The following is a 57,671-nucleotide window of genomic DNA, read 5'->3' as shown; positions in this document are numbered from 1 at the left end:
TTTGTGGCTCAGCTTTGACCGCGAGCGCCTTTTGGAGGGCAAACACGCTCTGTGGTCGCTCCAACGGATCCATTTTCAGACACCACCGTACCACCTCAATCAACTCAGTCGAATACAAGCCTTCCAGCTTCCGATAATGCCCTTCCATCTTATCGCTACTTCTGCGCTGGTCTGATGGCTGCGGCGGCGCCCCCACCATGCAAGCAAAAATGGACGCGCCGATACTGTAAATATCTGTCCAAGGGCCCAGATTACCATTTTTTTGATACAACTCCGGCGCAGCAAAACCCGGAGTGTACATAGGATATAACTTAGGCAAATCAGTTTTTAATGTCTGCCTCGCAGCGCCGAAGTCCAGCAAAATAGGCGTTCCATCGAGGCGCAGATAGATATTTGCGGGCTTCAGATCAAGATGCAACAGCTTATTGGTATGTACTTCCCGCAAACCGTTCATCACCTGATTAAACATGCGCCGGATAAAGCGCTCAGACACTAAAGGTTTATCACCCTTATCACGGCGGCGCAAAATATGTTCTTGCAGTGAGCGACCAGATTCGTAGGCCATCACCATGTAAACGGTTTCATTCGCCCTAAAAAAATTCACCACGCTGACGACATTCGGATGAGAGATACGCGCAAGCGCCCTGCCTTCCTCAAAGAAGCATTTCAATCCTATGCGATAAATAGGCAGATTTTCATTAGAAATTGCTGGTACCAGTTCGCCCTGCTGTCGCAACGCCAGGGAACTAGGCAAATATTCCTTAATGGCAACAGCGTTGCCATCCTCATCGGAGGCAAGGTACACGATACTAAAGCCACCGGAAGCAATTTTCTTTACAATACGGTATCCGGCTATTTCCAGGCCATCTGGCAAAGGGGCATTATTTTGTGCGGCCATCTATTATCCAATCGCGTTATACAGAAGCGATTGTGTTGATAAATAAGGTATTTGTAAAGAATATCATGATGGAAAGGAATTAATTTTCTATCTCGCCAGCCCAGCCAGACTCCAACAGACATCTTCGCAGCAAAACATTTGAAGGAAGTATTTTGAGCATTTACAGCATGACTGGCTACGCCAGCAGCACTCAGGAAACTGATGCAGGCACGATGACAATAGAAATAAAAAGTGTCAATTCACGCTTTCTGGATCTTCAGTTCAGAATTAATGATGATTTCCGGTCAATAGAATCCTTATTCAGAGACGCCATTTCCCGCCGACTCGCCCGAGGCAAAGTCGAATGCCGATTCAGCTTCGGTAAAAAAAATGCCGATAGTGATACCAAAGCCCTCAATCTGCCACTGTTGAATCAGTTGGCGCAATTTCAGGCAAGCTTGCGCAGCACCTTTCCCGATGCGGCTCCACTGACTACCAATGAACTCCTGCGTTGGCCCGGTGTCATCGAAGAGGCAGAAGTCAATGCCGAACATTTACAGGGCATTATTTCCAGCACCATCAATGCCACGCTAGAGGCGTTCATCGTCAGTCGAGAACGTGAAGGCGCGGCACTTTGCGAGGTATTGCTGAACCGGATTTCTGCGATGGAGGAGATTGTTGCCAGAATCACGCCGATGATGCCGCAAGCGGTGCAGCAATTCCAGCAAAAGGCAATTACCAAACTGGAGGAAGCACTGGGGCTAGTCAATGCGACACCCGGCACGCACACGCAGACTATTTCGCGCGAAGAAGCAATAGACAGAATTCGGCAAGAAGTAACTGTCTACGGCATTCGGGTTGATGTCGCGGAGGAGCTTGCACGGCTCGCCGCACATCTAACTGAAACCAGGCACATACTGAAAAAAGGTGGGCAAGTGGGTAAAAGACTGGATTTTATGATGCAGGAATTAAACCGCGAGGCCAATACCCTAGGTTCCAAAGCAGCCATTAAAGAATTGGCTGATGCCTCGATGGAATTGAAATTATTAATTGAGCAAATCCGTGAACAGGTACAAAACCTGGAATAAGCAAAGGCATCAAGTACACGTTTTACAACTGATATATATTGGAACACAAGTACTTCCCTCTGCTTTTTACCGATGACTGATGATTGAATTGACCCAAGGATCAATGATGCTTCCAAATACTTCTACGGCTGGCAGCCTGTTTATTGTCGCCGCGCCCTCCGGTGCTGGCAAATCAACACTGGTCAACGCCCTGCTTGCACAAGAGCCAGCGATTAAACTCTCCATCTCCTACACGACTCGCGCCCCAAGGCCGGGCGAACAGGATGGACGTGAATATCACTTCACCAGCGCCGAAGATTTCCTTGAACGCAAAGCTCAAGGCGAATTCCTGGAATCGGCTGAAGTACACGGCAATTACTATGGCACCTCTCGCATTCTGATCGAAAAACAAATGCATGCCGGTACCGACGTCCTACTGGAAATCGACTGGCAGGGTGCTCAACAGGTCAGAAAGCAATTCCCTGGTGCTGTTGGCATTTTTATCTTGCCACCATCGATTCCTGCGCTGGAAGAAAGACTCAAAAAACGCGGCCAGGACGAACCTCATGTGATTACTCGTCGAATTTTGGCGGCTGGCGGTGAAATGGCGCACTCTCCGGAGTTCGAATATGTTATTATTAATCAAGACTTTGCAACTGCGCTGTCCGAATTGAACTCTATTATCAAAGCGACACGCTGCAGATTTGCACAACAGGCAACGCGAAATATCGATCTGTTTGCCCAGCTTGGCATTCACGCCAATCCAGACTAAACCAATTACATCACGACATCATTTGTATTTTTAGGAAAAACTATGGCACGTATTACTATTGAAGACGCATTGAAGCAAATTCCTAACCGCTTCCAATTGACATTGTGCGCCACCTACCGCGCACGCCAATTGCTGCAAGGTCATACACCAAAAGTCGAAGCAAAAGATAAGCCAACAGTTGTTGCATTGCGCGAAATCGCACAGGGTAAAATCGGCATCGAAATGTTGAAAAAAGTTCCGGTTTAATTCTGTCTGGCGACCGAAGCAAGTAGCAGCAATATTTATCGGCCGGGAGTAGCAGGATGAACATCATCAATGGCAATTCATCTGTAACAACAAAACCGGCCGACACAGGATCCGTCACTCCTATGCAAACTCAGGGTTCAGTTCCCGCTCCAAAAAATCAAGCTCCATCCTCCGCTAGCGCCATGCGCAATACACCCGCCAGCACTGGCGTGGCTTCCACCACTGCACTGAGTGCAAAATTATCCGAATACATGTCACCAGCCGATCTGAAGCTGGTCAAAGAAGCTTATCGCTTTTCGGATGAAATGCATCTCGGCCAGGTGAGAAAGTCTGGCGAACCCTACATCTCTCATCCAATTGCTGTCGCCGAAATTTGCGCCGACTGGAAGCTCGATGTACAGGCCATCATGGCGGCGCTGCTGCATGATGTCATGGAAGATCAGGATGTCAAAAAAGAAGAACTGATTGAACGTTTTGGCGCGCCGGTAGCAACGCTTGTCGATGGCTTATCCAAGCTCGAAAAAATTGAATTTCAAAGCCAGATCGAAGCTCAGGCAGAAAATTTTCGCAAAATGTTGTTGGCGATGGCGCGGGATGTCCGCGTCATTCTGGTCAAGCTTGCTGATCGCCTCCATAACATGCGCACCCTGGGTGTCATGGTGCCAGAAAAGAAACGTCGCATCTCGCGTGAAACGATGGATGTGTACGTTCCCATCGCGCATCGGCTCGGCCTGAACAATATCTATCGTGAATTACAGGATTTAGCGTTTTCTCACCTGTATCCGATGCGTTACCGCACATTGTCAAAAGCAGTCAAGGCGGCACGCGGCAATCGTCGCGAAGTGGTCAACAAGATCATGGACGCCGTGAAAACTTCACTACGCGAGGCAGGATTACAGGCGGAAGTGTATGGGCGCGAGAAAACACTGTACGGCATTTATAGAAAAATGCACGACAAGCACCTGAGTTTCTCTCAAGTACTGGACGTCTATGGTTTCCGGATTGTTGTCAGTGATTTTCGTGAGAGTTACTACGCACTCGGCACCCTGCATGCACTGTACAAACCAATGCCCGGTAAGTTCAAAGACTATATCGCCATTCCTAAAACGAACGGCTATCAGTCGCTGCACACCACATTGATCGGCCCCTATGGCACACCGGTCGAGTTTCAAATCCGCACGCAGGATATGCATCATGTCGCAGAGTCCGGCGTTGCGGCACACTGGCTGTATAAAAATGAAGAAGGCAGTTTGTCGGATTTGCAGCATCGCACCCACGCATGGCTGCAATCCCTGCTCGATATTCAAAAGCAAACTGGTGATTCCGCTGAGTTTCTCGAACATGTCAAAGTTGATCTGTTCCCGGATTCTGTGTATGTATTTACACCAAAATCTAAAATTATCGCTTTGCCACGTGGCGCAACTGCTCTCGACTTTGCGTACAACATCCATACGGATATTGGCGATCAAGCCATTGCAACGCGCATCAATCACGAACCGGTTCCACTACGGTCTGAGCTGAAAAATGGTGATATTGTTGAAATCATCACCTCGCCAGATTCCCGTCCCACACCAAACTGGCTAACGTATGTACGCACTGGCAAAGCCAGATCAGCGATACGTCATTATTTACGAACAATCAATCTGAATGAGTCCACAGAATTAGGCAAACAGCTATTGGCGCAAGCATTATTGTCCGTCAATCTGAATCCAGAACTGCCAGATGCGCTCATCGATAAATTACTCAATGAATCTACTGCAAAAGAAATTGACGAAATTTATACGGATATCGGCATAGGAAAGCGCATGGCGGCCTTGGTCGCAAGGCATATTCTTGATCTGGTTGAAGATGATTCGTCCTCTATTCCGTTCCAGCATTATGGTGACAAACAGAGTGCAAAACGTGATCCAGTCATTATCTACGGTAGTGAAGGCCTATCCGTGCAACTGGCGCCTTGCTGCTTGCCGATACCGGGTGATGGCATCGTCGGGCAGCTAAAACGTGATCAGGGCCTGATTGTGCACACCGATGATTGTGAGCACGCAAAACGCTTGCATATCAAAGAGCCTGATCGCTGGATTGACGTTAACTGGGGTGAAGACCTCAATCGCCGTTTTGATAGTCGGATTGTCGTTACCGTCAGCAACGAACGTGGCGCACTGGCGCGTATTGCCGCTGAAATTGGTGAGTCCGATGCCAATATCAGTCACGTCAATATGGAAGATGGCGATGCGAACGACATGACGCATATCCATTTCACCATACAAATTGAAGATCGTGCGCACCTCGCTCGTATCATGCGCAACATTCGCCATCTGAATGGTGTCACGCGGATTCTCAGAGAACATTCCTGACAGGATTTTGCGTCCTCAGCACATACTCCCCCCATTCATACCTAAAAATACGCTACTCACAGCAAAAACAAAGGCGTGTTTAAATATACTGGAGGGAGTATATTTGAGCCAATCAATGGCATCAGCATATCGATGCCATTGATTGACTTCAGTCAGCTACCTTTCAGTCGAGCGCCATCATCAGCAATCTGAACAATCAACATAAAACAAACTCAGGATAAGCGCTGATGCATTTTGCGCAATCCCCACCAGACAACACCAGCGATCACGGGAATCAGCATCCCTGTCACCAGATCAGGATTCAGCGGAATACCAAGCGCCTTCAATCCTTTGCCGGCATATTGAAATAAGCCAGCAACATAGTAGGTGATTGCCGCAACAGACAAACCCTCAACAGCCTGCTGTAAATGGAGTTGTTGCGCCGCATTCTTATTCATGCTTTGCAAAATTTTGCGGTTTTGCTGCTCTTGAACGATGCCGACGCGCGTACGCAGCAAATCATTGGTGTGCGCAATCCGCTCTGCCAGAGTCTCCTGACGACGCACAATCGCTTCGCAGGTATTCATTGCCGGTGCAAGACGCCTATCCATAAACTCTTCTATTGTCGGCACACCTTCCAGTCGCTCTTCCCGCAATTCTTCTATGCGTGAATTCACCAGAGTAAAGTAAGCTTTTGAGGCCGAGAACCGGTAACTGTTTTCCAAAGACAATTTTTCGATACGCGCCGCAAGATCAATAATCTGGCGCAACATTCCTTGTTCAGAATCGGTATCGGCCAACTCGGCACTGTTGTTATTGGCCATCGTCATTGCCGCAGTCAGCGTCACCAACTCACTTTCAATCGTATTCAGTACTGGTGCGGCGCGTTGTGCATGCGGCAAACCCAGCAAAGCCATCATGCGATAAGTTTCGATTTCGAGCAGCCGTTGCGCTACCCGCCCGGCTTGCTGATCCAGAAAAGCCATATCTTTGACGACAAAGCGACTAAATCCGTCCGCCTGAATCAAAAAATCTGTCCAGACCTGCCCATTTCCCAACACCTCACTGCCAACCAGTACCCCGCCCTCAAAAATCTGCATCAGAGAAGCATCAGCCTCGACCTCGCTATCAGCAGGAACCAGCGCAACGTGGGCTGCCACCATAATTTTTTCATGTAATTCAGCCAGCCATTGCTGCGGCAAATGGCGCAATGGCACCCGTTCAAAAATCCGGCTTCCCACCCAGTCATCGGGCACAATCGCATTCAGTTCATCGTTATGCTCAACAAATGAATACGTCGCAAACTCGGTATGGCACTCCCATTTCAGTCTGAATCGCCCGAAATCATGAAAAAAGTACTTGGCTTCACCCGAAATACTGGCAACGCCAAAATGTGCGCAAAATGAAGCCAGAATTGCTTGCTGAGTCCGTAAATTATCCCCGCCAAGATGAGCATCGCCAGTGGCATACACAGCAAGATGCGTGATCAGTTCAGGCGTACGCAGCCTTAATGAAGGTCGTGAGTGCACCTCTGCTGCCAGTGGCACTCGCAAAGGATGATTGAGTTGAGTGTAAGTAAGGCTCATACCGTATTGAAGAGTAAATAATTTTATTCGGGATAGCTGACATCAATAATCGTCAACTCATCCATACCAGCGGGTGTCTTCAGCATAACGGAATCTCCCACCCGGGCTTTGATCAATGCTCGTGCAACAGGCGACACCCAACTGATTTTTCCTTGCAAAGGATCAAATTCATCGACGCCGACTATGCACACTGTGACTTCTTGTCCTTGCTGGTTTTCATACACGACCGTCGCACCAAAGAAAATCTGATCCGAACCATGATGTACACGAGGATCAACCACTTCTGCAATATCGAGCCGCTTAGTCAAAAACCGAATGCGCCGATCAATCTCACGCAGACGACGCTTACCGTAAATATAATCACCATTTTCAGAACGATCACCATTCGAGGCTGCCCAATGCACTACTTGCACTATTTCCGGGCGTTCTACATCCATCAGATGTAAAAATTCCTGCTTCATCTTTTGATGACCTTCCGGCGTCATGTAATTTTTGACGCCAACTGGTATCGCAGGAGCACCTGCATCCTGATCGTCGTCTTGCTCTTGTTCCATAGATGTATTCATCAGCCTATTGTAACGGAGTAAATCAAATTATTTACGCTCTGTCTACCATAGCGACACCTTCCCTTATAAAATACAGTACATGATGACGCCAAAGCTCTGACACAAAGGCGCCACAACCAAGTTATACAGAAATGGATTATGCATGGCTGAAACCGTAGCAATCAAATTACTCATCGTTGATGACCACGCTGTGGTAAGAGAAGGTATCAAACATATCATTGGCACTACCAATGACATCAGTTTTGCAGGTGAAGCGACAACCGGATTCGAAGCAATACGCTTATCGCGTCAACTCGATTTCAATGTCATGTTGCTAGATATCGGTCTGCCCGACAAAAATGGTATAGAGGTACTGAAACAGATTAAATCTGAAAAACCAGCCAGTCAGATTCTGATATTTTCTGAGCACCGTGAAGATCAGTATGCCATCCGCTCACTCAAAGCAGGGGCGTCAGGCTACATGAGCAAGCATTACCAGCCTGAACAGATCATCGACGCGATACGCCAGGCAGCATCAGGACTTAAGTATGTCAGCCCGCAAATGGCACAAGCATTAGCCAACAATCTGAATCAGGAACACGAAGACCAGCTACACAAAACGCTCTCAGACAGAGAGTTTCAGACCATGACCATGATTGCCTCTGGCAAATCTGTGAGCGATATAGCCAGAGATTTATCATTATCAGTAAAGACAATCAGTGAATATCGTGCAAGAATCCTGTTGAAAATGAAATTGCGACACAATGCAGAACTGACTCACTATGCAATCAAAAATCAACTCGTAGACTAATCCGGGCACCGTAGTTAATACTGAACGAGCACAATGTCAAACAAACCAGATCAATCGCCATTCAAAAGCCCAACGGACATAGCACGCGAAACATTTCGTCAATTAGCTATCCAAAGAATTGCGCCGACACCGGAAGCCTACCAAAAGCTCTACAACCACATCGCTGGGGTGCCGGAACAGCCAGTTACCAATCCAGCAACTACAGCTCCCGCAGAGTCAGCCATCTCTGAAGCTGAAAATTTACTGGCAAGTTTTGCTACCAGTCTGCAAAATTCGCAAAGCGACTTGTCTGCATTCGGCCATCGTTTCACTCGCGCCATCAAAACCGGTAATTGGACGGATTTCAGCAAGGGACTGGAACTGCTGACCGAACGGATCGTGGCAAAACCTGTAGCACCTGCGACTTCAGCAACATCAGCATCAACTTCGGCATTGTCAGGCATCAGCCTGGTCGATCCAGCACCGCTCACCCCACCCACAAAAAGTAGCTTGAGCAGCATCTCACTGGTAGACGCTGCCCCTCTTTCTGACCCCCGTGTTTCAATCCTCCGGGATCTGCTCTACAGAACGCTGGCTTTGGCGTTAAACTCCTTACTCAAGCCAACACCACAACTGGCAAATGAATCCGAATCATTGGGTCTGGCAGTCAAAGAAGCAGAAAGCGAACCCGCCCTGAATCAGGTTGCCAGCAGACTCAAACAACTGTGCTTTCAGATTGAATTGCAAAGTGGCGACAGTGCTGAACAACAAGAATTATTACTGCGCTTGTTTGATTTACTACTGACGAATATTCATGATTTACTTGAAAATGACAACTGGCTGCGTGGGCAGATAGAAGTCGTACAGAATCTGATTGCCGGCCCTATTGATCATCGCGCACTGCAGGAAGCCACACGCAGCCTCAAAGACGTCATCTATAAACAGGCAACGCTGAAAAACAGCATTGCCGAATCCAAGACTTCGGTCAAAAATATGATGGCGACCTTCATTGATCGCCTCAATATTATGGTCACCAGCACCGGCAATTATCAACATAAGATGGATGACTATTCCCACAAGATCGGCGCAGCCCAAAGTGCCAATGAGGTCACCACCATTATTGCCAACATCCTCAATGACACTCGTAACGTACAGTCAGAAACTGTGCGCTCACGCGACATGATTGTCGCTGCGCAAAAAGAAGTCAGTGAAGCCGAAGCGCGCATTAAAGATCTGGAAAACAAACTTGCTCACATGAGCGAACTAGTGCGTGAAGATCAACTGACAGGCAGCCTGAATCGTCGCGGCATGGATGACGTATTCGAACGCGAAGCCGACCGCGCAGACCGTCGCAACACCGAATTGTGCGTGGCATTACTGGATCTGGATAATTTCAAGAAATTAAATGACACGCATGGACATGCGGCAGGCGACGAGGCGCTCATTCATGTCGTTCGTATCGTCAAACAGACATTGCGCTCCATTGACGTCATCGCACGCTATGGCGGCGAAGAATTCGTCATCATCATGCCTGAAACCGGTTTAGAAGAAGCCGCACAAGCGATGACCAGAGTACAGCGCGAACTCACTAAACATTTTTTCACGGCCAACGATCAGCGATTATTTATCACATTCAGTGCCGGAGTCGCTTTACGCGCGCCAAGAGAGCCACAGGAAGCAGCAATCAAGCGCGCAGATAAAGCGATGTATGAAGCAAAGCAGAGTGGCAAAAACCGGGTCATCAAAGCCAGATAAACGGCATTCTACATATCTGACTTTGGCCTGTCTGCCTTACTTCATATTCCACGTTTTATGCAATTTTTTTGAGGAAGCCATCCGGTGCAACCGTAATCTGCAATTTATGTTGCATCGCCTTGTCAATCTCAAATTCAGGATGTGTTTGTAGATACTGATGCACTGCTGTTTTAGGACTATTCCCTGGCTGCCATGGGCGACTGTCAAATACATCAGCCGGAACATCTTCGACAAAGGTATCAAACACCACGCAGTAGCTGCCCTTACTGACCAGCGGCGCATACGCTTCCAGTTCAGCCAGGACGTGTTCATGAGTGTGATTCGAATCGAGAAAAACGATCACTTTTTGCTTATCTTTGGCGGCAGCATGTACTTGCGCGACAATCTCCGGTGCCACGCTTGAACCTTGCAGCATCGTGATGCGCTTCGACATCGGGTGCTCCAGTATCGCCTGTTTATTGTGTTCACGGATATCAATATCAATGCCGAGAACGCGTGCATCCGGATTACCACCACATGCCGCAATCAGCTCAAGCATCGATGCAGAAAAAATGATGGAGCCGCCATGCGCAATACCTGTCTCGATGACCAGATCAGGCTGCACCGTCCACATCAGTTCCTGCATCGCCAGTATGTCGATGGGATTCTGGATAATAGGACGTCCCAGCCACGAAAAATTATAGACATACTGTTTGCGCATACTCTGCTCCAGCCAGTCGCGGGACTGCGCCTGAAACGCATGGTCTTGCCCAAGTTGTTCTATGCGCGCTGCGCGTTCGGCTTCAAATTGCTGAATAGGGTTCATGGTGTCTCGCAATAGTGTGAGTAAAGGGTAGGCAAATCCGTTGCCAGTTCGTGGTGAGACGCGCCGCAAAGCGCATGTAATTTTGCAACGTTCATGGTGGGAAACAAGATATCTGGCGCATTGTTTTGAAACTCACAGCGTACTCCTTGCCTCTGCAAGATGCTGGCGACTTCGGCGTTCGACACATTGCAGCCGCTGGCCAGATTATAAATTCCTGCTTCGCCGTGTTGTGCAATGATGGGCAGACAGCGCACCACATCCTGTACCGCGATGTAATCTTTTTGCGATTGCGGCGAACTGCGAAAGACAACACATTTGTCTTTGGCTGCTGATGTCAGCACTTCGGACAAAAAATTCTGCGTTGGCATAGGTAATCCATAAACATTCGATAAGCGAACGATCCGGACATCGCGCTGACTATTCAGACACAGGCTTTCGCCCATCAGCTTGGAAATGTTGTACAGATCGCCGGAAACGTGGGAGCGTACCTGTAAAACCGCGTCTTCATCCGTCGTGCTTGCCCCGGCATATACCCGCGTACTGGACAAGTAAGTCAAGCTCAGAAAAGAAGCCTGTTGCAATACGTTCGACAACAATGCAACATGCGCCTCCACCGTGTCATACGGGCGCTGACGAAAATCTGCCGTCAGGCCAGCGCAATAAAAGACGTGTCCTAGATCGCGTTGAAACACGCTCACATCATCGCGCAACGGCACATCGCAGATCCAGCCAAGACTGCGCAATTGCGCCTGCAAATACCGCCCGACAAATCCATGACCGCCAATCAGAGTGGCATGCATCGCTGCGGTCGGCACGCTCATTCGCGCCACCCGACCCGGCGTAAAGGAACGCCGACATTAATCGAAAAAGCGGGTACCTCAGAGCGCACGATAGAACCCGCGCCAATGACACAACCCTGCCGCAACACAGCGCCATCGAGAATCACACAATTAGCACCGATCCAGACATCATCTTCAATCACAATACCGCCCTTGCTTGGCAAAAAGCCCTGCTGATTGATCCGTCGACTTTTATCCTGATATGCATGATTGACGGGGGCAAAAGTACAGTTTGCCGCGATCGCCACATCGTTGCCAATGCGAATACCGTTACCGGTGTAGAGCACGCAACCGGAATTAATCGTGGTGCGCTCTCCGATCTCGACATCACCGCTGCCGCCCGCGGGTTTGAATTTGACAAAGCTATCGATACTGGACAACGCACCGATCACGATGCGGGTGCCGCGCACTGAATCTTCAATATCTGCCAGCTTGGAAATACGCGCATCGGGATGAATCTCGATCACAATAAACTCCTTTACAGAAGACGCAATTGTGGAATAGCGACGACAAAACGGGCATTCCATTCTTTGACCGCAGCCAGATCATGCATGATTTCTTCCTGCAAATTCCACGGCAAAATCAGAATTCTGTCAGGTTTATCGGCCAGCAAATGCACCAGACTGACAATCGGAATCCGGCTACCGGGAAGAAACTTGCCCTGCTTGTGCGGATTAATATCCACCACATAAGGTAATAAGTCAGGCCGTATGCCGGAAAAATTCAGCAATGTATTTCCTTTGGCAGCAGCACCGTAGGCGGCGACGCGCAGATTCTGGCGCTGGCAATCGAGCAGGAATTCCAACAGATCGAATTTCGCCTGCTCCGCCCTACTTTGCACATCACGGTAAAACGGTAGTGCATTTATACCAGCATCGCGTTCTTTCGCCAGAATATCGCCAACGCCAGGCTGCACGGCTCTGGCTTTGACATCGGCACGTTGCGCCAACACGCGCAAACTGCCGCCATGTGTAGGCCACTCCTGCACATCGATGATCTGCAAACCATTGCGCTCGAATATCGTTTGCACCGCATGCAAAGACAAATACGAATAATGCTCGTGATACGCGGTATCAAACTGATTTTGCTGCACCATGTTGAGCAGATGCGGAAACTCAAAACTAGCAACACCTGCGGGTTTTAACAACAGTGCAAATCCTGCGACAAAGTCATTAATATCAGGCACATGTGCCAGCACATTGTTGGCCACGGTCAGATCCGCCGACTGCCCTTGCGCGACCAGTTCCGCAGCAAGCTCACGCCCGAAAAAGCGCTCAACGACAGGAATACCTTTGGCTCGCGCAGCATTGGCGGTGCTCTGCGTAGGCTCAATACCCAGGCAGGGAATGTCTGCTGCCTTTACATATTGCAGCAGATAACCATCATTCGCCGCCACTTCCACCACCAGACTCTGGGAATCAAGCGCCAGCTGCGCGCGTATGGTCGTCACAAACTGTTCGGCGTGACGTAACCAGCTCGACGAACATGAACTGAAATAAGCATAGTCGGCATCAAACAGATTTTCGCGTCCAGTAAAATCCAGTGTCTGCACCAACCAGCACGCATCGCACACCATCAGTGTCAATGGCAGCCAGACTTCAGCCTGATGCAATGCTTCTGCAGTCAAGTAAGCATTCGACGGTGGTGCGCTCCCCAGATCCAGAAAAGGCTGCGTCAGAGCTTGACCACAATGTCGGCATTTCATACGTTCACTCCCTCAAAATCATCATCCAGCAACAGCCACTGCCGGTCTTTGTCAGACATCGCCGTCACCGGCAAAGGCCAGCCTATCGCCAGCCGCTCGTCAAACACATTCAAGCCCATTTCCGCCGTCGGCTGATAGGCGTGACTATGGCAATACAACATTTCAACATGGTCCGTCAATGTCTGAAAACCATGCGCAAACCCTTGTGGTATCAGGAATGAGCGCTTATTCTCGGCAGACAGCACTTCGGCATGCCATTGCAAAAACGTAGGGGAATCTTTACGCAGATCGACGGCAACATCCCAGACCGCTCCTTGCAGACAGGTAATCAATTTCATTTCGGCATGCGGTGGCAATTGCAAATGCAGTCCCCGCACACTGCCTTTTTCCAGTGTCTGTGTGTGATTCACTTGTGCGACACCCTGCGTCCAACCGAATTCCACCAGTTCCTCTGCGCAAAACAGGCGCTGAAAATAGCCGCGCGTATCCGCCAGCGGCCGACGCTGCAAGAGCGACAAACCGATGATCGGTGTCGTCAACAGTTCAAATCGTTGTGCCATACATTTTTATCTTCATCAGACCCGATTCACTATCTTGATTTGGCGTTACTACTGCCTGTTTTCATATACTCCCCCCACTTTTGAGAAATTTCCATCTGATCTCCTTGAAAATAAAGGAGCTTGAAATATACCCGGGGGGGAGTATATAGAAGTCATTTTCCTCACTTTTTCCTGTTCACACTTACCTTTGCGCCGGATTTTCTGGCAGCGTCCTTATTCTGTACCGAGTAAAAATGCGTCCAGGTCGCGCTCGCACAAATCGCTGGCACTCACGCCTTGCTCAAAATCGCGATACCAGCACATCGTTCGGCGCACCGCGCTCTGCAAATCCCAGCGTGCGCGTATGCCCAGTTCACGCCGAGCCTTGCTGACATCCAGCGCCAGCAAACCTGCTTCATGCGGACCAATGATGTCGTGTGCAAAATCGACCTCACCGCCACCATAAGCGCCCTGCGCCAGTTCGACAACTTCACGCACCGTTGCAACTTCGTCCGGCCCAAAATTCCAGGCTTCGCCCAGCCCCGGCAAATGGTAAGCCCGTTGCGCCAGGGTCAGATAAGCCGAAACGGGTTCCAGTACATGTTGCCATGGCCGCACTGATTCCGGGCGACGTATCTGCAGACGCTCATGCCTTTGCCATGCACGCACTGCATCCGGCAGCAAGCGATCTTCCGACCAGTCGCCGCCACCGATCACATTACCCGCTCTGGCGACCGCAACCGTCACGCCCTGCTCTGCCAGAAATGCCGAGCGATAACCGGCGATTACTAATTCAGAAGCCGCTTTACTCGCGCTGTACGGATCATGCCCGCCCAACTCTGCTGTCTCTGGATACGGCGTCAACAACTCGCGGTTACGATAGACTTTATCAGTCGTCACCATCAGCGCCACGCGGACGCTGTTCACACCGCGCAAGGCATCGAGCACGTTGGCGGTTCCCATCACATTACTGGAGAAGGTATCGAGCGGATCTTTATAACTTGGCCGCACCAGCGCCTGCGCCGCCAGATGCAAAACGATTTCCGGCTGACTTTCGGCCACTATCTGACGCACCAGCGCAGCATCGCGGATATCACCGATATGACTCTGCATGCGCCCGGCCAACCCCAGCGCATCAAACAGATCCGGCGAGGTACGCGGCGCCAGCGCCAGACCGGTCACTGTCGCGCCCATACGCAGCAACCAGAATGCCAGCCATGCACCTTTAAAACCGGTGTGCCCGGTCAGCAAGACCCGTCGCCCCTGCCAGAAGCTGGGCTCAGGCGAGGGAAATGTATTGATACCCCCGGTATTTACCATGTTCGCCATGGCGCCTGCCCTGATTGCCACAAATCTTCCAACAGATTTTTCTCGCGCAGCGTATCCATAGGCTGCCAGAAACCAGCGTGTTCGTAGGCCATGAGTTGCTGCTGTTGCGCTAATCTGGCCAAGGGTTCCGCTTCCCAGCTGACGCTGTCGTCACCAATAAAATCGAGCACTTTGGGAGACAACACAAAATATCCCCCGTTGATCCAACCGCCATCACCGCGAGGTTTTTCCGTAAAACCTGCGACCTGATCGCCGTCACGCTCCAGCGCGCCATAACGCCCCGGTGGCAATACCGCCGTGACGGTTGCGAGCTTGCCGTGATTTTTGTGAAACGCGATCGAGGCAGCGATATCGAGATCAGAAACACCATCGCCATAAGTGAAGCAAAAGGCTTCCTCGTCCTGTACGTAACGCGCTACACGTTTGAGCCGCCCACCTGTCATCGTGTCTTCGCCCGTATCCACCAGCGTGACCTTCCATGGTTCGGCATGTCTTTCGTGCACTTCCATACGATTGTGCTGCATATCGAAGGTGACATCCGACATGTGCAAAAAGTAGTTCGCAAAATACTCTTTGATCAGATAGCCTTTATAACCACAGCAGATCACAAATTCATTCACCCCATGCGCTGAGTAGCTCTTCATGATGTGCCACAAAATCGGATGACCGCCGATTTCTATCATCGGTTTTGGCTTCAGATGGGTTTCTTCTGATATACGCGTTCCCAGACCACCGGCCAGAATCACTGCTTTCATTGCGCATTCTCCTTGCAGTAAATCTCCCACATGCCGCGATAGGCTTTTTCCACATCGCAGGCAAAACCTGGCTCATCCATCAATGGTGAGGCTTCCATCTCGGCACGCAGCGTCTGCCGTAAATGCACAAGGCCATCAACATCATGTGCGAGGATCAGCGCTTTCTGCGCATATTCCATTTCGGTTTGCGCCACCCATTCGTCGCGGCCCATCCCCCTTAACACGCTGGCACCAATTCGTCCGACGGATGGTCGATCAGCCAGTGTAATGAAAGGAATACCCATATAAATACTCTCCAGCAGCGTCGTACCGGAATTATGCGGAAAACAGTCGAGGCCGATATCAATTTGCTTCAAGACTTCCCATGATGGGCTGGTAAAACCGATCTCCAGCCGGGACCTATCGATGCCGTATTGCATGAAACGCGATGCCATTTCATCCTGCACTTTGACGTCTTTAAAGTCGCCACTATTAATAATCAGACGAGAATTCGGCATCGCGTCCAGTATCGCTGACCAGACCTTCACAACCTTATGATTGATACGGACTGAGCGCGACAGGCTGCCAAAAGTAATCACGCCCGTTTCTAGCACCGGGGGCGGCACCAGCTCAGCTTTACGTACATCCGGACGATAGGTATACGCAGGCCCATCCAGGCACCAGACTTTTTCAGAAAACAGGTGGGCGCAGTTGTCAGTGACCGTGGCTTTGTCCGTCAGGTAATAATCAATCGCAGTCAAACCCGTTGTGTAGCCGTATTCAAGCCAATGCAGGGAAACAGGCGCAGGTTTGCGAGCAAAGACGCCCAGGCGGTTACTGTTAGTGTGTCCGGCAACATCAATCAACACGTCAATGCCATCTGCGCGGATACGTTCTGCCAGTTCTGCATCGGTCATTTCGCGTGTATAGATCCAGTGATCAACCGATTTTTTGTAATATTCCGTTGTTTCATCTTCAAACGGCGGATTCGCATACGCATAGACTTCGACCTGACTCTTATCGTGCTTTTCCAGCAAAGGCAACAGGAAATATTTACAGACCTGGTTGTAAAACGCCTGCGCGACGTACCCGACCTTCAAACGTTTATTTGGATCGCGTACGTTATCAAAAGGACGCCAGAAGACTTTATTTGGCAAACCAAAACGCTGATCGAAATCCTGATACGCGCCGAAAATGGCTTCTGCGGGTAAATCGGGGTGGTAATTCAGGCAGAACAGCAAATTGCTGAATATTTTGCGATTAAACGAAGACTGCGAGTCTTTTTTAAATGACAGCGCCCGCATATAGGCCTCAATCGCAGGATCGAGATGATTAGCCTCGCGCAGGGCATCGCCGTAGCCACCCCAGAATTCCGGGATATTCGCGCAACGATCCATCGCTTCATTACCGCATTCAATCGCACGCTGCACCTCGCCGTTCTGCCTCAGCGCATCAATCAGGTTCGGATACACCTGAATCAGATCAGGCTGCAATTCCAGTGCGGTATAAAAACACTTAATGCCTTCACTGTATTGAGTATTCTCACGATATGCTAGGCCTAAATTATTGTGAACATAAGCAAGACCGGGATTAAGACGTACCGCAATCTGCAAAGTATCTACGGCAGCCTGCGTCTGCCCTATCATCCGTAAGGCATTGCCAAGATTATTCTGCGCCACCACCATCGCCGGATCAATTGAGACCGCTTTCCGCAAATAAGTAGCTGCCTCGGCACAACGTTCCAAAGATATCAGCGCGTTACCAATATTCGCCAGCACATGAGGATTATTCGGCAATAGCGCCACGGCGTGTTGAAGCGCTTCGTAGGCTTCGGGATATTTGCCCTGCTCCAGGCGGCTGATGCCAAGGTAATCCCAGGCAATGCCATCTTTAGGATTAAATCCTGTCAGCCACAGGCTGGCAATTTCCAGTTGTTCAAATGAATGACTCTGTATATACCGATTGAGCACTTGATAATAAGCATGCTTATCTGAATTGAATTGCTGCGCTCCTGTGAATGCTTTCTGCAAAAAAAGAAGCGACTCTTCATTCAAGCCAGCTTCAAAAGCTAATTTAGCAAGAAAATAATTGGCATCCTGATGCAAAGGGTATTGCTGAACAATTCGCAGACAAAGCGCTTTCGCCTTCTCTGTCTGATTTGCCTTATATAAAGCCTTCGCTTCTTTAAATGCATTTCCGGGATGCAAGCCAGCTTTACTCATTATGTTTTCTCAATAAGGTTGCAAAGGTCAAAAATCTTATTAAAACCATCATAGAGTTCTCTATTCAGGCGAATAAAACTCATTTTATAGGGAAAAAATAAATACTTAAGGCCAAACAAAGGGGTGAAAGATATTTAAATTAAGCCCTCAAGAAATTTAAAAAGCTGTCGAAGAGCGGAGCGCATCAAAAAACTTAAGGAAAAAAAATAATATTTATTTACAGAAACTAGCTAAAAGTTTTTGAAACGCGTCCGTAACCCTTTACAACGGCGGTGCAACAGTCAACAAGACAGACCAAAGTTTGAGGTTTTAACGCCGAATTTAATAACTTAGGTAAGGAGAATCAAAATGGCTTCATATATCAATACCAATATTGCGTCAATGAATGCTCAACGCAATTTGACAACATCTCAGTCTTCGCTTGCTACCTCCATGCAACGTTTGTCTTCTGGTCTGCGTATCAATAGCGCAAAAGATGACTCCGCTGGCTTGGCAATTTCTCAACGTATGACGTCTCAGCTGAATGGTCAAAACCAAGCTGCACGTAATGCGAATGACGGTATCTCTCTGGCTCAGACAGCTGAGGGCGATTTGCAACAAATCGGCTCCAACTTGCAACGTATCCGTGACCTCGCAGTTCAGGCAGCCAACGGCTCCAATAGCGCATCTGACCGCGCATCACTGAACAACGAAGCAAGCCAACTGATTTCTGAGATCAACCGTGTTGCCAGCTCTTCCAACTTTAACGGCGTGAATCTGCTGGATGGTAGCTTCTCGTCACAAAATTTCCAAGTTGGTGCAAATAACACATCAAACGATCAAATTACGATTTCTTCGATCTCCAGCGCTAAAGCAAGTTCGCTGGGTGTAGGCTCCTCTTCTAGCTACTCAACAACAGCAGCTGGTGCAGGTGCAGTTACAACAACCGCATTGGCTTCAGGTGACCTGTCAATTAATGGCTACCAAGTAGGCGCATCATCCTCTGACGGCGTATCGTTCTCGAATGCAACTGGTAGTGGTATTGCAAAAGCTGCTGCAATCAACGCCATCAGCGGTTCTACAGGTGTTACTGCGAGTGTAGGCTCAACTTCTGTTGCTGGTACAGCATCTACTAGCGCAACAGCGATCGCTTCTGGTGATATCACCATTAACGGTGTCAATCTGGGTGCTTTGTCTGCATCTACTTCTGGCGCACAACGTGGTGCTCAGGTAGCAGCTGCTGTTAATGCAATCAGCTCTCAAACAGGCGTAACAGCATCTTTCAATACATCGACAGGTGCAGTTGCCCTGGCCGCAGCAGATGGCCGCAACATTACAGTTACAGCAAGCACAAATGCTGCTGCTGCTGCTGCCAACACAGGTATTACTGTTTCTGCAACTGGTGCAACAGATGTGGCAACATCCACACTGAGCCTGTCTTCTACAAGCTCAGCAGGTATCACATTGGCAAACGGTACAGGTACTGGTCTGACAGCAACCAATCTGACTGGTGGATTTACTTCTGCATCCGTTACTGTTGGTGCCGGTGTTTCCTCACTGAACCTGACAACAGCGGCGGGGGCAAGCGCAGCGCTGGCAACCATTGACTCGGCGATTGCCACCGTCAATAGTTCACGTGCATCACTGGGTGCGTACCAAAATCGTTTCAGCTCCGCTGTGAACAGTTTGCAAACTTCACAAGAAAATCTGGCATCTGCACGTAGCCGTATTCAAGATGCTGACTTCGCGTCAGAAACAGCAAACATGACACGTTCACAAGTGTTGCAACAAGCTGGTACAGCAATTTTGGCACAAGCTAACTCTGCACCTAACGGCGTACTCGCACTGTTACGTTAATCAGTGGCAGTACTCCATTGATGTAGATAATTCCCCTGGTCAGCAATGATCAGGGGAATCTAACTTTGAAGGAAATGGTCATGGACATCCCATCGATTGGCAGCACGCCTCAATCGGGGCAATTGATCAGCGACAAAAGCGCAACTATCAGTACCAATGTTGGTCAGAGCAATATTGCCCCCACCGTTAGCACAGCCGTTGCTAATACAACATCTTCTGATAAAACAAATAATAAAAAAATTGACGCAAGCCAAATAGAAAAGGCCGTCGCCGATATCAACAAAGCGATGCAATCGCATTCACAAGATTTACGCTTTAGTGTCGATACTGACAGTAAGCGTGTTGTCGTTAAAATCATTGATCAGCAAACTAATCAGGTTTTGCGGCAAATTCCAACAGAAGAAGCGCTTGAAATATCTAAATCTTTAGATAAATTGAAAGGTGTTCTGATTAAACAAGAAGTGTAATCAGCAACAATATTTTAAAAATAGCAGGGAAAACCCCTTCTGTCGTCTCAATTGGATAAGAACCATATTTGATATAGTAGGGGCTATCAAAGGAGAATTATTGTGGCCATACAATCCACCGGTATTGGTTCTGGGCTTGATGTCAGCGGCATTGTCAGCAAGCTTATGTCTATCGAGAGCCAGCCGTTGTTATCTATTCAGAAAAAACAAACGAGCTATCAGGCAGATCTGACTGCACTCGGCGCTCTGAGTGGATCTGTAAGCTCATTTCAGTCTTCTTTAGTCGCACTCAGCAGCAGCTCAACATTCAAAACATTAGCAGCAACTGCCAGCGACAGCACCATTGCGTCTGTTACTGCGAGTAGCACCGCTAGCGCTGGCAGCTACAATGTCAATGTGACGCAACTGGCACAGTCGCAAACAATTTCCAGTGCTGGTCAACTGAATACAACCTCTGCAATCGGCAGCGGAACAAGTACAACACTGAGTTTTCAGTTCGGCACCATTTCTGGAGGAACACTGGCAAGTGGCGCTTATACCGGTGCAACATTCACGCAAGACGCAACTCAATCGACGGGAACTGTCACCATTGACAGCACCAATAACTCATTGCAAGGCATCAGAGATGCCATCAACAATGCAAAAATTGGCATCAATGCATCTATTGTTGGCGATGGCAGCGCAACACCTTATCATTTAGTCTTAAATTCAAGCGCCACAGGTGCAAACTCAAGTATCAAAATTGACGTTGCCGGAGATGCAGCACTACAAAGCCTCTTGTCAAATGATCCTGCTGGAACGCAGAATTTCAAAGAAGTAACGACTGGCCAGAATGCCAATATGACGATTAATGGCATCGCCATTACCAGCCCCAGCAATAAAGTCGGGACTGCGATTCAAGGCGTCACTGTAACCGCTCAAAAAATAGGCACGACTTCTGTCAGTGTCACAACGAATACCGCATCAGTACAAAACAGCATCAATTCCTTTGTCTCGGCATATAACAGTCTGAACAGCACTATTTCTCAGCTAACCTCTTATAACCCAACAACCAAAGTAGCTGGAGCATTACTGGGCGACCCGACTACACAAGCCATACAGAATCAGGTTCGCAACACCTTATCAACTGCAGTCAATGGTTTAGGTGGCGGACTTACCAGCCTGGCGCAAATTGGCGTCACGTTTCAGAAAGATGGCTCACTCGCTGTTGACTCCAGCAAACTTCAGACTGCGCTGTCTAATAATTTCAGTGATGTCGGAGGTCTATTTGCCGCGATAGGCAAAACAACCGATAGCTTAACGAGTTTGTCCGGCTCAACATCAGCAACTCAACCCGGCAACTATGCACTCAATGTCACCCAGATTGCGACCCAAGGAGTGTTGACTGGCGATGTTAATCTGAATACATCATCGACAACCATTGCCGCGGGCACAAAAATTGATGTCAAAATTGATGGGCTGACAGGCACAGTTAATCTGGCAGCGGGCAACTATACTGCCTCGCAGTTATCGGCGATGATACAGTCATCTATTAATGGCACATCCAGTTTCTCCAATCTTGGAGTATCAGTAACAGCATCCATAGATACCAACGGTTTTTTAAAAATCACCTCCGGAAGCTATGGCAGCGCATCAACCGTCAGCCTGACAAATAATACTGGCACAACCGTTTCTTCGTTAACTGGAAGCGTTACTTCTGGCACAACAGGTAAAAATGTTAGTGGTACTTTAAATGGCGTGGTGGCAACAGGGTTGGGACAAATCCTGACCGGAGCAACGGGCTCCCCTTCTGAAGGGTTGCAAGTGGTTGTGAATGGTGGGGCAACAGGCGCGCGGGGAACGGTCAATTTCTCTCAAGGCTACGCTTATAAACTAAACAATCTTGCGAGTAGCTTTTTAGGAACGACAGGCCTGATCAGCAGTGCCACCAAAGGAATTAATAGCACTTTAACTACTCTGCAAAAACAGACCACCGATCTGAACGCCCGATTGGCGCTGACGCAAGCCCGTCTGCAAGCACAATATTCATCGCTCGATACGATCATTTCCAATTTGAATGCAACACAAAGTTTCCTGACTTCACAAATCGGTGTTTTGAACGGTTCGACAAATAAGTAGTAACGACAAAGTAACAATAAAGGACAAGCTATGTTTGGCTCATCAAAACCATATGGAGCAAATGCGTACTCAAAGATCAGTGAAGAGACTGGCGTGATTGCGGCAAGCCCACACAAACTTATCGTGATGCTGTTTGATGGTGCAATCGTTGCAGTGGGCAATGCACTACAGCAGATGCAAAAACGCGAAATAGCAGCAAAAGGCCGCTCTATCTCACACGCTATATCCATCATTGATAATGGATTACGGGCAAGTCTGGATAAACGAGTCGGTGGCGAAATCGCATTGAATCTGGATGCTCTCTACGAGTATATGAGCAGACAACTCCTTCTTGGCAATTTGAACAATGAAGAAGCTAAATTGCTCGAAGTCCAAAACTTATTACGAGATCTGAAAAATACCTGGGAAGCCATTGCTCCAGAAACACCCATTTCCCAGCAACAAGCTGCATATCAGCCAGACCCCCTGCAACCACGCTCAACCCACGTTTTTGAGGCTTGACTCATGATGGATAGTTTAGAAATTATCGATTTATATGAAAATATCGCTGTCATTACTGATCAAATGCTGAATGCTGCACGCGGTCGGGATTGGGAGTTATTAACGAAATTGGAAACTGACTGCACTTCCAAAGTACAAAGAATTCGTGATAGTGAAACGAACAGCTTACTGACGCCGGAACTCAAAGAAAGAAAAATCCGCGTAATTAAAAAAATTCTGGCAGATGACAAAGAAATACGCGACATCACGGAACCCTGGATGCTTGAATTATCTAATTTAATGAAAAATTCCAGTACCACACGCAAGTTATCTAGCACTTACGGGGCCGGAAGCACGGCTTGATCATATGCCTTACCGGCTGGATATACTCACCAGGCCGCCTGTCACAATTGAGGCGCCAAACGCTGCCGCAACGATAGCTGAGACCAAGCAAGAAATTATTCCCAAGCTTGCTCAGCTTGCGGTGGGTCAGCGACTACAAGGTGAAATACTGTCACACCTGCAAGATGGCACATATACCGTCAGAGTGGCAGACATTGTTACCAGAATGCGCTTACCCGAAGGTAGCAAAGTCGGGGAATCGCTACCATTCAGACTCGTATCCAGCTCTCCCCGTCCAACTTTTCTGCTGGATCAGGCAAACATTCCACATGATCTGCCTCCCGGTGCAGCATCGGACACCGTAGATGTAACATCACCACAAAAGCGTGCAATTGCCGCTGACATACTGACACAACATGAAGATTTGCCTACGACCTACGATAACGTCGGCAAAGGACCACCAAAGCCAGCAATCTATGTTGAAGAACAGGCGATAGAAGAAAAAGTTTTGCCTGACAGTGTTCAACAGGGATTGACTCGACCTGGCTCAGAAAAAATTACTGGTACCAATACTGGTGCGACAAACCAGATTCAAACTAATGCAGCAAAAGATATAGCTGGGACAAAAACAGATGTCGGCTCACATATCAACGACGCCCCAGCACAAAACAGCAGTGCTCCAACAGTCTTGAGCAATGCTGCAAAACTGATCACACAAGTATTGCATCAAGAGCCACAAAATATTCGTACTGACTTGATAGGTCAATCAGCAGTACTTAACAGCGCAGCAGACTTGAAAGATACTGGGCAAACTGCAAAAGCACTGGAAAATAAAATCAGTAGTAGTGGCCTCTTCTATGAGTCGCATCTTGCTGAGTGGACTCAAGGCTTGAGAAGTACCAACGATATATTAAAAGAGCCGCAAGCACAGACTCAGACGATAGTTAAAACGAATGAAGATAATGCAGCGCTTCTGAACGTCAATAAAAATCTGACTCAACTCATTCATCAACAATTAAGCGTGCTGGAGCAACAAAGCATTCATTGGCAGGGAGAATTATTTCCCGGACAAAAAATGGAATGGAATATCAGTAAAGATAAATCCCACAACAAGATGATTCCTGAAGAGACCAACGATTCCTGGCAAAGCGTTGTCCATTTTGAATTACCACATTTAGGAAGCATTTCTGCAACACTGCAATTACAAGGCAATCAAATTGCCATGCGTTTAAGAGCAGATCAGACAGATACTGTGAGTGCCTTGAAGCTGCACGTACCAGAACTCGCTTCTGCGCTGGAATTGAGCGGCAGCACGCTGCAGATCCTGACCGTGAATCAACATGACGAAGGCTAATCCCCCAGCAAAAAGTGCGGTTGCACTCGCATATCAAACAGGTAACAGCGCACCACGTGTAGTTGCTAAAGGCAAAGGACTCATCGCAGAAGAGATTATCAAGCGTGCCAAGGAACACGGCATTCATGTGCACCAATCGACAGAGCTTGTATCTTTGCTCATGAAGGTAGATCTTGATCACGATATTCCGCCAGCACTCTATCGCGCTGTTGCAGAACTGCTCGCTTGGCTATACCATATCGACACCGAAAAGTCGGGGACACTTTCGGAGGTGTCTGGGCAATGAAAGGCGTGACAGCCCTTCCAAATTTTTGAATGTGATTATAATAAAATGCAATCTTCCCCTCCATTAGGGACCGAAAATCAAAGCCCCTACCAAGTTGACTCGCGCAGAGAAATCATTTCATTATTGAGAGGGTTGAGAGACAGCAACCAGTTAATCAGCATGTTGATTAACAACGGCTCAGAAGTCTTTATTACCTCCATACTTGAAGTCGACGACACCAATAATATCGTCATCATTGATAGTGCCTCCAGTCAGTTGGCAAATCAAAGGGTTGTTGAAGCACCAAGAGTGTCTTTTGAAGGCTTACTTGATAAGATAGGGATTCAATTCTCGTCCAGTGGCGTGCAACGCTGTGTGTTTGAAGCCAGACCCGCATTGCAATTTTCCATTCCAACTAGTCTGATCCGCCTGCAAAGACGTGAGTACTATCGAATCAACACACCACTATCTACACCCTTGTTGGCGTTAATACCAGTTCAAGTTGGAGAGCGTATAGAAACCGCAAAACTGACACTGGTGGATATCAGTTGTGGCGGCATCGCTGTGCTGGATGAAAAAAAATTACTGGATAACACAACAGGACTGACTTACGAACACTGTAAATTAGATCTGCCCACCATCGGCATGGTAGATGTTGTACTGCAAGTGCGTAATTCACAAGATTTAATTTTACTGAATGGCAAAACAAACCGTCGGGTTGGGTGTCAATTCATCAATATGTCCAACACTGTCCTGGCAAGTATTCAACGCTACATTATGAAGCTGGAACGTGAGCGAAATGCCAAACTGACTGGCATTCGCTGATATCAACACAGTATTCCACTAGACACTAAATCTGCATATTCATGATGTCATGGTATGCCGATACCAGCTTATTTCTGACCTGTACCGTCGTCTGGAACGAGATATTGGCTTTTTGCATAGAAATCATGACGTCTGACAAACTGACTTTGTCATCACCCATCGCAAATCGCTGTCCTAATTTATCAGAGGCCTGATGTACCTGATTGACCTGATCCAGCGAGGCTTTCAACGCATCAGCAAAATCAACTCTGGCTGGTGCTGAAGCGTCCTGACTCTTGCTGACGCCAGCTCCCGCCTCCATCCTCGCTGCGGTTGCTTTCAGCTGAGCCACCATTGCATCAATACTGGATCTGTCGATCCCTCCTATTGCCATTTTATTCTCCCGCAAAAACTTAACATAGTCCGGTATCAACATTACCACCCGCAATAAAAGTTCTAACGAAGATTAGATACAGTAAACAGTTGCTTTTCCTGAGATTGGATTTACCATTTAGAGACATAATCGGTATCAAGGAAAAAACCACTACGCACTATGAAAACGCTGCATACAATGACGACAACGATCCAACATAAGGTGACTTATGGCAACCGCTGAAAATGTCGCGATACCGCCACTGGAAGAAACACCAGTTCCCAAATTATTCGGACTCCCACAAACACCAGCAATGCGAAACGTATTGCTCTCTGTTGGTGCTGCAATCACATTGGCATTGATGGTTGGCGTATGGCTATGGAGCCAGCAACCAGAATACAAAGTTTTGTTTTCCAATTTCAATGATCGCGATGGCGGCGCCATCGTCGCCTCATTGCAACAGATGAATGTTCCTTACAAGTACTCTGAAGGCGGAAATGCCATTCTGGTTCCATCCAATCAAGTACACGACGCACGCTTAAAACTGGCATCCCAAGGTCTACCCAAAGGCGGCAATGTTGGGTTTGAATTAATGGAAAACCAGAAACTAGGTATCTCCCAATTTCTCGAACAAGTGAACTTTCAGCGTGCGCTAGAAGGCGAATTGGCAAAATCGATACAAGCAGTATCTGCAGTACAAACCGCACGCGTGCATCTTGCCATGCCAAAAGCATCGGTGTTTATTCGCGAACAGCAAAAACCAACTGCGTCAGTTTTATTGAATTTATATCCTAACCGCATTCTGGATCAGCAACAGGTCAGTGCCATCCTGCATCTGGTGGCTAGCAGCGTCCCTGAATTAACAACGAAAAATGTGACGGTAGTAGATCAAAATGGGAATCTGCTATCAGAGATGTCTAAACAGGGAATGAATAACAATCTCGATCCATCCCAACTGAAGTACGTACAGGAATTTCAACAAAATATCGTCAAACGCATAGAGTCGATCATCTCTCCTATCGTTGGCCCTAACAATGTGCGAGCCGAGGCTACTGCCGATATTGATTTTTCCCGTAGTGAACAAGCGGCCGAAAGTTATCGCCCCAATTCCCCACCAGAAGCATCAACGATTCGTAGTCAGCAATCCAGCGAAACATATAATAAAAACAACAATCCATCCGGCATTCCGGGAGCATTAAGCAACCAGCCACCGGTTCCAGCTACCGCGCCTATCGTCGCAAGCGGAGCTGCACAATCAACATCAGCGTCCAACGCTGGCTTGATGCAAAAAGACTCCACGGTTAATTATGAAGTGGATAAAACGATTCGTTATACGCAACAACCAATGGGTGGCGTCAAGCGTATCACGGTCGCCGTCGTGGTCAATTACAAAAATGAAACCGATAAATCCGGAAAAATTGTACCAAGGCCGTTGACCGATATTGAGAAAACGCAAATTACCGATCTAGCACGGGAAGCGATGGGCTTTAATAAAGATCGTGGAGATACGCTGAATGTCGTCAACAGTCCCTTTGCCGGCCCTGAAAAAGAACCTATAGTGGATATACCATTGTGGAAACAACCGGAAAATCTGCTGCTGGCAAAAGAGTTGGGCAAGTATCTGCTGGTTGGCATCGCCTTGGCGTACCTGTTCTTTGGTTATCTCAAACCCATGCTCTATAAAATCATGGGCAAGAAAACCAAGGCAGAGTTAAAAGCAGAAGCGGCTGCCGCAGCTGAAGCGGAAGCAGCAGCGAAATTGCAGGCGGAAGAAGAGGAAGAAGATGAAGATTCCGTCGTGGAACTATCAGGTGAAGCTGAAGCGCATGCAGAAAAGCAATTATCAAGCTATGAAATCAATCTGGAATTAGCGAGAGAGCTGGCTAAACAAGATCCTAAAATCGTGGCAAATGTAATCAAAACATGGGTGAGCAATGAGTGACGACGGCGTAATGAAGGCAGCCACATTTATGTTGGCTCTGGGTGAAGATGGCGCTGCCGAGGTCATGAAATATCTGGGCCCTCGGGAGGTGCAGAAAATTGGTGCTGCGATGGCAACAATCGGTGCTATTCCACACGAAAATATTGCCAAAGTACTGGAGGAATTCAAGGCTGCCGCTAACGTCAGTTCTTCAGTCGGCCTTGATTCAGACGAATATATTCGCAATGTACTGACAAAAGCACTCGGTGATGACAAAGCAGCATCCCTGCTCAACCGCATTTTAGGCGGTAAAGACGCGAGTGGTATCGAAAGTCTGAAATGGATGGACTCGCCATCGGTAGCAGAATTGATTAAAAATGAGCATCCGCAAATTATCGCGACAATTCTGGTTCACCTCGAAAGCGATCAGGCTTGTGAAATTTTAAATAATTTCTCTGAACGTCTGCGCAACGATGTCGTATTGCGAATTGCCACTCTGGATGGTATTCAACCTACAGCGTTGCGCGAACTGAATGACGTGCTGACCAAGTTATTGACCGGAAATGAAAGCCTGAAGAAAAAATCCATTGGCGGCGTAAGGGCTGCAGCGGAAATTCTCAACTTCATGAGCGGAGAAAACGAAGCCTCTGTCATGGATAATTTACGCAAGTACGATGGTGATATGGCCGAAAAAATCATGGACGAGATGTTCGTCTTTGACAATATCATGGAGATTGATGACAAAGGCATACAGTTACTGCTGCGCGAAGTGCAGTCTGATTCATTAATCATTGCTCTGAAAGGAGCGAATCAGGATATGCGTGAAAAAATCTTTAAAAACATGTCACAACGTGCGGCAGAAATGATGCGTGAGGATCTGGAATCCAAAGGCCCAGTGCGTCTGTCTGAGGTCGAGGCGCAACAAAAACAAATCTTGTTGATTGTCAGACGCTTGGCTGATGAAGGTCAGATTATGTTGGGAGCAAAAGGCGAGGATGCCTATGTCTAGCATTATCTCCAAGGGTGAGTTATCCGCTTTTCAACGTTGGGAAATGACCTCCTTCGGCGATACAAGACACACATCGCATGTAGAAGAAGCGCCCCCACCGCCACCAGCCCCCCTTCCCACCTTTAGTGAAGCTGAAATCGATGCAATTCGTGAACACGCGAGGCAAGAGGGGTATTCCGCAGGCTATCAGGAAGCCTATGAACGAGGGCTGAGAGAAGGTCAGGAAGCCGGTTATGCGTCTACAGAAGAACATGCTCAAAAAGAATTGAATGCGCTGGAACAACTGACATTAAATTTTGCTCACGAGATGCAGTCTGCAGGTAAAGAAATGGGCGAAAGTCTGCTGAGCCTGGCAATAGAATTAGCCGAAGCGATGTTGAAGGTAAAATTCGAACTTGACCATGATGCCATTATTCCCATTGTGCAGGATGCCATTGAGCAGCTGCCACTCGCTCAACAACAGGCTCAAATACTGATGCATCCAGATGATGCGTTGATTGTCAAAGATAAAATCGGCACCAGTTTAAGCAATGCTGGCTGGCGGATTGTGAATGACCCGCAACAGGAACGCGGTGGATGCAAGATTGAAACCTCACACAATCTGCTTGATTCCAGTTACGAAACGCGCTGGAGTCATTTAACTGAGTTATTGAAAAAGAATTTGTCAAAGTCGGATTAATGCTATGGAAGCCACACTGACAAACGAATGGAAATCTCTGCTGAACACCGGCAAAGAACGCATTACTCATGCCCATGCAGCAACACTTGCAGGTCGGGTGACCAAGGTAACAGGTCTGGTGATGGAAGCGGTTGGATTACGTTTACCGGTTGGCAGCGCCTGCTCCATCCATTTGCAAAGTGGCATGCATATTGATGCCGAAGTAGTTGGTTTTGACGGAGATCGCTTATTTCTGATGCCACATAGCGATCTTGATGGAGTGACGCCAGGATCGCCTGTTTTTCCAGCGGAAATTTCGCAAGTTGACAATGGAACACACCCTAAACGACGCCCAAGTGACCGTAGCCGCCACCTCCCGGTCGGCTACGAACTTCTGGGCAGAGTATTAGATGGCAATGGCAGACCGCTTGATACCCTGGGGCCATTGCATAACAGCGCCTCCGCCCCACTTGGCGCACGCATATACAACCCGCTGGAACGAGCGCCTATTTCAGAAACCCTGGATGTGGGAGTCAGGGCAATTAACAGCATGTTGAGCGTGGGGCGCGGTCAGCGTCTTGGGCTATTTGCTGGCTCAGGCGTCGGTAAGAGTATGTTACTTGGCATGATGGCCAGATATACCACCGCAGATGTCATCGTCGTTGGCCTGATCGGCGAACGGGGACGCGAGGTAAAGGAGTTTATCGAACAAATCCTGGGGCCTGAAGGTTTAGCGCGATCAGTCGTTGTTGCTGCCCCTGCTGATGCCCCGCCATTATTGCGCTTGCAAGGTGCCGCCTACGCAACCACGATCGCCGAATATTTTCGCGATCAGGGACAAAGCGTATTATTAATCATGGATTCGCTGACACGTTACGCCATGGCACAGCGTGAGATTGCGCTCGCCATTGGTGAGCCACCTGCCACCAAAGGATATCCTCCCTCAGTCTTTGCCAAACTACCCGTTTTAGTAGAACGCGCAGGGAATGGCAAAGAGGGCGGCGGTTCTATTACCGCTTTTTATACCGTGTTAACGGAAGGCGATGATCAACAAGATCCTATTGCAGATTCTGCCCGTGCGATTCTTGACGGGCATATTGTATTAAACAGAACACTGGCCGAAAGTGGCCATTATCCCGCCATTGATATTGAACAATCGATCAGTCGAGCCATGCACAGTATCACTACGCACGAACATCAGCAGCTATCTCGGCGTTTAAAACAATTGTATTCTCGCTATGAACGTAGCAGAGACCTGATCAGTGTTGGCGCATATGCGCCTGGCTCAGACCCATTATTGGATGAAGCAATACGATTACACCCCCGAATAGTTGCATTTTTGCAGCAAGATATATTGCAAAAATGTGGCATACCGGAGAGCTTAGAGGAACTTCGGGCTCTATTCCAAGGATAGGTGCGACTTTCTAAATACTATACTTAGAACAACATGGCACAAAAATCGCCTATCAGCACATTGATCGAGTTGGCAGAAAAAGCCACTGATGAAGCGGCCAAACATCTGGGCAGGATGATCCGTGCTCATGAGGAGACTGAGAATAAACTGAATTTATTGATCCAGTACCGTGACGATTATGCGCAACGATTTCAGGACGGCGCAGCCAAAGGTTTAAGTGCAGCACAGTATGGCAATTTCATGTCTTTCATCGGCAAACTTGATGGTGCCATTGAAGGGCAAAGACAAGTGGTTGCGGATGCGGAACATAAGATTCAACTTGCAAAAAATATGTGGCAAGGCAGTGAAAAAAAGCGCTTGTCTTACAACACATTACATCACCGGGCACAAAGTGTTCAGTTGGCAAAAGAAGCAAAACAAGATCAAAAGCAGACAGACGAATCAGCTGCACGATCCTATTTTTATAAACGTTAGTCCCTCGCTTTAACAAGGTATTCGCCATGCAAACGACGACAATTTCGACCAACATCGACAATCAGATCAATAGCGTCAAGACGAATAAGGCGTCGGTGAATGTACTGACACAAAGTACCAATCAGGCGTCGTTTAACCAACTGCTGAGCAAAGAAATATCATCACAAAAGAATACCTATACCAGCAGCAATCAAAACTACGGAGCCAATAATAATAATAATAATAAGATCAACAATAAAGCTCCCTCTCCTGCGCCAACGCCGTCCCAGCCAATGCAGGCAAGCAAATCATCGGCAGATACCAATGTCGAGAAGCAGTCCGACGGCACAAAAAGTACACAGCAATCAGAAGAAGATCAAACTGATCAACAGGCAAACAGTACAGAGCAAGCACAAAATGCCGGCGCACAATTACTTGCATTGATGGGCAATCTGACCCCAACAGCAGTCAAACCTGCAAACGCAAAAGGTAGTGAAGACCAATCTACTACCCCGGTAGAAACAACGTCTCTGACTGTCGCGGCAGCTGATTCATCAATCACAGGCACAGATTCCGTATTGCCATTCAATGATAAAGAATTGGCGACAGCGGCAGATATTACCGACACAAAAAAAACACCTGGTCTGAAGATATCTCCTGATGAGGATAAATTGCAAAAAATATCTACTGACGTGCCCGCAGATATCAAAGCAAAATTAGAATCCATGCAAAAAGCATCCGGTGACGCAGCAAAAAAGCCGGTTATTCAGAAAACGACAGCAGCCTCCGACAATACGTCTGATGGCACTACTGGCAGCACTATGTCTACGAGCGGGATCATGGCGCAAACATCCGTGCAACATCTGCCAACGATAGATGCCAGCGCTGATGCTAATAAAAAAACTGATCCCGTCAATAACACTGCTAACGATGCGAAAACAGATCTTGCAAGCGATGATGCTGATGCGGCAAAAAATAAAGTAAGTGTGGCCGCTCAACAAGATAACAAAGCCATTGATACCAAGGACATCGGTGTCAGCAAAGACGTCACATCAAAAGAAACATTTGCGCAACAATTATCGGCAGCCAAAGTTACTGAATCCATTCAGGATAAACAAACTATTACCCCAGCACCGAATGTGGCAGCTGCAACTACCAGTAACGTAACAACAACGACACCGGGAGTAACTTCCAGCGACCAGATAGCACCCCGGGTAGGCGTTGCCGGATGGGATAAAGCGGTTGGACAAAAAGTATTATGGATGGTCGGAGAAAGCATGCAGTCTGCTGAGTTAACACTGAACCCACCCGATCTCGGCCCTCTGCAGGTAGTGTTGAACGTGACCAATGACCAGGCGAGTGCCAACTTTTTCTCCGCTCAGCCAGAGGTAAGAGAAGCGCTGGAATCAGCATTACCTCGCTTGCGCCAAATGATGAGTGATGCTGGCGTACAACTCTCTGGTTTCTCCGTCAACACCCAGGCATCCAATCAAGGTCAAGGCTTTGCCGGGCAGCAGCAGGAACAATCCAATCGCCAGGCAATATTCAATACACGCACCGCCAACAACCTGACATCCGATCCGCTCCCAGCCCCAGTACAGCGTGCCAGCACAAAAATTGGCATGGTAGACACGTTCGTGTAAGCGTCTTTTTGAAAAATTGCCGCTCAAGCATGTAGAATGAGAGCCGTTGGCTGATCAGCGGCTGAGCTAGTCTCGTCATTCGTAGAGACAAGCTCAGGACTGAATTGAAAACAAAAGATGAAGGAGGTTTTACCTTCTTCTTTTGAGATATCACCAGCCTGATTTCACAGATAATATGCAAAAACATGGCAACCATTGCCAGTTGAGAGGAAAACCATGGCAAAAGCACCTGCTAAAGCTGCAGCAGCATCGGGAGATGCCGCACCTGCGGGCAAGTCAAAGAAGAAACTGATTATCATCATCGCCGCAGCTGTTCTTGTGCTCGGCGGTGTCGGCGGTGGGGCGGCGTTTTTCTTATCGAAAAAAAATTCAGCTTCAAAAGAAAAAGAACACAAAGCAGAACCCGCAAAAGCGCCTGTATTCTTACCACTAGAGCCATTTGTCGTTAATTTGCAATCACAAGAGGGCGACAAATATCTGCAAGTCACAATGACATTGCAAGTTCAGGATGATGAACAAGTTAACCTCATCAAAGCGAATATGCCACAGGTACGCAGCCGACTGCTATTACTACTGTCAAGTAAAGACGCGTCAGAAATACTGACTTCTGACGGCAAGGAACAATTAGTCAGTGAAATTGTGGATAGAGTCAGTCAGCCTTTTTCTGCCAAAGGTGACGCACAAAAAGTCAGTGGCGTTTTCTTTACTTCATTTGTTATCCAATAACTATGTCTGATAATTTTCTCTCCCAGGAAGAAGTTGATGCTCTTTTAAAAGGCGTTACGGGAGATCAGGACGATTCGCAATCTCAGGAAGATACTTCCGGGGTTCGCCCCTACAATCTTGCGACGCAAGAGCGGATCGTTCGTGGGCGTATGCCAACGCTGGAAATTATCAATGAACGCTTTGCACGCTTGCTGAGAATAGGTTTATTTAATTTTTTAAGACGTAGCGCAGAGGTTTCGGTCGGCACCGTAAGGGTATCTAAATACAGCGAATTTATTCGTAATCTGGTGGTTCCGACGAATTTGAATCTGGTTCATATGAAGCCCTTACGAGGTACTTCGTTGATTGTGCTTGATCCTGGATTGGTATTTTTGATTGTCGATAATCTGTTCGGTGGTGATGGCCGCTTTCACACGCGTGTTGAGGGTCGTGATTTCACTCAGACCGAGCAAAGAATTATCCATCGGATTCTTGAGATCATTTTCGAAACTTATTCAAAATCCTGGGAACCAGTTTACCCGATAGAGTTTGAATACATACGTTCCGAAATGAATACACAGTTTGCCAATATCGCCACGCCAAATGAAGTCGTTGTATCGACAACATTTACCGTAGAGCTTGGTCCTGTCAGCGGCGAAATGCATATTTGCATGCCTTATTCAATGATAGAACCTATCAGGGACATTCTGACCAGTAGCTTGCAAGGTGAAACTCTGGAAGTCGATAAACGTTGGGTACGTTTAATGACCCAGCAAATTCAGATCGCTGAAGTAGAGATAGTGGCGGATTTGGGAACGACTAAAGTCACTCTCGGAGATATATTAAATATGAAAGAAGGCGATGTCATTCCATTGTCGATACCTGATGTTATCTCTGCAAAAGTAGATGGAACCCCGGTCATGGAATGTAAATACGGGGTTTTTAATGGACAATATGCATTGCGCGTTGAGAAGCTGATCAGCTCCAGCGTTCAGGAAGTCGCACAAGGAGAAAATCATGGATGAAAACGAAGATATCCCTATCAGCGAAGACGATTGGGGTGCCGCAATTGCCGAGCAAGAGAAAGCAGAAGCTGCTGCGGCTGAAAAAGCTGCTGCAACACCAACGACTGCTGTTTTCAAAGAATTCAGCAGTAAATCACCTGCGACTGAAACACATAACGACATTGATTTCATCTTAGATATTCCTGTTCAGTTAACAGTAGAACTGGGACGCACTAAGATCGCTATTAAAAATTTGTTACAACTTGCTCAAGGCTCAGTGGTAGAACTTGATGGGCTCGCAGGTGAGCCAATGGATGTGCTCGTCAATGGCTGCCTGATCGCTCAGGGTGAAGTGGTTGTGGTGAATGATAAATTTGGTATCCGCCTGACAGATATTGTCACACCGGCAGAACGTATTCGTAAATTAAATAAATGAAAAAATTTAACTGGCGTCTGCTATTTCCTCTTTTTTGCGCACTGAGCAGCAGTGCCAGCTATGGCGCAGAAAGTAATGTGGTGTCCCCTGGAGTGGGTCTGCTACAAATCGGATTGGCATTATTTGTAGTAATTGGCCTTATGGTGCTTGCGGCATGGTTTATGAAGCGCCTAGGGCCCATCAGTACTAGCAATAAAATTGCGATGAAGGTAATCGGTGGCATCAGTGTAGGCAGCCGCGAAAAAATCATGGTGGTCGAGGTTGCAGATCAATGGCTGATTCTGGGCGTTACGGCTCACAATATCAGCAATCTGGCTCATTTACCAAAACAAGACAATTTGTTGCTGCATCAGCCACAAGGCAGTGCGCCCTTTGCAGATTGGTTAAAGCGAACGATAGAAAAACGTCACGCTGAGAATATAGAGAAGTAAGTTATCTGCATGAAAACACTCCGTTTCAACTGGCTATTCATCTGGCTGTCTGTCCTGACTATCATCGGGCTGATACCGGATATTTCTTACGCCCAAGCAAATAGTGCCCTTCCAGCGATCACATCAACACCTGCCTCTGGTGGCGGTCAGAATTATGCGTTAAGCATACAGACGTTACTCTTTCTGACCGCACTGTCATTCATCCCGGCTGTGCTGCTGATGATGACCAGCTTTACCAGGATCATTATCGTACTGTCATTGTTGAGACAAGCGCTTGGTACTCAATCCGCTCCTCCTAATCAGGTAATGGTCGGTCTATCGCTATTTCTGACGCTCTTTGTCATGGGGCCTGTGTTGGACAAAATTTATACCGATGCCTATCAACCATTTTCAGAAAATAAGATCAGTATGTCTGTGGCACTTGATAAAGGTGCCGAGCCATTAAAACAATTTATGATGAAGCAGACTAGGCAATCCGATCTGGCTTTGTACGTTAAGTTATCAAACTCGCCTCAGTTACAAGGTCCTGAAGATGTTTCCTTGCGTGTGCTAGTTCCAGCATTTATCACCAGTGAACTCAAAACAGCTTTCCAGATTAGTTTTGCCATTTTTATCCCTTTTCTTATTATTGATATGGTAGTGGCCAGCGTACTGATGTCGATGGGTATGATGATGGTGTCGCCATCGATTGTCTCACTACCATTCAAACTCATGCTGTTTGTACTGGTGGATGGCTGGCAATTACTGATTGGTTCTTTGGCGCAAAGTTTTTATTGAGGACAAACAAATATGTCTCCGGATAGCGTAATGACACTAGGAAGACAGGCGATGGAAGTAACATTGCTTGTTTCAGCTCCTCTGCTTCTCGTTGCACTGGTCATTGGTTTGGTGGTCAGTATCTTCCAGGCGGCAACACAAATTAATGAAACAACGCTGTCTTTTATCCCCAAGCTGGTTGGCATTTTTGTTACTTTAATTGTAGCGGGTCCTTGGATGCTTTCTATTCTGCTTGATTACATGCGACAAATGTTCACCAGTATCGCCACGATGGCTGGATAACTCCATTTCTGCATGACAGCCTTTTCCAGCAATGAACTCATCGCACTGATTACTTCTTTTATTTGGCCACTGGCAAGAATATTAGGAGTGATCGCGATTGCGCCTCCGTTTGGCAACAACGCTGTTCCAGTACAGATTAAAGTCGGTTTGGGCGTGATGCTGGCATTAATTGTTGCACCAACGCTTCCTCCGATGGCAAACGCCGATCCAGTCTCCCTGCCAGGAATCATGATATTAGCCCAACAAATGGTGATTGGCCTTGCGATGGGTTTCGTGATGCGGATGGTCTTTGCTGGGATAGAACTAGCAGGCGAAATTTCGGGTCTGACGATGGGATTAGGATTTGCCAGTTTCTTTGATCCGCAAACGCAAGGCCGCTCTTCTGCAATATCGCAATTAATGGTATTAACCGCAACATTATTGTTTTTAACGTTAAATGTTCATCTTGCACTATTAGAAACGCTGGTGGAAAGTTTCAAAACAATTCCTATTTCCACCTCTTTGCAAAGTGGTTTCAATTTTCAAAAACTGGTCATCTGGGGTGAGCAAATCTTTAGTACGGGCATCAGGCTATCACTACCAATCGTGGCAGCATTGCTGATTACTAACGTCGCACTTGGGATATTAACTCGGGCGGCTCCACAGTTAAACTTATTCGGTATAGGATTCCCTATCACAATCGGAGTCGGTTTTTTAATGGTAGGCATGGTGATGCCCTATCTCGCACTTCCCATTGAAACCTTGCTACGGCAAGGCATAGAGACAATACAATCACTAGGCTCCCCCACCCCATTACTATTCAAGAGATGAGCTATGACTGACTCTGCATACGAATTACCTTGGTCCGAGATATGCCTTTACAGTGTCAATCAAATAAGAGCAATAGAATCATCTGCGCTCAGCTCTCAATCCAATCCTGGTCTGATGCAAAAAGCAGGTTATGCTGCCGCTCTATGCGCCCAGGAATTAATCAGCAATGCAAATGAACCCGTCCTGGTCATTGCGGGGCCAGGAAATAATGGTGGGGATGCATTTGAAACAGCTTTTAAGCTAAGCCAATCCGGTGTTTTAACGACAGTCATACAATACGGCGTCACCGACTCCTACTCTGCCGATGCGAAAGCTTGTTTATTCAGAGCTAAGAAATCGGGCGTCACCTTTATGGATAAAGATCGTTTGCCTGAACTTCTTACTCAAGATTGGTCACTGATCATTGATGGTTTATTCGGCATTGGATTACAACAACGCGCATCAAATGCCGATATTCTGCAAATTATTCAGACGATCAATGCGTTTTCGTCCAAAACAAATATACCCGTTTTAGCACTAGATGTGCCAAGTGGATTAAATGCTGATACAGGTCAGCCAGTGTCTGGCGATCAAATAATTGTACGTGCAACGCATACCATCACTTTTATTGGTAACAAACCGGGGCTACATACCGGATGCGGCAAAGACGTTGCAGGAAAAGTATCTGTTAATAATTTAGATATCAAAAGTTCATACTATCCACGCCCTACCATTTTTTTAAATTCACAACAGACCATTCCGACGCCTGAACCCAGACAACACAACAGTCATAAGGGCAGCTATGGAGATGTGATCATTGCAGGTGGCGCACAAGGCATGAGCGGTGCAGTCGTACTGGCTGCAAGAGCTGCACTATATACTGGAGCTGGCCGCGTATTTGCTGGTTTTCTTCACTCTGCCACACAATACGACAGCCAGCATCCCGAACTCATGTGTCGCAATGCCCATGAACTGGATTTCTGTTCGGCTAGTGTCGTTGTAGGTCCTGGACTGGGGCAATCTGCGGAAGCCATCGAATTACTACGTAACATTCTGTCGACAGCAAAAAAAATGGTCATTGATGCCGACGCATTAAATTTAATTGCACTACATCTTGATTTGCAAATACTATTAAAAAATAGCAGCGCTTTCAAAATATTAACGCCTCATCCTTTGGAAGCAGCGAGATTGATGAATGTAAGTACAGAGACGATACAAAATGACCGCTTACGCTATGCCAAATTACTGGCTGAGAAACTCCATGCGACCGTCATACTGAAGGGCTCTGGCAGCATCATCGCTGACCCCGATGGGTCAATATTCATTAATACTACCGGTAATCCCGCTCTTGCAACCGGAGGTACCGGTGATGTGCTTGCGGGCGTCTGCGGGACATTACTTGAGCAAAGCGCTACATCGACAATAGCAGCACAAATATCCTGCTGGATTCACGGGCATGCAGCCGATGTCATTGTGCAAAAGGGCACAGGCCCCATCGGCATCACCGCCAGCGAACTTATCCCAGAGATCAGAAACGGTTTAAACAATTTAACTCGTCAAACACCAAATAAGATCATCTGAATGATTGGAACTCATCTGCAACACAAGTGGCGACATTACCCGCAATCAACCTCAATAAAAGTAGCTCGAAATTAATCCACCAGAATATTAATTTGCTTAGGGTCGATCTTATCTTTCATATCTGGATTATCACAACGTATTCCAGCATGAGATACAGCTTGAGTTAATTTTTCAATTTGCTCTTGCTGTGACACTGCATGATCAATCAGTTTATGCAACACTTTGGAAATGGGGTCGTCACTGTTCTGGGTAACGCCATAGGCTGAAAATAATTGTGCTGCACCAGCCTCACTTTGTGCACCTTCTTTTTTAACAACATGGGCAGGATTACCAACAGCCGTCGCACCAGCAGGTACAGGTTTTACAACGACAGAATTAGAACCTATTTTTGCACCAGCACCTATCGTAAATCCGCCTAATACCTTTGCCCCGGCACCAACGATCACACCAGGCTCCAGTGTAGGGTGACGCTTGGTACCGCGTGATAGCGAAGTCCCTCCCAAAGTCACCCCCTGGTAGATAGTACAATCATCACCCACCTCAGCAGTTTCACCAATAACGACACCGAATCCGTGATCAATAAACACCCTGCGACCCAAGGTTGCACCTGGATGTATTTCAATACCTGTCAAGACTCTTGCCACATGTGATGTAAAGCGTCCCAGCCATTTAAATCCCCTCAACCAGAACCAATGAGCACAACGATGCATGACAATCGCCTGAAATCCCGGATAACAAGTAATAACTTCCCATGCATTTCTGGCTGCTGGATCTTTTTGAATGATGCTAGTTATGTCTTCGCGTAAACGACTAAACATGGATTAAATGACTGAAATAAATGGGAGAGACATAGTAACGCTTTCAGGAAATTCGTGTGCATCAACAGATTTTCCTGAAAAGATAAACAGTAGTCTAAAAAGAATCGCCAAAGCGGTACCCGTTATTCACTGATATAGCAATTTGCTACAAATCAGCCGAGTGATACTCAGCAAACACAGAGATATTTGAGTAACGATCAATTGATTCTTGGAAGGCGCTGGCGACGCGCTTCATACAGGCAAATACCAGAAGCAACTGACACATTCAGACTTTCTACAGAACCAAACATGGGTACGCTGACAAGAACATCGCACGTTTCTCTGGTCAGGCGACGCATACCCTCCCCTTCAGAGCCCATTATCAATGCACAACCTGACTGAAAATCAACATCATAAATATTTTTATCTACTTCATCAGTTGTACCGACCAGCAAAATATCACGCTCTTTTAGTTCACGCAAAGTGCGCGCCAGATTCGTTACCGTAATATAAGGCACAGTTTCAGCAGCACCACTCGCCACCTTCGCCGCAGTTGCATTCAAGCCAACGGCACGATCCTTGGGTGCAATCACTGCATGAGCGCCAGCACCATCTGCAACACGCAGACATGCGCCCAGATTATGCGGGTCGGTAATACCATCAAGAACCAGCAACAATGGCGGCCCATCAATCGCATCGAGTAACTCATCGAGATTTCTCGCCAGAGATAATTCACCAGCCTTCGCGACTACGCCCTGGTGTCGGCGGGTTCCAACGATGTTGGACAAACGTTGGTCATCGGCCTGAATAATTTTGACCCCTGCTGCTTTTGCCGCATGCAGTAACTCTTGCATACGACGATCAACGCGATCTGAATCCACATAGATTTCATCCACGGAAGAAGCTTCGTGCCGAATACGTGAAGTCACAGCATGGAATCCAAAAATCATTTTACTTTTCATATAACACTTTTCAATTTAATCTTAACGACGTTTTTTGCCAGGTTTACTGGCCGCACTCGTAGCGCGCTTCTTACCTGTGGAAGACGTTTTTTTGACTGCCGACGTACGACGTGCACTTGTGTCAACCGCTACAGAAGCTGTATAGAGGCCATTCTCTGATTTCAGTTTGCCAGCTCCAGTTGAAGCAGTAGACGTTTTTTTGGCGGATTTTCCTGCAGATTTGGCAATGCCTTTTCCGGCAGGATTCACGCTCTTTTCCAAAGATCCTGGGCGAGGAGATTCGCCAACGCTCCTCACTCCAGAATTTTGAACAATACTCAGATCAATTTTACGCGCATCCAGATCCACTCTACTGACCTGAACTTTCACTTTATCAGTCAATTGATAGCGTTTACCGGTACGTTCACCACGTAGCTCGTGTCTTGCCTCATCAAACTGAAAATAATCGGCGCCCAGCTCAGTAATATGCACCAAACCTTCGATAAAGATATCGTCCAACTGAACAAAAATACCAAATTGCGTTACTCCAGAAATAGTGCCCGTAAACTCTTCGCCCAATTTGTTTTTAATGAAATAACACTTAAGCCAAGCCTCTACATCTCTGGATGCCTCATCTGCGCGGCGCTCGTTAGCTGAGCAATGCACGCCAAGAGAATCCCAGACAGTAAGGTCTTTTTCAGGCGCCTTTTTACCTGCTGCTTTATCTGCGATTTGCTGCTTTCTTGCAGCGTTCGAAATCGTAGTGTTCAATAAGCTGAGGTCAATACCTTTTGGTTCATAAGTCTTACCTTGTAAAATTGCCTTGATCGCCCTGTGTGTCAACAAATCAGGATAACGTCTGATTGGACTAGTAAAGTGAGCATAGGCATCATATGACAAACCAAAATGGCCTATATTATCAGGGCTATAAACAGCCTGCTGCATCGAACGCAGCAACATCGTCTGCAACAAAGGTGCATCCGGGCGGCCTTTGATTTTTGCCATCAATTCAGCATAATCAGATGCAGAGGGCTTATCACCACCATTCAAATACAAACCGATCTGTTTCAGAAAATTTCTTACCTGAGTCAGCTTTTCTTTCGTCGGACCAGCATGAATCCGGTATGTACCTGAATGCTTATATGTTTCGAGTAAATTGGCCGCGCACACGTTCGCTGCCAACATACACTCCTCGATCAGTTTATGAGCATCATTTCTCGTACGGGGCAAGATTTTTTCTATTTTTCCAGCAGCATTGCAAACAATGTATGTTTCTGTCGTTTCGAAATCAATCGCACCACGTTGATGACGCGCTCGTAAAAGTGCCTGAAACACTTCGTATAAATGTTGCAGATGAGGAACCAGAACAGCGCGCTTTACGGCTTCGGGGCCTTTTGTATTTCCAAGTATTGCGGCCACTTCGGTATAGGTGAACCTCGCTGCTGAATGAATCACCGCAGGATAAAACTGATAGGCAGTCACTTCTCCAGCATCAGTCACGACCATGTCGCAAACTAATGTCAGACGATCTACATCTGGATTAAGTGAGCAAAGTCCATTCGACAATTTCTCCGGCAACATCGGAATGACTCGTCGTGGGAAATATACAGATGTGCTGCGCAATAAAGCATCTTTATCCAACGCATCATTTGGGGCGACATAGTGACTGACATCGGCGATCGCAACCAATAAACGATATCCTCGGCTACGTCCGATTTTTACAGGCTCACAGTAAACTGCATCATCGAAATCGCGAGCATCCTCCCCATCAATAGTGACAAGAGGAACATCTCGTAAATCAACACGGTTTTCAAGATCAGCCACTTTGACTTCAGAAGGTAATTTAGCCGCTACTTTCAGTGCAGCATCCGAAAAAACATGAGGCACACCAAATTTACGTACGGCTATTTCAATTTCCATTCCAGGGTCATCAACATCCCCCAGTATCTCAACGATCTTACCTACCGGTTGCGCATATCGCGTCGGTTGTTCAGTCAGTTCCACACTAACTATCTGCCCAGATTTTGCCTTGCCCGGCGAACCCGCAAGCAAAATATCCTGACTAAATCGTTTATCTTCGGGTGCAACAACCCATACTCCATTTTCATTGAGTAAACGACCAATCACATGCGTATTGGCACGCTCTGTGATTTCCAGAATGCCGCCTTCTAAGCGACCTCGTCTATCGGTTCCTACAATACGAGCAATAACCTTATCACCATGCAAAACTTTTTGCATTTCCCGCTCAGACAGAAACAAATCATCGCTACCATCATCAGGAATAAGAAAACCGTACCCATCACGATGAGCGCTAACTTTCCCGGCAATAAAATTCTCCTGATTGGACAAAGTATAACTGCCTGATTTATCAGGCTTAATCTGTCCATCTCTTTCCATTGCATTTAATCGACGACTCATGCCATCAAGCTCCTCAGGTTTTACACCTAATTTTTCAGCGATTAAAGCGGCTGTCAGCTTTGCCTTGCTCGTACGAAGAACCCCGAGGATTTCTTCACGGCTAGGAATTGGGTATAGATGCTTATTCAAATGTCGTAATTCTTTTCTAAATGTTGAGTCGTCACTACTACGTAAAAGTAACCACCGAGTATCACAGTAGTTTACCGGAGCGCACACTAATTACCTAATTATTCTTACATAAAAATAGTCCGAAACCTTGACATATTCCGACAACAATCTATAATCCTGCACTTCCGTTGCCCACGTGGCGGAATTGGTAGACGCGCATGGTTCAGGTCCATGTGCCGCAAGGTGTGGGGGTTCGAGTCCCTCCGTGGGCACCACCAATTTAAAACCCCGTTGATTTATCAACGGGGTTTTTCTTTTAGCACGCCAATTATAGCCATCTATATCCACGTCAAATTCAGTGAACTTCACGAAGAAATTATTCAACTACAACATAAAGTCAACGAATTGCGCTATAATGTTTTCTCCGTTGCCCACGTGGCGGAATTGGTAGACGCGCATGGTTCAGGTCCATGTGCCGCAAGGTGTGGGGGTTCGAGTCCCTCCGTGGGCACCACCAATTTAAAACCCCGTTGATTTATCAACGGGGTTTTTCTTTTAATAAAAGAAATTCCTTACCCACAAGAATCACCTCAGATTAGGAATTAAAAAGGGAGCAAAGCTCCCTATTAAAAATTAAAAGACCTCGCCCTTTTTCATCCAGGCATTCAGCTGATGAGGTCGGATACCATCATACTCCTCAAATGGCTGATGTATCCAAGGATTAGTGGCAAGGTAATCCAGATAAAAATCCGGCTCAATCGTGGAGCAAGCCTTGTACCAAATAACAGCCGATTTAACTTCAGTTACAGAACTGAAATTTTCACGCAAATGGTACAACACCTTTTCCAAGGTCACACCAGAGTCAACCAAATCATCGACTACCAATACACGCCCTTGAAGAGCACCCTTGGTAATGGATATGTGCTGCCCGATATCCAAAGCTCCCTGAACTGTTCCAGCCTCTTCACGATATGAACTCGTTGATAGTATGGCAAGTGGAACATCAAAAATTCTTGAAAAAATATCTCCAGGCCTCAAGCCACCACGAGCCAAGCAAAGAACCTGATCAAAGCGCCATCCAGACTCATACACTTTTAAGGCAAGTTGCTCAATTGAGCGATGATAAACATCCCATGAGACCCACAAATCTTTATCCGTTGAAGCTGGTGTATTCATAAATCAATTAAATATCAGATAAATGGATGACGCAAAACAATCGTTTCTTCGCGGTCAGGGCCAGTTGAAACCATATCAACTGGCACTCCAACCAATTCTTGAATACGCAAAATATAATTACGTGCATTTTGTGGAAGAGTCTCTAAACTTTTAGCTCCAACAGTCGATTCAGACCACCCTGGCATTTCCTCGTAGACAGCCTCACAACGCGCCGCTTCTTCAGCACCGACAGGAAAAATATCTACTAACTTACCATCAACTTTATAACCGGTACAAAGCTTTAAAGACTCAAGTCCATCCAACACATCCAGTTTAGTAAGGCACATACCAGAGACGCCATTGATTTGCACCGAGCGCTTCAACAAAGCCGCATCAAACCACCCGCAACGACGCGCACGCCCAGTCACTGTGCCAAATTCATGCCCCACACTAGCAAGATGTTTCCCTACACCTTGATCGGTAGGTAATTCAGACGGGAATGGACCAGATCCGACACGCGTTGTATACGCCTTGGTTATACCCAACACATAATGCAACATATTGGGCCCGACGCCAGCACCGGCAGCAGCATTACCAGCGACACAATTGCTTGATGTTACAAATGGGTAAGTGCCATGATCGACATCAAGCAAACTACCCTGAGCGCCTTCAAACAAGAGACTCGCGCCGTTTTTATGCGCCGCATAGAGTGCACTGGATACATCAGCAACCATTGGCCGTATACGAGGAACGTCTGCAAATGCATCATCCAGTGTTTTTTGGAAATCGACCGGAGCCGCCTTCAAATAATTGGTTAATACAAAATTGTGATAATCGAGATTCTCTCGTAATTTTTCAGCAAATCGATCTGCATTTAACAAATCAGCAACACGAATTGCACGACGAGCCACTTTATCTTCATAAGCAGGTCCAATACCCTTACCTGTGGTACCAATTTTTGCAGCGCCACGCGCAACTTCACGAGCAGCATCCAAAGCCGTGTGATAAGGCAAAATAAGTGGGCAAGCCTCTGAGATTTTTAAGCGAGAAATGACTTCTACACCATTCGCCTGAAGCTTATCTATCTCGCGCAACAAATCAGGTACAGATAACACAACACCATTACCAATATAGCATGCAGTACCTGCCCGCATGATGCCCGAAGGAATCAACTGTAACGCCGTTTTCTGCCCCCCAATTACCAAAGTGTGCCCAGCATTGTGTCCACCTTGAAAACGCACAACACCTTGTGCATGATCAGTCAGCCAATCAACGATTTTCCCTTTGCCCTCATCGCCCCACTGGGTTCCGATTACGACAACATTTTTTACGATTTTATTATGTGCCATCACTTAACGCCTACATTTTGAAGAATCCAATTACCATCTTCGAATACAACTACCCTATTGCAGTCAAATTCGTCTTGCTCATTTTCATGCCCTGGCATACTTTGTATGACAATCTCACCAGCTTTACGCAACTCAACAATCTTTTCTCTAAGTGCATTATCACGATTCCAAGGAGATCTGATTGCATTTTTACGCTCGGCAAGTGGCAACAATCTCGCTAACTCACGTAAATCCAAAGAAAACCCTGTAGCAGGGCGAGCACGACCAAAAGCCTCACCAACATGATCATAGCGCCCACCTCTTGCAACAGCATTTGGCAAGCCCGGAACAAATACGCTGAACATAACACCGCTGTGATAGTTGTAGCCGTGCAAATCTGCTAAATCGATCGTTACACTAGCATTTCCAACAAGTTGAACCAAGTAATCCAATTCATTTAAAGCTTCAGAAATACCGTTCAACGAAGGCAATAAAGTACGCGCCTTCTGAATAACAGAAGCATCTCCATATAAACCAGGTAAAACCAATAAAGCTTTCCGAACCTCTGGGTCAAAATTCGCAGTGGCCTTATCAAGACCAGGAACATCCTTAGATGCTAATAAAGAAAACAAAGTATCCTGATGCGCTTTTGCCAAGGGGTCACGTGCCAGCAACGCACGAAAAACGCCAACGTGACACAAATCTAACCTTACCTCACCAAAATTTGCCAAGGTCAGACAACCAAGCACCAACTCCTGAATTTCCGCATCAGCTTCTAAACCAGCATGACCATATATTTCAGCACCAATCTGAATTGGCTCGCGCGTCGCATGCAAACCAGACGGTTTTGTATGCAATACACTACCTGCATAACACAATCGTGTTATGGAATGGCGATTCAGAAGATGCGCATCAATACGAGCAACTTGAGTTGTCATATCAGCACGCAACCCCATTGTCCTACCAGAAATTTGATCGACCAGCTTAAACGTCTGCAGATCCATATCCTGCCCTGCTCCAGTCAATAACGACTCGATATACTCAAGCAAAGGGGGCATGACCAATTCATAACCATACAATCTGAAATAATCCAGAAATAAACGTCGTAGCTCTTCTATCTTACGCGCCTCAGAAGGCAACACGTCTGCAATATTTTCAGGTAAAAGCCAATTCGGCATGGGAAACAATCAAAAACAATAAAAAGAGGGAAAATTGAAGCAGTCAACAAACAACGACCCAGACAAAAAAGCCTAGGTCGCCATGAGTAAATATACTAGAAACCGATTACTTTGATTTTACGTTAGCACCTACTCCAGAGGCAGCTCCAGAAGCTTTAAAATACTTGAAAAAATCAGAATTAGGATCCATGACTAAAACATCATTTTTATTTTTAAAACTTGCCCGATAAGCTTCTAAGCTTCTGTAAAAACGATAAAACTCCGCATTCTGCCCAAACGCCTGCGCATAGATCTGGGAAGCCTCCGCATCTCCTGCTCCACGCATTTTTTCTGATTCACGATACGCTTCAGCAAGAATAACTGTCCTTTGTTTATCGGCATCAGCACGGATTTTTTCCGAATCCGCGGCACCTGTTGATCGCAACTCATTTGCAACCCGAGTGCGCTCTGCTTTCATACGATCATAAACAGACGCATTAATCTGCTCAACATAATCAACACGCTTAAGACGAACGTCCACTATTTTGACGCCAATCTGATTGGCTTCATCTGTCACTTTTCTTTTAATGGCTTCCATTACATTGCCGCGCTCTCCAGAAATTACTTCTCGGACAGTGCGTTTTGTAATTTCATCATTGAGAGCCGCTTTCACAATTTGCGACATTCTATCTTGTGCTCTGCGCTCATCACCATTAAAGCTAACGTAATAAAGCTTAGGCTCCTTTATCTGCCATTTCAAATAAGAATCAACAAGAATATTTTTTTTCTCTGCCGTAATAAATCTATCAGCCTCAGGAGAATCAATTGTCAAAATACGTTTATCAAGAAACAATACATTTTGGAACGGTGGCGGAAGTTTAAAGTGAAGACCTGGTTCACTAATAACAGTCTTTACCTCACCCAAAGCAAATACAATTGCATAGGAACGCTGATCAACAACAAAAATGGTTGAATACACAACAAGCAAAGCAGCACAAATAACAGCAACTGCAGAAATAAGTTTATTCATTAGCGCACCTCCCGATCACGCGAATCCCTAGCATCACGCGCACGTCCATCCTTGCCATAACGCATTTCAACCGTAGGCATTTGCTCAGTCTGCGCTGTCGCGGCAGTATTGGACACAGTATTATTTACAGGTTTTCCCTGAGAGGACGCATCAGATGAAGACATTAGTTTATCCAAAGGCAAATAAATCATGTTGCCATTGGATTTCGTATCCAACATCAATTTGGTGGTACTAGAATAAATTTGTTGCATAGTTTCCAAATACATACGATCTCGCGTGATCGCTGGAGCCTTTTGATACTCACTCAAAACCTGCTTAAATCGAGATGCATTACCATCCGCATTTGCAACAACTCTGGATTTATATGCTTCAGCATCTAACAAGACTCTTGATGCCTCCCCCTTTGCCTTCGGGATAACATCATTGGCATAAGCCTGACCTTCATTCTTCTGACGTTCTTTATCTTGCCCTGCTTTCACAGCATCATCAAATGCTGTCTGAACTTGTTCCGGCGGTTGCACACCTTGCATGGTAATGTTTGTAATCTGTGCACCAGAGCCGTAGGTATCAAGGATTTTTTGCATGTTTGCAGCAACATCAATTGCTACTTTTTCACGTCCTTCATAAAGAACGAAATCCATCTTACTCTTGCCAACAATTTCGCGAACTGCAGTTTCTGCAACCTGACGTATCATTTCTTCTTGATCGCGATTGTTGTATAGCCAATCTGCAGCATTCTTTAATTTATATTGAACAGCAAACTGAATATCAACGATATTTTCATCATCAGTAAGCATCAGAGATTCTTTCGATTGCTTATTTTTCACATTGGACCGGTACCCGACCTCCACAGTCCTTACCTGTGAGACATTCACAAGCTCATGTCGCTGAACTGGATAAGGCCAACGCCAGTTAATACCAGCAGATGTCTGGTGACTATATTTGCCAAAAGTAGTAATAACCGCGGTCTGACCTTCTTGCACAATGAAGACACCGCTCACAAGCCATACGAATAAAAGAACAAGGCCAAACAAACCAAACCCGACCTTGATTCCCGTTGAATCAGGCGGCAAACCATTGTCGTCGTTATTATTTTTTTGATTCAATAAGCGCGCAAGTTTTTGATTAAGATCTTTCCATAACTGATCTAAATCAGGTGGTCCTTCAGACGGCTTTTTCGCACCACCTTGATCGTTATTTTGAGAACCACGGCCCCATTTAGGGTCGTTTAACGAAAAAATCAGACCAGTTCTTTTTAGAAATGAAGCAAGCATTCTCTCGCTGTCCAATGAATAGTAAATTACTGCAATTATCAAATAAAGCGCACATCATTCTTATCGGACACATGTGCTTCCTGAGTCAAAAGTTCTGCATTTGCGATTGCAAAACTCGCAATAGCATCACGCAACAAATCAACTCCACCACCTGTTCTTGCGCTCAAAAAAACTCTGTTGATTTTATCATACTCATCTGTCTCGACCCCGGGTTTAAGATCCGCAAGATCTATCTTATTCCAGACTAGCAACTGAGGAATATGATCTGCACCGATCTCTTTTAATACCAGATTCACCTGTTCAATTTGATCATTTCTTACCGCACTATTGGCATCCACAACATGAATCAGCAAGTCAGCGTAAATCGTTTCCTCAAGAGTTGCACGAAAGGCATCAACAAGTTGATGCGGCAAATCCTTAATGAAACCAACGGTATCTGATATCACAACATTACCTGCATTGCCCAAATACAACCTACGGGAAGTAGTATCAAGCGTAGCAAACAGCTGATCTGCAGCATAGGCACCAGCTTTCGTCAGCGCATTAAATAAAGTAGATTTACCAGCATTGGTATAACCAACCAAAGAAACTGAAAATACGCTATTTCTATCTCTTGAGCGTCTTTGTGTTTCACGCTGTTTATGCAATTTGTCTAACTTCGACTTTAACATTTTGACGCGCTCACCCAACAATCGCCGATCTGTTTCGAGCTGCGTCTCACCAGGACCACGCAAACCTATACCTCCTTTTTGACGTTCCAAGTGAGTCCACCCCCGAATTAGACGAGTCGCGAGATGCTGCAACTGAGCCAACTCTACCTGCACTTTCCCTACATGACTTTTCGCACGTTGCGCAAAGATGTCGAGAATCAAACTTGTACGATCAATGACTCTGACTTTTAAATGGCGTTCAAGATTTCTCTGTTGAGCAGGTGACAAGGCATGGTTAAATATGACAATATCCAGCTTCTCATCCAGCACAACATCAGCCACTTCACTCACCTTACCTGAGCCAATAAAAAGTGCAGCGTCTGGACTTGAGCGCTTACAAGTAATAGTAACGACAGACTCTGCACCTGCAGACCGAGAGAGCAAATCGAGCTCTTCAAGGCCACTATCGAAGTCTTCTTTACCAAAATCGACGCCTACAAGGGCTGCGCGTGAAATCAAAGCACATCCTTCAATAATAAGAAATACAACTATTACTCAGCTTCGGATTCGGTATTGATACTGACTGCTCTTGCTGGAACAACAGTAGAGATGGCATGTTTATATACCATTTGAGTGACAGTATTACGGAGCAAAACGACATATTGATCAAAAGACTCAATATGACCTTGAAGCTTGATGCCATTTACCAAGTAGATAGAAACAGGAATATGCTCCTTACGCAAGGCGTTTAAAAACGGGTCTTGTAAAAGTTGCCCTTTATTGCTCATAACAGCTCCATTGTGTTGTTGTGGTCAGGAGTTGGGGACTACTTGAATAATCTCAAGTAGTCCATAGGTAATTACAATACAACTGTAATCTATTTTATTATTTATTGCTTAAAACAGCACTTAAAACCGAGATAACAAAAGTCACTTGGACGACTTATCAAATGGATTTTTGCCAGAGCGCATCTCGATCCTGAGCGGCGTTCCCGTCAGAGAAAAAGTTTCCCTGAAGTGTTTTTCCAGATAACGCTTATATACATCACCAACAGCCTCAAGAGCATTCCCGTGAATCACGATAATCGGAGGATTTTGACCACCCTGATGAGCATAGCGTAATTTAGGCCGTATTGAACCTTTACGTTTTGGCTGCTGATGTTCAACGGCTTCGATGAGTGCACGCGTCAATTTTGGCGTGGACAGATTCGCCATAGCTGCTGCATAAGCAGCATCGATAGATTTCATCAACTGAACAATGCCAGTTGACTTCAATGCTGAAATAAAATGAAATTTTGCAAACGTCAGAAAATTTAATTTCCGCTCAATATCCATTTTAATTTCATCACGCCTAACACTTTGAAGGCCATCCCATTTATTCACGCCAACTACTAAAGCGCGACCGGATTCAAGAATAAAACCGGCAATATGCGCATCTTGCTCCGATATATCTTGCTGGGCATCCAAAAGCAATAAAACAACGTTTGCCTCTGACACAGACTGCAAAGTTTTTACAACGGAAAACTTCTCGATTGCTTCAAACACTTTCCCACGACGACGAATTCCCGCAGTATCAATCAAAGAATAATGTTGACCATCTCTTTCGAATGGAATTTCAATCGAATCTCTTGTTGTTCCCGGCATATCAAACGCAATGACGCGCTCTTCGCCCAACAATGTATTGACCAAAGTTGACTTACCAACATTTGGTCGGCCAACAATAGCAATTTTAATTCCTTTAACTTTTTCTTCGGGATCCTCAAGCTCTGGTGGACGTTGAGCAAAAGCGATATCCAATGCTTCCTCAACCAAATCAGAAACACCATCACCGTGTGCCGCCGATATGACATAAGGATCACCAAGACCTAACTCATAAAAATCTGCAGTAACAGAAGTATATTTCATTCCTTCTGCTTTATTGACCACCAACATTACTGAACGCCCTGATTTACGTAAAAAATCAGTGATAGTTTTATCATGAGGGGTCAGCCCCTGTCTGCCATCAACAATAAAGACAACGACATCTGCCTCTGCAACAGCCTGCTTCGTCTGTTTTGCCATCTCATGCAGAATACCTTCTTTAGCAACTGGTTCGAAACCGCCTGTATCTATGACGAGAAATGGACGTTCACCTACCCGCCCCTCTCCATAGTGACGATCACGGGTCAAGCCCGGTAAATCTGCAACCAAAGCATCGCGTGAGCGAGTAAGCCGATTGAACAGCGTGGATTTGCCGACATTAGGTCGACCTATAAGTGCAATAACCGGCTTCATTTGTATTACTCAGTTGCGAATGCAACCACAGATCCTGATTTTGTTTGAACAATCAAACTTGAGCCAACCACAATCGGCGCTGCAAGTATTTGACTACCATCGGTACTAACACGACCGATAAAAGAACCATCCTCTCTTGAGAGAAGATGAACATATCCCGCAAGATCGCCGACAGCGACAGCGCGATCAAAGGATGTTGGAGATGATAATTTTCTGTATGAGAGTTTGTCGTTGCGCCATGCACTCGCTCCACCATCACGCAAATATGCATTCAATATGCCACTGGCATCAACAGCAAAAACAAATCTCTCATCAGCGCTAACTCCTACCTCACTAGATAAGGCTTTAAACCAACGAGAAGAGCCAGTAACTACATCATAACACCCTACTCTTCCTTGGTAAGCGGCAGCACAGACATCACGCCCCACAATTGCAGGCGATCCCGAGACGTCGGCAACCCGCTCCAGTTCAGTCGAGCCTTTTGGCTCACCAACAACTGCTTCCCACTTAATTCCACCGTTACTCAAAGCAAGAGCAACCATACGACCACCAGGCAATGCAACGACAACCTGCTGTCCCACAATCGCCAAACCTGGCATCGTCCGCAAAGTCAAACTTGGCAAAGGTCTTTCTACAGACCATTTACGTGCGCCGCTTTCAGCATCATATGCAGTAATTTTATTATCAATACTACGAACAATCACTAAGCCTTGACCTACGACTGGCGCAGATAATATTTCAGTTGAATCCTGCACCTTCCAGCGCAATCGACCATCCTCAGCAAACGCCAAGAGCGCGCCCTTCTCGCCAGCAACAACAACGGTATTAGACGCAACACCAACTCCCGCTGTTAAGCGCATGCCAGCATTAATTTTCCATACAATTTGACCATTGGCATTAATTTTGGCGACAGTTCCATCATTTGAGGCTGCGTATATATCACTGCCATCTACACCAGGAGAAAACAAATAATTACCGGCATTGCCCACTGCAATAGACCATTTTTGCCTCATCAACTTGGTCTGTTTAAATTCAATCAAAGCAGCTGGCGCTGTTTTCGCATCAGGCTTAGAAGCAAATGGGTTTAGCGAAGAAAGACTTGAGCAACCTGCAAGCACACAAACAGCAACAATCGAAGTTAATTTCAAATATGCACGCATGAACTACCCCTTATTTACCATCTACTTTAGTGTCAGTCGATCCCAGTGCATCCAGCTTTATCTGGAGTAATTGGCGTGCCGGGCTTTTATCGTTCATTTTCTCAATAGCTGCCTGGTAAGCAGTTTTAGCATCGGCCATCTTATTTTGGGCGATATATACATCCCCTTTTCTATCCAATACTTCGGCCTGAAATTCTTTGGAAAAATCACCAGACAACAGCTTCATCGCCACATCAAAGTTTTTTTCATCAATAGCAATACCTGCAAGACGGATTTTTGCCATTGACTTATATTCCTCTGTCGCCGAGGAGTCAATCACCCATTGCAACTGACTTTTAGCCACACTCAAATTACCCGCATCAAACGCGCTTTTTGCTGCAGATAGAGCAGACATCGCAGCGTAAGCTGTCCGTGAAAATTTATCCCTCAGATCATTAGCAGCACGCTGAACCTTTGTATCGTCGTTCGACAGCAACGATTTTTGTAACTCTTCATATAACTGCGATGCCTGGGCTGATTGCTTGGACTGGTACGTATTCCAACCGGTCCACGCAGCATAAGCCGACAAGGCTGCAATCAATATCCATGTAACCAGATTACCGTACTGATTCCAGACTGCTTTTAGTGTAGCGAGCTGTTCCTGCTCTTCTAAATCGTATGCCATGTTGTATTCAATGTTTAATGATGGAGGTGAATATGTGCAGGATCGTCACAGCATTGATCATCATGATCAGCTGCACCGCCGATGATCTGATCAACCAGATAATCAACTGCGACATCAAAAGGAACGTTAGTTTGGTTACCGGATTGAGCGCTTTCTGCATTTTCTGCGCGCATCGCCTTGACGGTCACCGTAGCATTCGCCGCCTCATCTTCACCAATAATGACAGCATATGCAGCGCCGCTTGAATCCGCCTTCTTCATCTGAGATTTAAAATTACCAATCCCATTTGAACCAGCGCAATGCAATACAACATCAAGGCCAGCATCACGCAATCGCTCACCCAAGACCATTGCCTGCATCTGTGCCGCCTCACCCTGATGAACAAGATAAACGTCGCACTGCGATGTCTGCGCCGATTCACCGGATGCTTTCATCAGCTCCAGAAGACGCTCAATACCCATTGCAAAACCACACGCAGGTGTGGGTTTTCCACCGAATATACCAAACAGCGCATCATAACGACCACCGGCACAAACTGTGCCTTGCGACCCTAATTCGTCAGTTACCCATTCAAACACAGTACGATTGTAGTAATCCATACCTCGAACAAGGCGAGGATTTACTGTAAATGGAATGCTATTGTGACGCAGGATTTTCTGAACGCCATCAAAATGCGCGCGCGACTCCTCACCCAGATAATCAAGTAACTTAGGTGCTGCATTAACCAAGTCTTGCATAACGGGATTTTTAGTGTCCAATATGCGCAAAGGATTTGAGTACAGACGACGCAAGGCCTCTGCATCAAGTTGCTCTTTGTGCGCCTCTAAATATTCAATTAACGCAACACGATGTAAATTTCTTTCATTGGCATCGCCAATGGAATTGAGCTCAAGACGAATATTAGAGAGGCCGAGATCATCCCAAAGCCTCTGACACATCATAATCAACTCAGCATCAATGTCTGGTCCCGTAAAGCCCAGAGCTTCGGCCCCGACTTGATGAAACTGACGATATCGTCCACGCTGAGGACGCTCATGGCGAAACATTGGACCGCTATACCAAAGACGCTTAGGACCGTCATACACAAGATTATGCTCAATCGCCGCCCTGACAACGCCTGCAGTACCCTCGGGACGCAGCGTCAGTTTATCCCCATTCATGGAATCTTCGAACGAGTACATTTCTTTTTCAACAATATCTGTTACCTCTCCCAAACCACGCGCAAATAAAGAGGTAGACTCGACAATCGGTGTCCTGACTTGTTGAAAACCATAACTTTTTAATACAGACTGAACTGTATTTTCGAATAGCTCCCAGATTGGCGCATCAGATGGGAGAAGATCATTCATCCCTTTAACACCCACTATTTTTTCGATTTTTTTATTTTCCGTCATACCGATAATCTTATTTAATTATTTTTTGTTCCGCTGAAGAACCATAGTGAGTTTTAACATAATCAAGCACTATAGACTGGAAGTCTCCAGCGATATTGTCGCCACGCAGCGTCATTTTCTTTACGCCGTCGACAAACACAGGGGCTGCCGGCGACTCACCTGTACCAGGCAGACTAATGCCAATATTCGCGTGTTTAGACTCGCCAGGGCCATTCACTATGCAGCCCATGACAGCGACGTTCATATTTTCGACACCGGGATAATCTAACTTCCAGGCAGGCATCTGATCACGCAAAAAAGTCTGGATGTCATCGGCCAATTCTTGAAATACTGTGGAAGTCGTTCTTCCGCATCCAGGACAAGCAATGACCATTGGCGTAAATTTTCTTAAGCCCATGGTCTGGAGAATTTCCTGACCTACAATCACTTCTTTTGTACGATCACCACCCGGTTCTGGAGTCAGCGAAATACGTATCGTGTCCCCAATGCCTTCCTGCAACAATACTGATAGTGCTGCCGTGGAAGCAACAATACCTTTACTCCCCATACCCGCCTCTGTCAAACCCAGATGCAATGGATAATCACAACGTGTTGCCAATTCTCTATAGACAGCAATCAAATCCTGTACGCCTGAAACCTTGCAGGACAAAATAATCTTATCCTTACCAAGACCAAGCTCTTCTGCTTTCTGCGCATTTTCAATAGCTGAAACGATCAATGCCTCATACATGACGGACTGAGCATTCCAAGGAGTTGAACGAGCAGCATTCTCATCCATTATTCTTGCAAGTAATCCCTGATCAAGACTGCCCCAATTCACACCAATACGAACCGGCTTATCGTAGCGACAAGCGATTTCTATCATCTGCGCGAATTGCGTGTCACGCTTAGCACCCTGACCAACATTACCGGGGTTAATTCGGTACTTGGATAAAGCTTTCGCGCATTCAGGGAAATCATTCAACAGCGTATGCCCGTTGTAATGAAAATCACCTACAAGCGGAACATCAATACCCATTTTATCGAGTTGTTCACGAATCAAAGGAACAGCCGCTGCAGCTTCAGCATTATTGACAGTAATACGAACCAGCTCTGAACCTGCTCGCGCAAGATCTTTAATCTGAATAGCAGTACCAATTACATCGGTGGTATCTGTATTTGTCATTGACTGCACGACGACAGGAGCACCACCACCCAGGACAATTTTCCTGGAACCATAACTGATAGTGGTACTACGACTCAATCGCCGAGCCATTGCTCCGGATGAAATAGCCTCATTAGAAAATTGCATGTTACTTCACACTCAGATTAACAACATTACTATCCTTTGCCGGAGCAATCTCGACAGGAGAACCTCGCAACCATGCATCAACACCAGCAGCATTACCAATTCTCACTTGCAATGGCTCTTTAGCATCGAACACCTCCTCTGTTCCAGCCTTGGCCAGATGGGATGTCAACACAGTGCCGTTGGCACGCTTAACTTGTATCCATGAATCCTGACGGAATTTAAAACGCACCTGATCTACACTCTCCACATGAGAAGCACTCACCGGCAACGCAGGAAGAGACACTGGTGCTACCAAGGGAGTCGATGCTGGCACATCAGACATAGGGGATTTAGCGACAACAGTTGAAGCAGGCTCATGACTATCCGCCTTCACTTCAACAAGAGGCGTACTCAAAGACTGAACTACGGTGGACGCACTCATATCCGGTTGCGAAGCAGTCGCCGCCACGGACGACGCAGCCGCGACCTGCGCCACCCCAGCCGCCGCATCAGCAGCTTTCTGCACTGTAGCTCGGGCAAATAAATTTTTCAAATACTCAGACTGCTCCACTTTCTGTGCCAGTACAAAAACAAGCGCAAAAACAGCCAACATTGCAGCACCAATCAAGTACTTGCGACTGTACGCATCTTGCTTTCCCAGAAATGGCGTACGCGACTCCATGAAGGGCGTGTCCAGCGTTGGCCTCAAATCCGTACTTTTCAATGAAATAGACTCAACGGGCAGCAAACCTACCAATGGCGCCGC

The 57,671-nt window shown here is 46.7% G+C and carries 56 protein-coding genes and 2 tRNA genes (2 of these 58 cut by a window edge); 30 read left to right on the top strand and 28 right to left on the bottom strand.

The features are described 5' to 3' along the window. A protein-coding gene (locus ACO0LB_RS06085) for a serine/threonine protein kinase (RefSeq protein ID WP_423047509.1) crosses the window boundary here: on the bottom strand, positions 1-898 show its 5' portion. Its footprint begins 116 nt before the window's first position; 898 of the gene's 1,014 nt are visible here — the first part of the coding sequence; the start codon lies at positions 896-898; its stop codon lies off the left edge, out of view. A 152-nt stretch (positions 899-1,050) separates the two neighbouring features. Between ACO0LB_RS06085 and ACO0LB_RS06080 the strand changes: the two genes are divergently transcribed. From ACO0LB_RS06080 to ACO0LB_RS06065, 4 genes are all read left to right on the top strand, one after another. Beyond that, positions 1,051-1,965 carry a YicC/YloC family endoribonuclease gene (locus ACO0LB_RS06080; RefSeq protein WP_423047507.1) on the top strand — a complete coding sequence of 305 codons (915 nt, stop codon included), beginning with the start codon at positions 1,051-1,053 and terminating at the stop codon, positions 1,963-1,965. 106 nt (positions 1,966-2,071) lie between these two features. Continuing rightward, positions 2,072-2,716: a guanylate kinase gene (gmk, locus tag ACO0LB_RS06075; protein ID WP_423047680.1), complete on the top strand. Its 645-nt coding sequence runs from the start codon at positions 2,072-2,074 to the stop codon at positions 2,714-2,716. Between the two features lie 42 nt (positions 2,717-2,758). Further along, positions 2,759-2,962 (top strand): DNA-directed RNA polymerase subunit omega, encoded by a 204-nt coding sequence (gene rpoZ, locus ACO0LB_RS06070; protein ID WP_423047505.1) that lies wholly within the window; start codon positions 2,759-2,761, stop codon positions 2,960-2,962. A 56-nt stretch (positions 2,963-3,018) separates the two neighbouring features. Next, positions 3,019-5,316 carry a RelA/SpoT family protein gene (locus ACO0LB_RS06065; RefSeq protein ID WP_423047502.1) on the top strand — a complete coding sequence of 766 codons (2,298 nt, stop codon included), beginning with the start codon at positions 3,019-3,021 and terminating at the stop codon, positions 5,314-5,316. A 212-nt stretch (positions 5,317-5,528) separates the two neighbouring features. Here ACO0LB_RS06065 and ACO0LB_RS06060 read toward each other — a convergent pair whose 3' ends face one another. After that, positions 5,529-6,881, bottom strand: coding sequence for a DUF3422 family protein (locus tag ACO0LB_RS06060; protein ID WP_423047500.1), 1,353 nt, complete (start codon positions 6,879-6,881; stop codon positions 5,529-5,531). 23 nt (positions 6,882-6,904) lie between these two features. After that, positions 6,905-7,435, bottom strand: a complete 531-nt coding sequence (gene greB, locus ACO0LB_RS06055) for a transcription elongation factor GreB (RefSeq protein WP_423047498.1) — start codon at positions 7,433-7,435, stop codon at positions 6,905-6,907. 154 nt (positions 7,436-7,589) lie between these two features. Between greB and ACO0LB_RS06050 the strand changes: the two genes are divergently transcribed. Both ACO0LB_RS06050 and ACO0LB_RS06045 read left to right on the top strand, forming a co-directional pair. After that, complete coding sequence (locus ACO0LB_RS06050; RefSeq protein ID WP_423047496.1) at positions 7,590-8,237, top strand: response regulator; 648 nt, start codon at positions 7,590-7,592, stop codon at positions 8,235-8,237. Positions 8,238-8,270: 33 nt separating this feature from the next. Further along, positions 8,271-9,971, top strand: coding sequence for a GGDEF domain-containing protein (locus tag ACO0LB_RS06045; protein WP_423047494.1), 1,701 nt, complete (start codon positions 8,271-8,273; stop codon positions 9,969-9,971). Positions 9,972-10,026: 55 nt separating this feature from the next. On the opposite strand, the gene ACO0LB_RS06040 is transcribed toward ACO0LB_RS06045, so the two are convergent. The 8 genes from ACO0LB_RS06040 to ACO0LB_RS06005 all read right to left on the bottom strand — a co-directional run bounded on the left by ACO0LB_RS06040 (position 10,027) and on the right by ACO0LB_RS06005 (position 18,144). Further along, positions 10,027-10,776, bottom strand: coding sequence for a cephalosporin hydroxylase family protein (locus tag ACO0LB_RS06040; RefSeq protein ID WP_423047492.1), 750 nt, complete (start codon positions 10,774-10,776; stop codon positions 10,027-10,029). Then, positions 10,773-11,597: an NAD-dependent epimerase/dehydratase family protein gene (locus ACO0LB_RS06035; protein ID WP_423047491.1), complete on the bottom strand. Its 825-nt coding sequence runs from the start codon at positions 11,595-11,597 to the stop codon at positions 10,773-10,775. Before ACO0LB_RS06035 ends, ACO0LB_RS06040 begins: the two co-directional genes overlap by 4 nt. Beyond that, on the bottom strand, positions 11,594-12,082 hold the full coding sequence (locus ACO0LB_RS06030; RefSeq protein ID WP_423047489.1) for an acyltransferase: 489 nt from the start codon (positions 12,080-12,082) through the stop codon (positions 11,594-11,596). Before ACO0LB_RS06030 ends, ACO0LB_RS06035 begins: the two co-directional genes overlap by 4 nt. Before the next feature lie 11 nt (positions 12,083-12,093). Continuing rightward, positions 12,094-13,320: a methyltransferase domain-containing protein gene (locus ACO0LB_RS06025; protein WP_423047487.1), complete on the bottom strand. Its 1,227-nt coding sequence runs from the start codon at positions 13,318-13,320 to the stop codon at positions 12,094-12,096. Then, positions 13,317-13,880, bottom strand: coding sequence for a dTDP-4-dehydrorhamnose 3,5-epimerase family protein (locus ACO0LB_RS06020; protein WP_423047485.1), 564 nt, complete (start codon positions 13,878-13,880; stop codon positions 13,317-13,319). Before ACO0LB_RS06020 ends, ACO0LB_RS06025 begins: the two co-directional genes overlap by 4 nt. A 213-nt stretch (positions 13,881-14,093) precedes the next feature. After that, positions 14,094-15,188 carry a CDP-glucose 4,6-dehydratase gene (rfbG, locus tag ACO0LB_RS06015; RefSeq protein WP_423047483.1) on the bottom strand — a complete coding sequence of 365 codons (1,095 nt, stop codon included), beginning with the start codon at positions 15,186-15,188 and terminating at the stop codon, positions 14,094-14,096. Then, entirely contained in the window at positions 15,173-15,943 is a 771-nt protein-coding gene (gene rfbF, locus ACO0LB_RS06010; protein WP_190478325.1) for a glucose-1-phosphate cytidylyltransferase, read from the bottom strand. The genes rfbG and rfbF overlap by 16 nt, the downstream gene beginning before the upstream one ends. Further along, positions 15,940-18,144: a tetratricopeptide repeat protein gene (locus ACO0LB_RS06005; RefSeq protein ID WP_423047480.1), complete on the bottom strand. Its 2,205-nt coding sequence runs from the start codon at positions 18,142-18,144 to the stop codon at positions 15,940-15,942. Before ACO0LB_RS06005 ends, rfbF begins: the two co-directional genes overlap by 4 nt. 348 nt (positions 18,145-18,492) lie before the next feature. Here ACO0LB_RS06005 and ACO0LB_RS06000 point away from each other — a divergent pair, with 348 nt between their 5' ends. From ACO0LB_RS06000 to ACO0LB_RS05965, 8 genes are all read left to right on the top strand, one after another. Next, positions 18,493-19,980: a flagellin gene (locus tag ACO0LB_RS06000; protein WP_423047478.1), complete on the top strand. Its 1,488-nt coding sequence runs from the start codon at positions 18,493-18,495 to the stop codon at positions 19,978-19,980. Positions 19,981-20,054: 74 nt separating this feature from the next. Next, positions 20,055-20,447, top strand: coding sequence for a flagellar protein FlaG (locus ACO0LB_RS05995; RefSeq protein ID WP_423047678.1), 393 nt, complete (start codon positions 20,055-20,057; stop codon positions 20,445-20,447). Positions 20,448-20,549: 102 nt separating this feature from the next. After that, the gene (fliD, locus tag ACO0LB_RS05990; protein ID WP_423047477.1) at positions 20,550-22,565 is read left to right on the top strand and encodes a flagellar filament capping protein FliD; all 2,016 of its coding nucleotides are present in this window, start codon (positions 20,550-20,552) and stop codon (positions 22,563-22,565) included. A 30-nt stretch (positions 22,566-22,595) separates the two neighbouring features. Beyond that, entirely contained in the window at positions 22,596-23,066 is a 471-nt protein-coding gene (fliS, locus tag ACO0LB_RS05985; protein ID WP_423047475.1) for a flagellar export chaperone FliS, read from the top strand. Positions 23,067-23,069: 3 nt separating this feature from the next. Continuing rightward, positions 23,070-23,408, top strand: a complete 339-nt coding sequence (locus ACO0LB_RS05980; protein ID WP_423047473.1) for a flagellar protein FliT — start codon at positions 23,070-23,072, stop codon at positions 23,406-23,408. A 4-nt stretch (positions 23,409-23,412) separates the two neighbouring features. Beyond that, the gene (locus ACO0LB_RS05975; RefSeq protein ID WP_423047471.1) at positions 23,413-24,741 is read left to right on the top strand and encodes a flagellar hook-length control protein FliK; all 1,329 of its coding nucleotides are present in this window, start codon (positions 23,413-23,415) and stop codon (positions 24,739-24,741) included. After that, positions 24,728-25,027 (top strand): EscU/YscU/HrcU family type III secretion system export apparatus switch protein, encoded by a 300-nt coding sequence (locus ACO0LB_RS05970; protein WP_423047469.1) that lies wholly within the window; start codon positions 24,728-24,730, stop codon positions 25,025-25,027. Before ACO0LB_RS05975 ends, ACO0LB_RS05970 begins: the two co-directional genes overlap by 14 nt. Before the next feature lie 45 nt (positions 25,028-25,072). Beyond that, entirely contained in the window at positions 25,073-25,831 is a 759-nt protein-coding gene (locus tag ACO0LB_RS05965) for a flagellar brake protein (RefSeq protein ID WP_423047467.1), read from the top strand. Between the two features lie 25 nt (positions 25,832-25,856). On the opposite strand, the gene fliE is transcribed toward ACO0LB_RS05965, so the two are convergent. Further along, positions 25,857-26,204, bottom strand: a complete 348-nt coding sequence (gene fliE / locus ACO0LB_RS05960) for a flagellar hook-basal body complex protein FliE (protein WP_423047465.1) — start codon at positions 26,202-26,204, stop codon at positions 25,857-25,859. Between the two features lie 208 nt (positions 26,205-26,412). Between fliE and fliF the strand changes: the two genes are divergently transcribed. From fliF to ACO0LB_RS05890, 14 genes are all read left to right on the top strand, one after another. Then, positions 26,413-28,125, top strand: a complete 1,713-nt coding sequence (gene fliF, locus ACO0LB_RS05955) for a flagellar basal-body MS-ring/collar protein FliF (protein ID WP_423047463.1) — start codon at positions 26,413-26,415, stop codon at positions 28,123-28,125. Beyond that, positions 28,118-29,113 (top strand): flagellar motor switch protein FliG, encoded by a 996-nt coding sequence (gene fliG, locus ACO0LB_RS05950; protein WP_423047462.1) that lies wholly within the window; start codon positions 28,118-28,120, stop codon positions 29,111-29,113. The genes fliF and fliG overlap by 8 nt, the downstream gene beginning before the upstream one ends. Further along, positions 29,106-29,792: a flagellar assembly protein FliH gene (locus ACO0LB_RS05945; protein WP_423047460.1), complete on the top strand. Its 687-nt coding sequence runs from the start codon at positions 29,106-29,108 to the stop codon at positions 29,790-29,792. The genes fliG and ACO0LB_RS05945 overlap by 8 nt, the downstream gene beginning before the upstream one ends. Before the next feature lie 4 nt (positions 29,793-29,796). After that, on the top strand, positions 29,797-31,185 hold the full coding sequence (gene fliI / locus ACO0LB_RS05940; RefSeq protein ID WP_423047458.1) for a flagellar protein export ATPase FliI: 1,389 nt from the start codon (positions 29,797-29,799) through the stop codon (positions 31,183-31,185). Positions 31,186-31,218: 33 nt separating this feature from the next. Then, complete coding sequence (fliJ, locus tag ACO0LB_RS05935) at positions 31,219-31,659, top strand: flagellar export protein FliJ (protein ID WP_423047456.1); 441 nt, start codon at positions 31,219-31,221, stop codon at positions 31,657-31,659. 26 nt (positions 31,660-31,685) lie between these two features. Further along, positions 31,686-33,281: a flagellar hook-length control protein FliK gene (locus tag ACO0LB_RS05930; RefSeq protein ID WP_423047454.1), complete on the top strand. Its 1,596-nt coding sequence runs from the start codon at positions 31,686-31,688 to the stop codon at positions 33,279-33,281. A 216-nt stretch (positions 33,282-33,497) separates the two neighbouring features. Continuing rightward, on the top strand, positions 33,498-34,007 hold the full coding sequence (fliL, locus tag ACO0LB_RS05925) for a flagellar basal body-associated protein FliL (RefSeq protein WP_423047452.1): 510 nt from the start codon (positions 33,498-33,500) through the stop codon (positions 34,005-34,007). Positions 34,008-34,009: 2 nt separating this feature from the next. Next, a complete protein-coding gene (gene fliM / locus ACO0LB_RS05920) occupies positions 34,010-35,011 on the top strand; it encodes a flagellar motor switch protein FliM (RefSeq protein ID WP_423047450.1) in 1,002 nt (333 codons plus the stop codon). Further along, positions 35,004-35,426: a flagellar motor switch protein FliN gene (gene fliN / locus ACO0LB_RS05915; protein ID WP_423047448.1), complete on the top strand. Its 423-nt coding sequence runs from the start codon at positions 35,004-35,006 to the stop codon at positions 35,424-35,426. The genes fliM and fliN overlap by 8 nt, the downstream gene beginning before the upstream one ends. Next, positions 35,423-35,857, top strand: coding sequence for a flagellar biosynthetic protein FliO (fliO, locus tag ACO0LB_RS05910; RefSeq protein ID WP_423047446.1), 435 nt, complete (start codon positions 35,423-35,425; stop codon positions 35,855-35,857). Before fliN ends, fliO begins: the two co-directional genes overlap by 4 nt. Positions 35,858-35,866: 9 nt before the next feature. Further along, the gene (gene fliP / locus ACO0LB_RS05905; RefSeq protein WP_423047444.1) at positions 35,867-36,634 is read left to right on the top strand and encodes a flagellar type III secretion system pore protein FliP; all 768 of its coding nucleotides are present in this window, start codon (positions 35,867-35,869) and stop codon (positions 36,632-36,634) included. Positions 36,635-36,646: 12 nt separating this feature from the next. Beyond that, positions 36,647-36,916: a flagellar biosynthesis protein FliQ gene (gene fliQ, locus ACO0LB_RS05900; RefSeq protein ID WP_423047442.1), complete on the top strand. Its 270-nt coding sequence runs from the start codon at positions 36,647-36,649 to the stop codon at positions 36,914-36,916. A 12-nt stretch (positions 36,917-36,928) separates the two neighbouring features. Further along, on the top strand, positions 36,929-37,726 hold the full coding sequence (gene fliR / locus ACO0LB_RS05895) for a flagellar biosynthetic protein FliR (RefSeq protein WP_423047440.1): 798 nt from the start codon (positions 36,929-36,931) through the stop codon (positions 37,724-37,726). A 3-nt stretch (positions 37,727-37,729) separates the two neighbouring features. After that, positions 37,730-39,286 (top strand): NAD(P)H-hydrate dehydratase, encoded by a 1,557-nt coding sequence (locus ACO0LB_RS05890; protein WP_423047438.1) that lies wholly within the window; start codon positions 37,730-37,732, stop codon positions 39,284-39,286. Positions 39,287-39,357: 71 nt separating this feature from the next. On the opposite strand, the gene cysE is transcribed toward ACO0LB_RS05890, so the two are convergent. The 3 genes from cysE to rnr all read right to left on the bottom strand — a co-directional run bounded on the left by cysE (position 39,358) and on the right by rnr (position 43,571). Then, on the bottom strand, positions 39,358-40,104 hold the full coding sequence (cysE, locus tag ACO0LB_RS05885; protein WP_423047436.1) for a serine O-acetyltransferase: 747 nt from the start codon (positions 40,102-40,104) through the stop codon (positions 39,358-39,360). Positions 40,105-40,301: 197 nt separating this feature from the next. Continuing rightward, complete coding sequence (rlmB, locus tag ACO0LB_RS05880) at positions 40,302-41,045, bottom strand: 23S rRNA (guanosine(2251)-2'-O)-methyltransferase RlmB (protein WP_423047434.1); 744 nt, start codon at positions 41,043-41,045, stop codon at positions 40,302-40,304. 21 nt (positions 41,046-41,066) lie between these two features. Next, positions 41,067-43,571, bottom strand: coding sequence for a ribonuclease R (rnr, locus tag ACO0LB_RS05875; protein ID WP_423047432.1), 2,505 nt, complete (start codon positions 43,569-43,571; stop codon positions 41,067-41,069). Between the two features lie 169 nt (positions 43,572-43,740). On the opposite strand from rnr, the gene ACO0LB_RS05870 reads away from it, so the two are divergent. Together ACO0LB_RS05870 and ACO0LB_RS05865 are read left to right on the top strand one after the other, a co-directional pair. After that, a tRNA-Leu gene (locus ACO0LB_RS05870) sits at positions 43,741-43,825 on the top strand. A 154-nt stretch (positions 43,826-43,979) separates the two neighbouring features. Further along, positions 43,980-44,064, top strand: a tRNA-Leu gene (locus ACO0LB_RS05865). Positions 44,065-44,183: 119 nt separating this feature from the next. Here ACO0LB_RS05865 and ACO0LB_RS05860 read toward each other — a convergent pair. From ACO0LB_RS05860 to ACO0LB_RS05800, 13 genes are all read right to left on the bottom strand, one after another. Continuing rightward, complete coding sequence (locus tag ACO0LB_RS05860) at positions 44,184-44,726, bottom strand: phosphoribosyltransferase (protein ID WP_423047430.1); 543 nt, start codon at positions 44,724-44,726, stop codon at positions 44,184-44,186. A gap of 14 nt (positions 44,727-44,740) precedes the next feature. Next, positions 44,741-46,054, bottom strand: a complete 1,314-nt coding sequence (locus ACO0LB_RS05855) for an adenylosuccinate synthase (RefSeq protein ID WP_423047428.1) — start codon at positions 46,052-46,054, stop codon at positions 44,741-44,743. After that, entirely contained in the window at positions 46,054-47,211 is a 1,158-nt protein-coding gene (locus ACO0LB_RS05850) for an ATP phosphoribosyltransferase regulatory subunit (RefSeq protein ID WP_423047426.1), read from the bottom strand. The genes ACO0LB_RS05855 and ACO0LB_RS05850 overlap by 1 nt, the downstream gene beginning before the upstream one ends. Positions 47,212-47,317: 106 nt before the next feature. Further along, a complete protein-coding gene (hflC, locus tag ACO0LB_RS05845; protein ID WP_423047424.1) occupies positions 47,318-48,220 on the bottom strand; it encodes a protease modulator HflC in 903 nt (300 codons plus the stop codon). Next, positions 48,220-49,494, bottom strand: coding sequence for an FtsH protease activity modulator HflK (gene hflK / locus ACO0LB_RS05840; RefSeq protein ID WP_423047422.1), 1,275 nt, complete (start codon positions 49,492-49,494; stop codon positions 48,220-48,222). The genes hflC and hflK overlap by 1 nt, the downstream gene beginning before the upstream one ends. A 38-nt stretch (positions 49,495-49,532) precedes the next feature. Continuing rightward, positions 49,533-50,663 carry a GTPase HflX gene (gene hflX, locus ACO0LB_RS05835; protein WP_423047420.1) on the bottom strand — a complete coding sequence of 377 codons (1,131 nt, stop codon included), beginning with the start codon at positions 50,661-50,663 and terminating at the stop codon, positions 49,533-49,535. 32 nt (positions 50,664-50,695) lie between these two features. Next, the gene (hfq, locus tag ACO0LB_RS05830) at positions 50,696-50,932 is read right to left on the bottom strand and encodes an RNA chaperone Hfq (RefSeq protein ID WP_186946602.1); all 237 of its coding nucleotides are present in this window, start codon (positions 50,930-50,932) and stop codon (positions 50,696-50,698) included. 141 nt (positions 50,933-51,073) lie between these two features. After that, positions 51,074-52,417, bottom strand: a complete 1,344-nt coding sequence (der, locus tag ACO0LB_RS05825; protein WP_423047418.1) for a ribosome biogenesis GTPase Der — start codon at positions 52,415-52,417, stop codon at positions 51,074-51,076. Between the two features lie 5 nt (positions 52,418-52,422). Then, a complete protein-coding gene (gene bamB / locus ACO0LB_RS05820) occupies positions 52,423-53,577 on the bottom strand; it encodes an outer membrane protein assembly factor BamB (RefSeq protein WP_423047416.1) in 1,155 nt (384 codons plus the stop codon). A gap of 10 nt (positions 53,578-53,587) precedes the next feature. After that, positions 53,588-54,241: a YfgM family protein gene (locus tag ACO0LB_RS05815; RefSeq protein WP_423047414.1), complete on the bottom strand. Its 654-nt coding sequence runs from the start codon at positions 54,239-54,241 to the stop codon at positions 53,588-53,590. 14 nt (positions 54,242-54,255) lie between these two features. After that, positions 54,256-55,635, bottom strand: a complete 1,380-nt coding sequence (gene hisS, locus ACO0LB_RS05810; RefSeq protein ID WP_423047412.1) for a histidine--tRNA ligase — start codon at positions 55,633-55,635, stop codon at positions 54,256-54,258. Between the two features lie 10 nt (positions 55,636-55,645). Beyond that, positions 55,646-56,926, bottom strand: a complete 1,281-nt coding sequence (ispG, locus tag ACO0LB_RS05805; protein ID WP_423047410.1) for a flavodoxin-dependent (E)-4-hydroxy-3-methylbut-2-enyl-diphosphate synthase — start codon at positions 56,924-56,926, stop codon at positions 55,646-55,648. A 1-nt stretch (position 56,927) separates the two neighbouring features. After that, positions 56,928-57,671 carry the 3' portion of a helix-turn-helix domain-containing protein gene (locus tag ACO0LB_RS05800; protein WP_423047408.1) on the bottom strand. It continues 276 nt past the right edge of the window, so 744 of the gene's 1,020 nt are visible here — the last part of the coding sequence; the start codon falls outside the window, past its right edge; its stop codon occupies positions 56,928-56,930.

The organism is Undibacterium sp. SXout7W (genome assembly GCF_049339385.1).
In the GTDB taxonomy this organism is placed as follows: Bacteria; Pseudomonadota; Gammaproteobacteria; order Burkholderiales; family Burkholderiaceae_D; genus Undibacterium.
The sequence above is the reverse complement of the archived record's forward strand: the minus strand, read 5'-3'. Positions and strand labels throughout refer to the sequence as shown.

Coding starts and splice junctions, on each gene's coding strand:
- ispG (WP_423047410.1), bottom strand. CDS start 56,926: ATGCAATTTTCTAATGAGGCTATTTCATCCGGAGCAATGGCTCGGCGA.
- ACO0LB_RS06060 (WP_423047500.1), bottom strand. CDS start 6,881: ATGAGCCTTACTTACACTCAACTCAATCATCCTTTGCGAGTGCCACTG.
- rpoZ (WP_423047505.1), top strand. CDS start 2,759: ATGGCACGTATTACTATTGAAGACGCATTGAAGCAAATTCCTAACCGC.
- fliI (WP_423047458.1), top strand. CDS start 29,797: ATGGAAGCCACACTGACAAACGAATGGAAATCTCTGCTGAACACCGGC.
- fliP (WP_423047444.1), top strand. CDS start 35,867: ATGAAAACACTCCGTTTCAACTGGCTATTCATCTGGCTGTCTGTCCTG.
- fliG (WP_423047462.1), top strand. CDS start 28,118: ATGAGTGACGACGGCGTAATGAAGGCAGCCACATTTATGTTGGCTCTG.
- ACO0LB_RS06020 (WP_423047485.1), bottom strand. CDS start 13,880: ATGGCACAACGATTTGAACTGTTGACGACACCGATCATCGGTTTGTCG.
- gmk (WP_423047680.1), top strand. CDS start 2,072: ATGCTTCCAAATACTTCTACGGCTGGCAGCCTGTTTATTGTCGCCGCG.
- fliQ (WP_423047442.1), top strand. CDS start 36,647: ATGTCTCCGGATAGCGTAATGACACTAGGAAGACAGGCGATGGAAGTA.
- ACO0LB_RS06065 (WP_423047502.1), top strand. CDS start 3,019: ATGAACATCATCAATGGCAATTCATCTGTAACAACAAAACCGGCCGAC.
- ACO0LB_RS05860 (WP_423047430.1), bottom strand. CDS start 44,726: ATGAATACACCAGCTTCAACGGATAAAGATTTGTGGGTCTCATGGGAT.
- fliN (WP_423047448.1), top strand. CDS start 35,004: ATGGATGAAAACGAAGATATCCCTATCAGCGAAGACGATTGGGGTGCC.
- ACO0LB_RS06005 (WP_423047480.1), bottom strand. CDS start 18,144: ATGAGTAAAGCTGGCTTGCATCCCGGAAATGCATTTAAAGAAGCGAAG.
- fliO (WP_423047446.1), top strand. CDS start 35,423: ATGAAAAAATTTAACTGGCGTCTGCTATTTCCTCTTTTTTGCGCACTG.
- ACO0LB_RS05930 (WP_423047454.1), top strand. CDS start 31,686: ATGCAAACGACGACAATTTCGACCAACATCGACAATCAGATCAATAGC.
- ACO0LB_RS05965 (WP_423047467.1), top strand. CDS start 25,073: ATGCAATCTTCCCCTCCATTAGGGACCGAAAATCAAAGCCCCTACCAA.
- ACO0LB_RS06000 (WP_423047478.1), top strand. CDS start 18,493: ATGGCTTCATATATCAATACCAATATTGCGTCAATGAATGCTCAACGC.
- ACO0LB_RS05995 (WP_423047678.1), top strand. CDS start 20,055: ATGGTCATGGACATCCCATCGATTGGCAGCACGCCTCAATCGGGGCAA.
- fliM (WP_423047450.1), top strand. CDS start 34,010: ATGTCTGATAATTTTCTCTCCCAGGAAGAAGTTGATGCTCTTTTAAAA.
- fliS (WP_423047475.1), top strand. CDS start 22,596: ATGTTTGGCTCATCAAAACCATATGGAGCAAATGCGTACTCAAAGATC.
- rfbF (WP_190478325.1), bottom strand. CDS start 15,943: ATGAAAGCAGTGATTCTGGCCGGTGGTCTGGGAACGCGTATATCAGAA.
- greB (WP_423047498.1), bottom strand. CDS start 7,435: ATGGAACAAGAGCAAGACGACGATCAGGATGCAGGTGCTCCTGCGATA.
- hflK (WP_423047422.1), bottom strand. CDS start 49,494: ATGCTTGCTTCATTTCTAAAAAGAACTGGTCTGATTTTTTCGTTAAAC.
- der (WP_423047418.1), bottom strand. CDS start 52,417: ATGAAGCCGGTTATTGCACTTATAGGTCGACCTAATGTCGGCAAATCC.
- ACO0LB_RS06040 (WP_423047492.1), bottom strand. CDS start 10,776: ATGAACCCTATTCAGCAATTTGAAGCCGAACGCGCAGCGCGCATAGAA.
- ACO0LB_RS06045 (WP_423047494.1), top strand. CDS start 8,271: ATGTCAAACAAACCAGATCAATCGCCATTCAAAAGCCCAACGGACATA.
- ACO0LB_RS06050 (WP_423047496.1), top strand. CDS start 7,590: ATGGCTGAAACCGTAGCAATCAAATTACTCATCGTTGATGACCACGCT.
- fliF (WP_423047463.1), top strand. CDS start 26,413: ATGGCAACCGCTGAAAATGTCGCGATACCGCCACTGGAAGAAACACCA.
- ACO0LB_RS05970 (WP_423047469.1), top strand. CDS start 24,728: ATGACGAAGGCTAATCCCCCAGCAAAAAGTGCGGTTGCACTCGCATAT.
- ACO0LB_RS05815 (WP_423047414.1), bottom strand. CDS start 54,241: ATGGCATACGATTTAGAAGAGCAGGAACAGCTCGCTACACTAAAAGCA.
- ACO0LB_RS05850 (WP_423047426.1), bottom strand. CDS start 47,211: ATGCCGAATTGGCTTTTACCTGAAAATATTGCAGACGTGTTGCCTTCT.
- ACO0LB_RS05945 (WP_423047460.1), top strand. CDS start 29,106: ATGTCTAGCATTATCTCCAAGGGTGAGTTATCCGCTTTTCAACGTTGG.
- hfq (WP_186946602.1), bottom strand. CDS start 50,932: ATGAGCAATAAAGGGCAACTTTTACAAGACCCGTTTTTAAACGCCTTG.
- rlmB (WP_423047434.1), bottom strand. CDS start 41,045: ATGAAAAGTAAAATGATTTTTGGATTCCATGCTGTGACTTCACGTATT.
- ACO0LB_RS06035 (WP_423047491.1), bottom strand. CDS start 11,597: ATGAGCGTGCCGACCGCAGCGATGCATGCCACTCTGATTGGCGGTCAT.
- cysE (WP_423047436.1), bottom strand. CDS start 40,104: ATGTTTAGTCGTTTACGCGAAGACATAACTAGCATCATTCAAAAAGAT.
- fliE (WP_423047465.1), bottom strand. CDS start 26,204: ATGGCAATAGGAGGGATCGACAGATCCAGTATTGATGCAATGGTGGCT.
- fliR (WP_423047440.1), top strand. CDS start 36,929: ATGACAGCCTTTTCCAGCAATGAACTCATCGCACTGATTACTTCTTTT.
- ACO0LB_RS05855 (WP_423047428.1), bottom strand. CDS start 46,054: ATGGCACATAATAAAATCGTAAAAAATGTTGTCGTAATCGGAACCCAG.
- bamB (WP_423047416.1), bottom strand. CDS start 53,577: ATGCGTGCATATTTGAAATTAACTTCGATTGTTGCTGTTTGTGTGCTT.
- ACO0LB_RS05975 (WP_423047471.1), top strand. CDS start 23,413: ATGCCTTACCGGCTGGATATACTCACCAGGCCGCCTGTCACAATTGAG.
- ACO0LB_RS05890 (WP_423047438.1), top strand. CDS start 37,730: ATGACTGACTCTGCATACGAATTACCTTGGTCCGAGATATGCCTTTAC.
- hflC (WP_423047424.1), bottom strand. CDS start 48,220: ATGAATAAACTTATTTCTGCAGTTGCTGTTATTTGTGCTGCTTTGCTT.
- ACO0LB_RS05980 (WP_423047473.1), top strand. CDS start 23,070: ATGATGGATAGTTTAGAAATTATCGATTTATATGAAAATATCGCTGTC.
- rfbG (WP_423047483.1), bottom strand. CDS start 15,188: ATGGCGAACATGGTAAATACCGGGGGTATCAATACATTTCCCTCGCCT.
- fliL (WP_423047452.1), top strand. CDS start 33,498: ATGGCAAAAGCACCTGCTAAAGCTGCAGCAGCATCGGGAGATGCCGCA.
- hisS (WP_423047412.1), bottom strand. CDS start 55,635: ATGACGGAAAATAAAAAAATCGAAAAAATAGTGGGTGTTAAAGGGATG.
- ACO0LB_RS06025 (WP_423047487.1), bottom strand. CDS start 13,320: ATGAAATGCCGACATTGTGGTCAAGCTCTGACGCAGCCTTTTCTGGAT.
- fliJ (WP_423047456.1), top strand. CDS start 31,219: ATGGCACAAAAATCGCCTATCAGCACATTGATCGAGTTGGCAGAAAAA.